Source organism: Pseudomonas sp. L5B5 (genome assembly GCF_020520285.1).
GTDB lineage: Bacteria > Pseudomonadota > Gammaproteobacteria > Pseudomonadales > Pseudomonadaceae > Aquipseudomonas.
Genome location: NZ_CP084742.1, coordinates 4,929,215 through 4,986,885, shown reverse-complemented (window position 1 = coordinate 4,986,885; position 57,671 = coordinate 4,929,215). Strand labels below are relative to the sequence as shown.

General features: G+C 64.1%; 40 protein-coding genes (2 of these 40 running past the window's edge). 22 read left to right on the top strand and 18 right to left on the bottom strand.

What is annotated here, in order from left to right:
- From LGQ10_RS22770 to LGQ10_RS22750, 5 genes are all read left to right on the top strand, one after another.
- Window positions 1-185, top strand: the end of a protein-coding gene (locus LGQ10_RS22770; RefSeq protein ID WP_226523264.1) for a DUF2796 domain-containing protein. It extends 421 nt beyond the left edge of the window; the window shows 185 of its 606 coding nt (coding positions 422-606); its start codon lies beyond the left edge, outside the window; its stop codon occupies window positions 183-185.
- A 60-nt stretch (window positions 186-245) separates the two neighbouring features.
- Window positions 246-956: an ABC transporter ATP-binding protein gene (locus LGQ10_RS22765; RefSeq protein WP_058435348.1), complete on the top strand. Its 711-nt coding sequence runs from the start codon at window positions 246-248 to the stop codon at window positions 954-956.
- A 1-nt stretch (window position 957) separates the two neighbouring features.
- Window positions 958-2,223 (top strand): ABC transporter permease, encoded by a 1,266-nt coding sequence (locus LGQ10_RS22760; RefSeq protein WP_058435347.1) that lies wholly within the window; start codon window positions 958-960, stop codon window positions 2,221-2,223.
- 10 nt (window positions 2,224-2,233) lie between these two features.
- Complete coding sequence (locus LGQ10_RS22755; RefSeq protein WP_413247565.1) at window positions 2,234-2,770, top strand: DUF3299 domain-containing protein; 537 nt, start codon at window positions 2,234-2,236, stop codon at window positions 2,768-2,770.
- A 184-nt stretch (window positions 2,771-2,954) separates the two neighbouring features.
- Window positions 2,955-3,653 carry an OmpW/AlkL family protein gene (locus LGQ10_RS22750; RefSeq protein ID WP_058435346.1) on the top strand — a complete coding sequence of 233 codons (699 nt, stop codon included), beginning with the start codon at window positions 2,955-2,957 and terminating at the stop codon, window positions 3,651-3,653.
- Between the two features lie 58 nt (window positions 3,654-3,711).
- Here LGQ10_RS22750 and LGQ10_RS22745 read toward each other — a convergent pair whose 3' ends face one another.
- Window positions 3,712-4,641, bottom strand: coding sequence for an NAD-dependent epimerase/dehydratase family protein (locus tag LGQ10_RS22745; RefSeq protein ID WP_226523263.1), 930 nt, complete (start codon window positions 4,639-4,641; stop codon window positions 3,712-3,714).
- On the bottom strand, window positions 4,634-5,518 hold the full coding sequence (locus LGQ10_RS22740) for a sugar nucleotide-binding protein (protein ID WP_226523262.1): 885 nt from the start codon (window positions 5,516-5,518) through the stop codon (window positions 4,634-4,636). Before LGQ10_RS22740 ends, LGQ10_RS22745 begins: the two co-directional genes overlap by 8 nt.
- A gap of 255 nt (window positions 5,519-5,773) precedes the next feature.
- Here LGQ10_RS22740 and LGQ10_RS22735 point away from each other — a divergent pair, with 255 nt between their 5' ends.
- The gene (locus tag LGQ10_RS22735; protein ID WP_226523261.1) at window positions 5,774-10,063 is read left to right on the top strand and encodes a DEAD/DEAH box helicase; all 4,290 of its coding nucleotides are present in this window, start codon (window positions 5,774-5,776) and stop codon (window positions 10,061-10,063) included.
- 39 nt (window positions 10,064-10,102) lie between these two features.
- Here LGQ10_RS22735 and LGQ10_RS22730 read toward each other — a convergent pair whose 3' ends face one another.
- Window positions 10,103-12,208, bottom strand: a complete 2,106-nt coding sequence (locus LGQ10_RS22730; RefSeq protein ID WP_226523260.1) for a mechanosensitive ion channel family protein — start codon at window positions 12,206-12,208, stop codon at window positions 10,103-10,105.
- A 97-nt stretch (window positions 12,209-12,305) separates the two neighbouring features.
- Window positions 12,306-13,232 (bottom strand): GlxA family transcriptional regulator, encoded by a 927-nt coding sequence (locus LGQ10_RS22725; protein ID WP_413247633.1) that lies wholly within the window; start codon window positions 13,230-13,232, stop codon window positions 12,306-12,308.
- Window positions 13,233-13,390: 158 nt separating this feature from the next.
- Here LGQ10_RS22725 and LGQ10_RS22720 point away from each other — a divergent pair, with 158 nt between their 5' ends.
- The 14 genes from LGQ10_RS22720 (at window position 13,391) to LGQ10_RS22655 (ending at window position 31,417) form a co-directional block, all read left to right on the top strand.
- The gene (locus LGQ10_RS22720) at window positions 13,391-13,942 is read left to right on the top strand and encodes a cysteine hydrolase family protein (protein ID WP_226523258.1); all 552 of its coding nucleotides are present in this window, start codon (window positions 13,391-13,393) and stop codon (window positions 13,940-13,942) included.
- 607 nt (window positions 13,943-14,549) lie between these two features.
- Window positions 14,550-16,433, top strand: a complete 1,884-nt coding sequence (locus tag LGQ10_RS22715) for a 3-dehydroquinate synthase (RefSeq protein WP_226523257.1) — start codon at window positions 14,550-14,552, stop codon at window positions 16,431-16,433.
- A complete protein-coding gene (locus LGQ10_RS22710; RefSeq protein WP_058435457.1) occupies window positions 16,430-17,314 on the top strand; it encodes a UbiA family prenyltransferase in 885 nt (294 codons plus the stop codon). Before LGQ10_RS22715 ends, LGQ10_RS22710 begins: the two co-directional genes overlap by 4 nt.
- On the top strand, window positions 17,311-18,075 hold the full coding sequence (locus tag LGQ10_RS22705) for an EboA domain-containing protein (protein WP_226523256.1): 765 nt from the start codon (window positions 17,311-17,313) through the stop codon (window positions 18,073-18,075). Before LGQ10_RS22710 ends, LGQ10_RS22705 begins: the two co-directional genes overlap by 4 nt.
- 55 nt (window positions 18,076-18,130) lie before the next feature.
- Window positions 18,131-19,015: a TatD family hydrolase gene (locus LGQ10_RS22700; protein ID WP_226523255.1), complete on the top strand. Its 885-nt coding sequence runs from the start codon at window positions 18,131-18,133 to the stop codon at window positions 19,013-19,015.
- Complete coding sequence (gene eboE / locus LGQ10_RS22695) at window positions 19,012-20,250, top strand: metabolite traffic protein EboE (RefSeq protein ID WP_226523254.1); 1,239 nt, start codon at window positions 19,012-19,014, stop codon at window positions 20,248-20,250. Before LGQ10_RS22700 ends, eboE begins: the two co-directional genes overlap by 4 nt.
- A complete protein-coding gene (locus LGQ10_RS22690) occupies window positions 20,240-21,685 on the top strand; it encodes an alkaline phosphatase family protein (RefSeq protein ID WP_226523253.1) in 1,446 nt (481 codons plus the stop codon). The genes eboE and LGQ10_RS22690 overlap by 11 nt, the downstream gene beginning before the upstream one ends.
- Window positions 21,664-22,842, top strand: a complete 1,179-nt coding sequence (locus LGQ10_RS22685) for a hypothetical protein (protein WP_226523252.1) — start codon at window positions 21,664-21,666, stop codon at window positions 22,840-22,842. The genes LGQ10_RS22690 and LGQ10_RS22685 overlap by 22 nt, the downstream gene beginning before the upstream one ends.
- Window positions 22,843-22,852: 10 nt before the next feature.
- Window positions 22,853-25,279, top strand: a complete 2,427-nt coding sequence (locus LGQ10_RS22680) for a hypothetical protein (RefSeq protein WP_058435372.1) — start codon at window positions 22,853-22,855, stop codon at window positions 25,277-25,279.
- A gap of 74 nt (window positions 25,280-25,353) precedes the next feature.
- The gene (locus LGQ10_RS22675; RefSeq protein ID WP_226523251.1) at window positions 25,354-26,298 is read left to right on the top strand and encodes a hypothetical protein; all 945 of its coding nucleotides are present in this window, start codon (window positions 25,354-25,356) and stop codon (window positions 26,296-26,298) included.
- A 13-nt stretch (window positions 26,299-26,311) separates the two neighbouring features.
- A complete protein-coding gene (locus tag LGQ10_RS22670) occupies window positions 26,312-27,604 on the top strand; it encodes a hypothetical protein (RefSeq protein ID WP_226523250.1) in 1,293 nt (430 codons plus the stop codon).
- Window positions 27,605-27,607: 3 nt separating this feature from the next.
- Window positions 27,608-29,428: a hypothetical protein gene (locus tag LGQ10_RS22665; RefSeq protein ID WP_226523249.1), complete on the top strand. Its 1,821-nt coding sequence runs from the start codon at window positions 27,608-27,610 to the stop codon at window positions 29,426-29,428.
- 14 nt (window positions 29,429-29,442) lie between these two features.
- Entirely contained in the window at window positions 29,443-30,495 is a 1,053-nt protein-coding gene (locus LGQ10_RS22660) for a hypothetical protein (protein ID WP_226523248.1), read from the top strand.
- A gap of 34 nt (window positions 30,496-30,529) precedes the next feature.
- Entirely contained in the window at window positions 30,530-31,417 is an 888-nt protein-coding gene (locus tag LGQ10_RS22655) for a hypothetical protein (protein WP_226523247.1), read from the top strand.
- A 274-nt stretch (window positions 31,418-31,691) separates the two neighbouring features.
- Here the strand turns inward: LGQ10_RS22655 and LGQ10_RS22650 are convergent, their stop codons facing one another.
- The 8 genes from LGQ10_RS22650 to LGQ10_RS22615 form a co-directional block, all read right to left on the bottom strand.
- Window positions 31,692-32,288, bottom strand: coding sequence for a TetR/AcrR family transcriptional regulator (locus LGQ10_RS22650; RefSeq protein ID WP_058438729.1), 597 nt, complete (start codon window positions 32,286-32,288; stop codon window positions 31,692-31,694).
- Window positions 32,289-32,392: 104 nt separating this feature from the next.
- A complete protein-coding gene (locus LGQ10_RS22645) occupies window positions 32,393-33,403 on the bottom strand; it encodes an alpha/beta fold hydrolase (RefSeq protein WP_226523246.1) in 1,011 nt (336 codons plus the stop codon).
- Between the two features lie 71 nt (window positions 33,404-33,474).
- A complete protein-coding gene (locus LGQ10_RS22640) occupies window positions 33,475-35,814 on the bottom strand; it encodes a membrane-bound PQQ-dependent dehydrogenase, glucose/quinate/shikimate family (RefSeq protein WP_226523245.1) in 2,340 nt (779 codons plus the stop codon).
- A gap of 131 nt (window positions 35,815-35,945) precedes the next feature.
- Window positions 35,946-37,166 carry an MFS transporter gene (locus tag LGQ10_RS22635; protein WP_058434934.1) on the bottom strand — a complete coding sequence of 407 codons (1,221 nt, stop codon included), beginning with the start codon at window positions 37,164-37,166 and terminating at the stop codon, window positions 35,946-35,948.
- A gap of 448 nt (window positions 37,167-37,614) precedes the next feature.
- Entirely contained in the window at window positions 37,615-39,309 is a 1,695-nt protein-coding gene (locus LGQ10_RS22630; protein WP_226523244.1) for an aldehyde dehydrogenase family protein, read from the bottom strand.
- On the bottom strand, window positions 39,306-40,187 hold the full coding sequence (locus LGQ10_RS22625) for an SDR family NAD(P)-dependent oxidoreductase (protein ID WP_226523243.1): 882 nt from the start codon (window positions 40,185-40,187) through the stop codon (window positions 39,306-39,308). The genes LGQ10_RS22630 and LGQ10_RS22625 overlap by 4 nt, the downstream gene beginning before the upstream one ends.
- A gap of 28 nt (window positions 40,188-40,215) precedes the next feature.
- Window positions 40,216-41,391, bottom strand: coding sequence for an FAD-dependent monooxygenase (locus LGQ10_RS22620; protein ID WP_226523242.1), 1,176 nt, complete (start codon window positions 41,389-41,391; stop codon window positions 40,216-40,218).
- Window positions 41,388-48,551: an amino acid adenylation domain-containing protein gene (locus LGQ10_RS22615; protein ID WP_226523241.1), complete on the bottom strand. Its 7,164-nt coding sequence runs from the start codon at window positions 48,549-48,551 to the stop codon at window positions 41,388-41,390. Before LGQ10_RS22615 ends, LGQ10_RS22620 begins: the two co-directional genes overlap by 4 nt.
- A 251-nt stretch (window positions 48,552-48,802) precedes the next feature.
- Here LGQ10_RS22615 and LGQ10_RS22610 point away from each other — a divergent pair, with 251 nt between their 5' ends.
- Window positions 48,803-49,453, top strand: coding sequence for a TetR family transcriptional regulator (locus LGQ10_RS22610; protein ID WP_226523240.1), 651 nt, complete (start codon window positions 48,803-48,805; stop codon window positions 49,451-49,453).
- A 199-nt stretch (window positions 49,454-49,652) separates the two neighbouring features.
- Here LGQ10_RS22610 and LGQ10_RS22605 read toward each other — a convergent pair whose 3' ends face one another.
- Window positions 49,653-50,162, bottom strand: a complete 510-nt coding sequence (locus LGQ10_RS22605; RefSeq protein ID WP_011063767.1) for a single-stranded DNA-binding protein — start codon at window positions 50,160-50,162, stop codon at window positions 49,653-49,655.
- 9 nt (window positions 50,163-50,171) lie between these two features.
- A complete protein-coding gene (locus LGQ10_RS22600) occupies window positions 50,172-51,566 on the bottom strand; it encodes an MFS transporter (protein WP_226523239.1) in 1,395 nt (464 codons plus the stop codon).
- A gap of 176 nt (window positions 51,567-51,742) precedes the next feature.
- On the opposite strand from LGQ10_RS22600, the gene uvrA reads away from it, so the two are divergent.
- Window positions 51,743-54,577 (top strand): excinuclease ABC subunit UvrA, encoded by a 2,835-nt coding sequence (gene uvrA, locus LGQ10_RS22595; protein WP_226523238.1) that lies wholly within the window; start codon window positions 51,743-51,745, stop codon window positions 54,575-54,577.
- 87 nt (window positions 54,578-54,664) lie between these two features.
- Here uvrA and bfr read toward each other — a convergent pair whose 3' ends face one another.
- The 4 genes from bfr to LGQ10_RS22575 all read right to left on the bottom strand — a co-directional run.
- Complete coding sequence (gene bfr, locus LGQ10_RS22590; protein WP_058433462.1) at window positions 54,665-55,129, bottom strand: bacterioferritin; 465 nt, start codon at window positions 55,127-55,129, stop codon at window positions 54,665-54,667.
- A 155-nt stretch (window positions 55,130-55,284) separates the two neighbouring features.
- Complete coding sequence (locus LGQ10_RS22585; RefSeq protein WP_226523237.1) at window positions 55,285-56,733, bottom strand: catalase; 1,449 nt, start codon at window positions 56,731-56,733, stop codon at window positions 55,285-55,287.
- A gap of 175 nt (window positions 56,734-56,908) precedes the next feature.
- Window positions 56,909-57,295 carry a 50S ribosomal protein L17 gene (gene rplQ / locus LGQ10_RS22580; protein WP_007955635.1) on the bottom strand — a complete coding sequence of 129 codons (387 nt, stop codon included), beginning with the start codon at window positions 57,293-57,295 and terminating at the stop codon, window positions 56,909-56,911.
- Window positions 57,296-57,337: 42 nt separating this feature from the next.
- Window positions 57,338-57,671, bottom strand: the final stretch of a protein-coding gene (locus tag LGQ10_RS22575; RefSeq protein ID WP_007970428.1) for a DNA-directed RNA polymerase subunit alpha. It continues 668 nt past the right edge of the window; 334 of the gene's 1,002 nt are visible here — the last part of the coding sequence; the start codon falls outside the window, past its right edge; its stop codon occupies window positions 57,338-57,340.

Here is a 57,671-nt window from a genome sequence, read left to right as displayed (position 1 = left end):
AACACAGTGAGATCCACGCCCACTACCAGCTCACCTGCGCCAAGCCGGATGCCCTGAAGACCCTCGACCTGGGGCAGATCTTCAAGACCTTCCCCGCCACCCAGAAAATTCAGGTACAACTCATTTCGCCGAGCGGCCAGCAGGGCGTCGAAGCCAGCGCCACCGCCGCAACCCTGAAGTTCTGAGCGCCCCCCTGTAGCCGCTGTCTTCGGCGGCTACAACACTCATTCGATGATCGACCCGACATGACCCAAGCACTTATCGAACTGTCCAACCTGGGCTTCAGTTGGCCCGGTCACCCACAGTTGCTGGACATCCCGGACTTTCGCCTGCAAGCCGGTGAGACCCTGTTCCTGAAGGGCCCCAGCGGCAGTGGCAAGACCACCCTGCTGGGTCTGCTGGGCGGCGTTCAGAAGCCCAGCCAAGGCAGCATCCGCCTGCTGGGCCAGGAGTTGACCGAGCTTTCGGCCGGCGCCCGCGATCGCTTTCGCGTCGATCACACCGGCTACATCTTCCAGCAGTTCAACCTGCTGCCCTTCCTCTCGGTGCGCGAAAACGTCGAGCTGCCCTGCCACTTCTCCAGGCTGCGGGCCAGCCGCGCCGTGCAGCGTCACGGCAGCGTCGACCAGGCCGCAGCCACCCTGCTGGCCCACCTGGGCCTGAAGGACCCCGGCCTGCTCGGTCGTCGTGCCGACTCGCTGTCCATCGGCCAGCAACAGCGGGTCGCAGCGGCCCGGGCACTGATCGGCCAACCGGAACTGGTGATCGCCGACGAGCCCACCTCGGCACTGGACCACGACGCCCGGGAGGCCTTCCTCCAACTGCTGTTCGCCGAATGCCGCGAAGCCGGGGCCAGCCTGCTGTTCGTCAGCCATGACCAGAGCCTGGCTCCCCTGTTCGATCGCCACCTGTCGCTGGCCGAACTCAATCGCGCTACCCAGCCTGTCGAGGTCTGAGATGTATCTGTTCCGCCTGGCCATGGCCAGCCTGGCCAACCGCCGCTTCACCGCGATCCTCACCGCCTTCGCCATCGCCCTCTCGGTCTGCCTGCTGCTGGCAGTGGAACGAGTGCGTACCGAGGCCCGCGCCAGCTTCGCCAGCACCATCAGTGGCACCGACCTGATCGTCGGCGCCCGCTCCGGCTCGGTGAACCTGCTGTTGTACTCGGTGTTCCGCATCGGCAACGCCACCAACAACATCCGCTGGGACAGCTTCGAACATTTCGCCAGCAACCCGAAGGTGAAATGGGCGATCCCGATTTCCCTGGGCGACTCCCATCGCGGCTACCGGGTGATGGGCACCACCGACGCCTACTTCCAGCACTACCAGTACGGCCACCAGCAGAATCTGCAACTGGCGGTGGGCCGAGCCTTTGCCAGCGATCCCTTCGAAGTGGTGCTGGGGGCCGAAGTCGCCGAGGCCCTGCACTACCAGCTGGGGGACAAGCTGGTCCTGGCCCATGGCGTGGCGGCCATCAGCCTGGTCAAGCACGACGACAAGCCTTTCACCGTCGTGGGCATCCTCAAGCGCACCGGTACGCCGGTGGACCGCACCCTGCACATCAGCCTGGGCGGCATGGAAGCCATCCACATCGATTGGCACAACGGCGTGCCGGCCCGCGGCGAGGGCCGGATCAGCGCCGACCAGGCACGCAACATGGACCTCACGCCCCAGGCCATTACCGCCTTCATGCTGGGCCTGAACAGCAAGATCTCGACCTTCGCCCTGCAACGGGAGATCAATGAATTTCGTGGCGAGCCGATGCTGGCAATCCTTCCCGGCGTGGCCCTGCAGGAACTCTGGAGCCTGATGGGCACCGCCGAGAAAGCCTTGTTCGTGGTGTCGTTGTTCGTGGTCCTGACCGGGCTGATCGGCATGCTCACGGCGATCCTCACCAGCCTCAACGAGCGTCGCCGGGAAATGGCCATCCTGCGCTCGGTGGGCGCCCGTCCCTGGCACATCGCGACCTTGCTGGTGCTGGAAGCCTTTGCCCTGGCCCTGGCGGGCGTGCTGGCGGGACTCGCCCTGCTGTACCTGGGCATCGCCCTGGCCCAGGGCTACGTGCAGTCGAACTACGGCCTGTACCTGCCGCTGGCATGGCCCAGCCAGTATGAGTGGACGCTGCTGGGCGGTATCCTGATCGCCGCTCTGCTGATGGGCAGCGTGCCGGCCTGGCGCGCCTACCGGCAATCCCTGGCCGATGGCCTGTCGATCCGTTTATGAGCCCTGGTTTATGAAGACCCAACGCTTGCTGCGCTCCCTCCTTGTCCTGTCGCTGCTGTTCAGTTCGCCGCTGTGGGCAGCAGGGGCGCCGAAGGACCTGACCTGGTCGGAAATGATCCCGCCGGACGCGCCACCGGAAGTGCCGAACATGAAACCCCTGCACGACCTGTCGCAGATGAGCGATGCGTTGTCCGCAGAATCGGCCCCTGCCGCCAAGCAGGACCTGCCCAATGCACCGGTGGTGAAAAGCCTGGACGGCCAGGCGGTGCGCCTGCCCGGCTACATCGTGCCCCTGGAGGTGAACGAGGAAGGGCGCACCACGGACTTCCTCCTGGTGCCCTACTTCGGCGCCTGCATCCACGTACCGCCGCCGCCGTCGAACCAGATCGTCCATGTCACCAGCGAAATCGGCGTGAAGCTCGATGAGCTGTACCAGCCCTATTGGGTCGAGGGCGACATGCAGGTCAAGCCGTCCAGCAGCGAGCTGGCGGATGCCGGCTACCAGATGGCGGCCCAGAAGATCTACGTCTACGAGCTGCAAGAGTGAGCGTTGGTCACAGGGCCCCTTCCAGGCCGGGCGCCCCGGGAAACGATGGCAAAAGAGTGCGGGGCAAAAGAATAGTTCAGCAGCGCAGTGAGGGTTCGCGATTTCATTGAGCTGAGTCAAGGTGGTCAACTTGACGATCCTTACCATTGGACATAGCCAATTTGAATCGTCCTTTGGAGCTCCCATGCATAAGTCCCTGCTCAGCGCCTCCCTGGTTGCGCTCGCACTCGCCGCCCCGATCGCCAACGCCCACGAAGCCGGTGACATCATCGTTCGTGCCGGTGCGATCACCGTCAATCCGAAAGCCAACAGTTCCGACGTCAAGGTCGATCGCGGTCCACTGGCCGGCGCCAACCTGGGCGGCAAGGCGACCATGAGCAGCGACACTCAGCTGGGCTTGAACTTCGCCTACATGCTGACCAACAACATCGGTATCGAACTGCTGGCCGCCACGCCGTTCGAACACGACGTGAAACTCAAGAACACCGCCCTGTCCCCGGCCAACGGCAAGCTCGGCACCCTCAAGCACCTGCCGCCGACCCTGAGCGTGGTGTACTACCCGCTGGATCACAAGTCAGCATTCCAGCCCTACGTCGGTGCCGGTATCAACTACACCTGGATCTACGACGAGCACGTTGGCAGCCGCGCCAGCGAAGCCGGTTTCGACAACTTCCGCGCCAAGAATTCCTGGGGCCTGGCCTGGCAGGTCGGTGCCGACTACATGCTGACCGAAAACATCATGATCAACGCCCAGGTGCGCTACATCGACATCGATACCCGTGCCTACGTGGACAACAACGCGGTGGCCCAGGGTACCCGCGCCAAGGTCAACGTCGACGTCGACCCGATGGTCTACATGGTTGGCCTGGGCTACAAGTTCTAAGCCCGAACCACACGAAAAAGGCGCCCCTGGGGCGCCTTTTTCATGCCTGCAACAACCTTCAACGTCCCAGCAAGCGGGCCAGGCCGACACTCAGGGAGGTCGGTTCGGGAAACGTGAAGCGCTGCAGCAAACGCTGGTTGCCGGCCCGCGAATGACGAATGTCGCCGGCACGGGCAGGACCATAGCTGACAGGCGGCAACTGGCCCACCACCTCGGCCAGGGCGGCGAGCATCTGGTTGAGCGTGGTGGCCTGGTTCAGGCCGACGTTGACTGCGCCCACCTCCAGCTCGGGGGCCTCGATGGCCTGCAGCAATACCTGCACCAGGTCGCCGATGTAGACGAAGTCCCGGGTCTGCTCACCATCGCCGAACACGGTGATCGGCAAACCTTGCTGGACCCGCTCGCAGAAGATGCTGATCACCCCGGAATACGGTGACGATGGATCCTGGCGTGGACCGAAGATATTGAAGAAACGGAAGATCGCCGGCTCCAGGCCATGCTGGCGCCGGTAGAAGTCCAGGTAATGCTCGCTGGCCAGCTTGTCGCTGGCATAAGGAGTCAGCGGAGCCTTGGCGGTCTCCTCGTCGATGGACAGGCCTTCGCCATTGTTGCCATAGACCGCGGCGCTGGACGCGAACAGCACCCGCTTCACGCCCTGCTGGCGCATGGCCTCGCAGACATTCAGGGTACCGATGAAATTGCTCTGGTGGGTCTGCACCGGATCGTCCACCGACGCTTGCACCGACGCTACAGCTGCCAGGTGCACCACCGCAGTGCAACCCTGCATGACCCGGTTCACCAAGGCGGCATCGGCGACATCACCCTCGATCAGTTCGATGCGTGGATTATCCAGTTGCAGGTTGCCGGGCTTGCCGGTGGACAAGTCATCCAGCACACGTACCGAGTAGCCCTTGGCAAGCAGGGCGTCGGCCAGGTGCGAACCGATGAAACCGGCGCCGCCGGTGATCAATACAAGGCCGTCAGCCATGGCGATAGAACCTATCCAGTAAGGCCGGGAGAGCGGCACGCCAGGCGCGCGGCTTGATCCCGAACGTGTGAAGAATCTTCTTGCAGGCCAGCACCGCGTGCTGCGGTTCCTCGGCGGCATCGGCGAAGGCCGCGTGGGCCTGCGCGGTGGGCGCCTCGATGGCCAGCGGGTGCAGTTGCCGCGCCTCGCCGAGCACTGCCTGGCCCAGGGCCAGGGGCGTGGTCGCTTCCTGGCCGGCATAGTGGTAGGTGCCCCAGAGCGGCGCGGCGCAATCGAGTTGCTTGAGCACCGAGATGATCACCCGCGCGGCATCGTCCACCGGCGTCGGGTTGCCCCGGCGGTCATCCGCCATGAGCAATTCCTGCGCCGACTCGGCGCGAGTCAGGAAGCGCCCGAGAATGCCTTCGGCGCTGTCATCCAGCAGCCAGCCGAAACGCAGCAGCACGTGTTGCGGGCAAGTCGCGCGCACGCTCTGCTCGATGCGCCACAGCGCCTGGCCATGCAGGCCCAGGGGCACCGGTTCGTCCTTCTCGCTGTAGGCGGTGGCCCGGGAGCCATCGAACACCCGATAGCTCGAAGGCTGCACCAGGATGATGTTGTGGTGCTGGCAGAGCTCGGCCAGTCGTTCGACCGCCCGTTCCTGGCCACCCAGGCGCGCCTCGCTCACCGCCTCCGCCTGGAACCAGTCGAAGTAGTAAGCCAGGTTGATCAGGGCGTCCGGACGGGTGTCATCGAGCAGTTGCGTGAGACTCGCGGCGTCCCAACCGTCTTGCGGCGGACGAGGTGCGAGGAAATTGATGTCTTCCTCCGCACCCAGGCGAATCAGCGCCTGCCCAAGGGCATTTCCGCCGCCCAGTAACATAAGGCGCATTCGCATAGAGTCAGCAGGCCCAGTCTGTTCAGAACGATGGTTTGGATTGGTCAACCCCGGGGGCTCGACCGTCGAGAATTGCCAGAATCGTTGCATTTTGCGGGTTTGTGGCGCAACCGTCACTGAGAATGTGCGATCCGCCCTCCCGCCAACGACTGTAGGCGCTGACGCCCTGCACCCCTCCAGCCGCCTCGGACAACAGCGCGGCCGCTGCCGGGCGGATGCTTGCAAGTTGCCCCGGGCGGCCGCATAACTTCACCCATGAACCCTGTCGAATCCGCGAACCAGCCCCTGGACGGTTTCCATCCGGCCGTCCGGGCCTGGTTCCAGCACACCTTCACCGCCGTGACCACGGCCCAGGCCCGCGCCTGGCCGTTGATCGCGCAGCGGCGCTCGACCCTGGTCGCCGCCCCCACCGGATCGGGCAAGACCCTGACGGCCTTTCTCGCCGTGCTCGACGACCTGGTGCACCAGGGCCTGGCCGCGGGCGGCCAACTGCCGGACGCCACCCTGGTGGTATACGTCTCGCCGCTCAAGGCCCTGAGCAACGACATCCAGGTCAACCTGCAGGAACCCCTGGCCGGCATCACCGAACAGTTGCGCCTGATGGGCCTGCCGGAGCTGGCCATCCGCACCGCCGTGCGCACCGGCGATACGCCGCAGAAAGACCGCAATGCCATGCGCAAGAGCGCGCCGCAGATCCTGGTCACCACCCCCGAATCGCTCTACGTGCTGCTGGGCTCGGACTCCGGGCGACAGATGCTGGCCAGTACCCGGACAGTGATTGTCGACGAGATCCATGCCCTGGCCGGCAACAAGCGCGGCAGCCACCTGGCCCTGAGCCTGGAACGGTTGCAGGCGTTGTGCAGCGAACCCTTGCTGCGTATCGGCCTGTCCGCCACGCAAAAACCCATCGAGGCGGTATCGCGGTTCCTGGCCGGACACCAGCGCCCCTGCGAGATCGTCGACATCGGCCACTCCCGCCCCCGTGACCTGGCGATTGAAGTACCGCCCGTACCCTTGTCGGCCGTGATGGCCAACGACGTCTGGGAACAGGTGTACGAGCGCATCGCCAACCTGGCGCGGGAACACCGCACCACCCTGGTGTTCGTCAACACCCGGCGCCTGGCCGAACGCCTGGCCCGGCACCTGAGCGAGCGCCTGGGCCGACAGGCGGTGGCCGCCCACCACGGCAGCCTGGCCAAGGAACAGCGCCTGGAGGCCGAACAGCGCCTCAAGGCCGGCGACCTGCAAGTGCTGGTGGCCACCGCGTCCCTGGAACTGGGCATCGACATCGGCGATGTCGACCTGGTGTGCCAGATCGGCTCGCCAGGCTCGATCTCGGCGTTCCTGCAACGGGTCGGCCGCTCGGGCCACCAGGTGGGCGGTACGCCCAAGGGTCGCCTGTTCGCCCTGACCCGCGACGACCTGATCGAATGCACCGCACTGCTGGACTGCGTGCGCCGCGGTGAACTGGACAGCCTGTCGATTCCCCGAGCGCCCCTGGATGTCCTGGCCCAGCAGATCGTCGCCGAAGTCAGCTGCCAGGAATGGCCGGAAGCGGCCCTGCTGGAACTGCTGCGCCGGGCCACGCCCTATGCCGACCTGGACGCGCAGCACTACCAGGCGCTGCTGCAGATGCTGGCCGAAGGCTTCAACAGCCGCCAGGGGCTGCGCAGCGCGTACCTGCACCGCGACGCCCAGGCCCGGACCCTGCGTGGACGCCGAGGCGCGAAGCTGACCGCGGTCACCAGTGGCGGGACCATTCCCGACAACGCCGACTACAGCGTGCTGCTCGAACCCCAGGGCTTGAACATCGGTAGCGTCAACGAAGACTTCGCCGTGGAAAGCATCGCCGGCGACGTGTTCCAGCTGGGCAACACCTCCTATCGCATCCTGCGGGTGGAGGCCGGCAAGGTGCGAGTCGAAGATGCCCAGGGGCAACCGCCAAGCCTGCCCTTCTGGCTCGGTGAAGCCCCCGGGCGCAGCGCCGAACTGTCGGCAGCGGTGGCACGCCTGCTGGCCCGCCTGGACGAGCTGCTGGGCGCCGCGCCCGGCCAGTTGCAACCGGTCATCCACTGGCTGCACCACGAACTGGGCCTGGACCTGGCCTGCGCCGAGCAACTGGTGGACTACCTGGCTCCGGCCCGCCTGGCCCTGGGCGCGCTGCCGTCCCAGGACACGCTGATCATGGAACGCTTCTTCGACGAGTCCGGCGGCACCCAGCTGGTGATCCACAGCCCCTTCGGCAGCCGCGTCAACCGCGCCTGGGGCCTGGCCCTGCGCAAGCGCTTCTGCCGCACGTTCAACTTCGAGCTGCAGGCCGCCGCCAGCGAGGACGCCATCGTCCTGTCGCTCTCCACCAGCCACAGCTTTGCCCTGGACGAGGTGTGGCGCTACCTGCACAGCAACAGTGCCGAACACATCCTGATCCAGGCCCTGCTCGACGCGCCGCTGTTCGGCGTGCGCTGGCGCTGGAATGCCGGGGTGGCCCTGGCACTGCCGCGCTACAGCGGCGGACGCAAGGTGGCGCCGCAGATCCAGCGGATGAAAAGCGAAGACCTGATCGCCAGCGTGTTTCCCGACCAGATCGCCTGCCTGGAAAACCTCGCCGGCGAGCGGCAGATCCCCGACCACCCGCTGGTGGAGCAAACCCTGGACGACTGCCTGCACGAGGCCATGGACAGCGAGGGCTGGCTGCACCTGCTGCGGCGCATGGAACAGGGCCAGGTACGCCTGCTCAGCCGCGACCTGCCAGCGCCTTCGCCCCTGGCGGCGGAGATCCTCAGCGCCAAGCCCTACACCTTCCTCGACGATGCGCCCCTGGAGGAGCGTCGTACCCAGGCCGTACTGGCCCGGCGCTGGAGCGATCCGACGGCCAGCGACGACCTGGGCGCCCTGGACCCGGGCGCCATCGCCGCAGTGGCCGAAGAAGCCTGGCCAGCTGCGGCCAGCGCCGATGAAATGCACGAAGCGCTGATGAGCCTGGCCTGTATCAGCGTCGCCGAGGCCCGAGCCAATCCCGGCTGGCCCGAATGGCTGCAAGCCCTGGCGAGCCAGGGCCGTGCCTGCTGCTTGCAGGCCGGCCCCGACGGCGGTTTGTGGCTGGCCCTGGAACGCATCGGCTGTCTGCGGGCCCTGTATCCCCAGGCCACCTTGCAACCTGCGCTGCTGCCAGTGCCCGGTTTTGACCAGGCCTGGGAGGAACAGCCGGCCCTGGTGGAGCTGATTCGCGCCCGCCTCAGCGGCTTCGCCCCCCTGACCCTGACGCAAATCGCCGCCCCCCTGGGCTTGCCCGCCGCGAGCATCAGCCAGGCACTGATGCAACTGGAGGCGGAAGGTTATGTGCTGCGGGGGCGCTTCAGCCCTGGCGGCAGCGAAGAGCAATGGTGCGAACGCCACCTGCTGGCCCGGATCCACCGCTACACGGTCAAGCGCTTGCGCCGGGAGATCGAACCGGTGGCGCTGCAGGACTTCATGCGGTTCCTGTTCGACTGGCAGCGCCTGTCCGCGAATACTCGGGGCGAAGGCAGCGCCATGCTGACCGAGGTCGTGGGCCAGTTCGAGGGTTACCCCGCAGCCGCCTCGGCCTGGGACAGCGACCTGTTGCCGGCCCGCCTGAAGGACTATTCCGGCCACTGGCTGGATGAACTGTGCCGCAGCGGCAAGGTGGCCTGGAGCCGGATCAATGCCAGCGGAAAACCCGCTGGCGGCGCCTTGCGCAGCACGCCGATCGTTCTGCTGCCCCGGGCCCAGGCGCCCCTCTGGAACGGCTTGGCCACCCCCTCCGACATCGAGCTGTCGGCCAAGGCGCAGAAGGTCCATGACGTGCTCGGCCAGCACGGCGCGCTGTTTTTCGATGAACTGCTGCACGAAAGTCGCCTGCTGCGCAGCGAACTGGAAAACGTGCTGCAGGAACTGGTGGGGGCCGGGCGGGTGAATGCCGACAGTTTCGCCGGCCTGCGGGCCCTGATCACCCCTGCGAGCAAGCGCCAGCACCGCAGCAGCCGGCGTGGGCGTGGGGCTTTCAGCGGTGGCATGGACGATGCGGGCCGCTGGGCCCTGCTGCGGCGCCTGTCGAGCCAGGACCAGGCGAGCACCCTCGAGCATGTGGCCATGACCCTGCTACGCCGCTACGGCGTGGTGTTCTGGCGCTTGCTGGAGCGCGAGGCCGACTGGTTGCCCAGCTGGCGCGAGCTGCTGCGTACCCTGCATCGCCTGGAAGCCCGTGGACAGATCCGTGGCGGACGTTTCGTCAGCGGCCTGGCCGGTGAGCAATTCGCCCTGCCGGAAGCGATCCCGCTGCTGCGCGAGGTGCGCCGCCGCCCCCATGACGGCAGCCTGGTCGCGGTGTGTGGCGTCGACCCGCTGAACCTGGCCGGCACCCTGCTGCCCGGCCCCAAGGTCCCGGCCCTGAGCGGCAACCGCCTGGTGTATCGCGATGGGCTGCCGGCTGCCGCCGAGATCGCCGGCACCCAGCATGTCTGGCTGGAACTGGAACCCGGGGAAGCCCAGGCCTTGCGCAACAAGCTGGTGCAGCACCGCCTGTAGCCGTTGGCGCCTGGACCTGCCGGGGCGGCAGCACCAGGCTCACTGCGGGCGCGGCGACTCGGGCAGCAACAGCGCCGACTCGTCCTGCTCCGGCTCGTCCTCATGGATCCGCCGCGCCGGCAACATCACCTGTTGTGGATAAGTCTGGGCGAAATGGACCCACGGCGAGTTATCCACAAGCTTCTTCAAGCGCTGGTTGAATGCCCGGGTCACCGCGTACTGGCCGCCGGACACGGTGCGGAACTGCGCCGTCAGCACCACGCCGTTGAGGTCCATCTTGTCCACCCCGAACACATCCAGGCCACCTTGCAGGCTGTACTTGAGGAACGGATCGTCGCTGATGGAGCGCCCGGCCTCGCGAATCAGCTCGATGGCCTTGTCGACATCCGAATCGTAGGTGAACTGCACCGAGAAGAAGGCGAAGGCGAACTGCCGCGACTGGTTGGTGACCGCCTTGATCTGGCCGAACGGCACCGAGTGCACGAAACCCTTGCCATCGCGCAAGCGCAGGGTACGGATGGTCAGGCCTTCCACCGTACCGGCGTGGCCGGAATCCAGGACCACCCAATCACCGACGGACAGCGTGTCCTCGATGATGATGAACAAGCCGGTGATCACGTCCTGCACCAGTTGCTGGGAACCGAAACCGATGGCCAGGCCGACCACCCCGGCACCGGCCAGCAGCGGTGCGACGTTGATCCCCAGGTTGGCCATGGTGGTGATCGCGCAGATCACCACCAGGATGATTTTGATCGCGTTGCGCAGCAGCGGCAGGATGGTCTTGACCCGGGTACTGGGCTGGCGCGCGGAACGCTTGTTGACCGGTGGTTTCAGGGCCTCCTGGATCGCCGTGTCCAGCACCACCCAAAGCAGCCAGGTCACCAGGAAGATCAGCCCGATGCTGCTCAGCGAATCGCTGATGGCCCGGCCGACGGAGTTGCGCTGGGCGAACTCGAACAACGAGAGGCCCCAGATACGCCCGAGGATTTCAATGAAGGCTATCGCCATGACGATCCGCAGCAACGCATGCAGCAGGCTGAGAAAGCGCTCCTTGTAGGCGCTGCTGCGCTGGATCGACTGGGCACTGCGGGACTTGAACAGGTGCTGCAGCAGCGTGCTGAGAAAGACCGTGGCAATCAGCAGCGCGGTGGTCAGCAGGGCACAGCGCAGGGCCTCCTGGCTGTCCTCGCCAGCGCCGATCAGGTTGACCGCCGAGACCAGTGCCATCAGCAGGATCGGCCAGTACCAGAGCCCGGAAAAGATCCGCAGTGACTCCTGCAATGCCGGCTGCCTGAGACGCTGGGACAGCGGGCGGTTGCGGATCAGCTGCGCCACCGGCCGGCGCAGGCGGATCACCAGCACGGCAAAGATCACCGTGGCCAGCAAGCCGGTGAGCACCGCCACGCTACTGGTGATATTGCCACCCAGCTGGCGGGCGATCTGCGGGCTGGTCAGGGCATCGCTGAGGGCCGCCAGAAAGCCCATGAGAAAAAGCGGCTTGGGGCAATAGTCGCGGATTATCCGGACCGCCGGACGCTTGTGCCCCACGTTGAACAGCACGATCAGGCACAGCAGCACCGAGGTGGAGACGATGCCGCTGCTGGTGGCATACGCCAGGCACAAGGCCAGGGCCCGGCCTGCCGAGCCGGGCAGCGAGTGACTGGCGTACAGCGTCAAGGGCAGGCTGACCAGCGCCGGCAAGGTATAGGGCAACAGGTATTCCAGCAGGGCCTGGCCCCGGGGACGGGCCAGCAACCAGCGCTGTTGCGCCAGGCGCCGAACCAGCCAGCCCCCCAGCAGCGTCAGCAGGGCGAAGCTGGCAAGCCAGGCGCCGGACAACACCAGGAAGTCCCCGGCCACGCTCCAGCCGGAACGGTCCGAGGGCTGGTTGACCAGGCGTCCTACTTCGTCAACCGCACGATCGGCGCGCAAACGCCAGGCGTCGATCAGGTTCTGGTTGAGATCGAGCTTGTCCTGGACTTCATCGATGCTCGAACTGATGGCGCCCAGCAACCCGCCCTCGACCAGCAACTCGGGCTTGGCCGGACTCTCGGCCGGGGCGTTTGGCGCAGGTGCGGCATCCAGCTCGCTGCTGCCCAGCAAGAGCAGCACCCCGAGCAGAATCGCGGTCTTGAAATTCAACACAACGCGGGGCTCCTTCAGCAGGGTCTGTAAGGAACTGATCAGCAAACGTCCGGCAAGTTCGCTTCAACTGCCCACTTGGCCGTGACTTTCCAGCCGATCACTGGCCCCGGGCGGCACCGAAGCGGTTGCGATACTCGCTGGGCGCAAGGCCGGTGATCTTCCTGAACAGGCTGCGAAAGGTCGCCGGGTCCTGGTAGCCCACGGTCCAGGCGATGTGATCGATGGTGCCCGTGGTGAACTCGAGCATTTCCCGCGCCTTGCCCACCCGCAGATGCTGGCAGTACTGGGTCGGCTTGAGCCCGGTGGCCGCGCGGAAACGCCGCAGCAGGGTCCGCTCCTCGAGCCCCGCCTGCCGGGCCATCGCCGCCAGCGATACATCCACCGCGCCATTGGCCTGCAGCCAGTGCTGCAACTTGAGGATCGCGGCATCGCCATGGCTGAGGATCGGGGCGAAGTTGCTGCCGCACTGGCTGGCGCTGTCGCTGTGTTCCATCACCAGAAAGCGCGCGGTCGCCCTGGCCACCCCGGGCCCCAGCAAGCGGTCCACCAGGCGCAACCCCAACTCGGCCCACGCCATCAGGCCCGCAGTGGTGATCAGGTCGCCATCGTCGACGATGGGTTGCTCGGCCTCGAGCCGTACCTGTGGATAACGAGCGGCAAAAGCCTTGGCCGACGTCCAGTGGGTGGTGGCGCTGCGCCCATCGAGCAAACCGCTCTCGGCCAGGAGGATAGAACCCACGCAGACGCCTCCCAGGGTCGCGCCAGCGGCATGCTGCTCACGCAGCCAGCCCACCAGCGCCGCGGACGACTGGCTGGAGCAGAACCCGGCCAGCGCCGGTGGGATCACCAGCGCCTGCAACCCTGCGGTGGCGCCGTCCAGGCTGTCATAGGTCCGCCTCGGCGCCTGTTCGTCAGCGGCCTGCCAATGGCTGATCCGCAACACCGGCAACGCCCCCTGGGACTGCTCGCCGGCCACCCGGTTGGCCACCTGGAACAGGTCCGTCAAGCCGTGCACCGCAGCCATCTGCACGCCCGGGTAAAGCAGTACGCCCACTTCGGCAACCGTGGCTTGAATGCCCACTGTCAGTTTTCCCCCTGTTAATGTCGATGCGGCCAATCCTCCAGGCAATGCGACAGGCCGATACTGGCCCCACATCGAACCATCACTTGGAGGCAATACCCATGGCCAGACAGGCACTCATCGTAATCGATATCCAGAACGACTACTTCGCCGGAGGCAAATGGCCGCTGGCGGGGGTCGATGCCGCAGCGGACAACGCCGCGCGGCTGATCGCGGCCTTTCGCCAGAAGGCCGCCCCGGTGCTGCACATCCGCCACGAATTCAACACCCAGGACGCGCCCTTCTTCACCCCCGGCTCCGAGGGCGCGCAGTTGCACGCCAAGGTTCGCAACCAGGGGGATGAACCGGTGGTGCTCAAGCACTTCGTCAACGCGTTCCGCGAAACCCGGTTGCAGTCGATCCTCCAGCAACAGGGCATCGAGGAACTGGTGATCGTCGGCAACATGAGCCACATGTGCGTGGAAGGCACCACTCGGGCCGCAGCCGACCTGGGCTATCCGGTACAGGTGATCCACGATGCCTGCGCCACCCTGGACCTGGAGTTCAACGGCCAGGCAGTACCGGCGGCCCAGGTCCAGAGCGCAGTGATGTCGGCCCTGGCCTTCGCTTATGCCAGCGTCCTGTCCACCGACGAGTTCCTGGCCACGGCCTGAATCCGCACCTGAAGCTCAACGGGTCGCATCTTGTGCAAGGTTGTCCGGCCAGCACGGACAACCTTAGCCCTGGTCATTGCACGACAAACTAGCAAGAACAATGATTGAACAGTCAATCAACTAAGGCCCGATTGAAAACAGTCAGCGAAAACCCAACTCATGAGAATGAGTTGCATTACCCAGGATAAATCTACTTCAACGCCTAGTTACCGTGAAAGTTTAATCAATCAATTCAACTAAATGGCCACCAAAACAAGCCAGCTACTTAGTAGCCGGCTAATAGTTAGTACCGATTTCAACTCATCATTTAAAACCACCATTTGAACTCTTCCTCCGCCGCAACCCCGAAAACATTGGCGATGCAGCACCCTTAATAGCTTTTCAGAATACTTTCCCAACGAGCCATAAAACTGCGTTATGAGCCACTTCATTCGGTGCGCTTGCAAAAGCCAGGGCCTTGACTAACTTGATAGCTACTCGCCACTGAAGCGCTGTTCAGCCGCTAGAAAACCAATAAAAACAGCCGAGGACTCTCCCGCAAACACGCTCGAACTCGAACTACCGACACCGACATGGAATCAGTCAATTCAATCAAGAGGGACGCTTGATGAAGCGCAGTTCGTTGCCTCGTGCCTTTTCATTAAAGGGTACAGCTGAAAACTATTGGCTCTCGTTAGTGCTGTTTTCGGTCCTGGTGATCGCCAGCTTCCTGTTGTTCGAAGAGCAGATTCAGCAGTTGCTCGAACATCTGGGCAACTTCCTCCCCACCGATCCCGTGCAGCGCACCAGCCTGGCCCTGCTGCTGGTCGCCCTGCTGGCTCTGGATGTCCTGCTGCCGGTGCCTTCCAGCCTGGTGGCGCTCCTGGCCGTGGCCGCCCTGGGGGCCGTCGGCGGTTACCTGGTGATCTTTGTCGGCCTGTGCCTGGGTGCCGCCCTGGGCTACTGGCTGGGGGCCGGCTACTTTCGCCTGCTGTCCAGCTGGCTGGGCCTGCGGACCTGGCAGCCCGGCCAACTGGCCTATCGCCTCAGTACCCTGTCGCTGATCTGCCTGCGGGGAGTGCCGGTCCTGGCGGAAACCTCAGTACTGGCCGCCGGCATGCAGCGTTATCCGCTGCGCCAGTTCCTGTTGGTCACGACCCTGGCCAATGCCGGGCTGGCCCTGGCCTACGCAGCCATCGGCAGCCTGCTGGTGGAACAGAACGCCCTGCTGGCGACCATCCTGGCCAGCATGGTCCTGCCGGGCCTGCTCCTGGGCGCTCGTAGCCTGTTCAAGCCACGCCGCGTGCAGCCCCCTACCGATCAGGGGCAGGTACTGGAGGGGCGCTTCGAGGTCAGCTATCACTACCCGGTGCTGTTCAGCGACCACCTGTTCCAGGTCGACAACCCCTGCCTGCACCAGCAACTGCTGCACCAGGCCGGCGCACGCGCCACGGTGCTGGTTCTGGCCGATGAACAGTTGCTGCGCTGCTGCCCGCAACTGGCGCAACAGATCGGCGAGTACTTCAGTGCCCATGCCACCGACCTGCACCTGAAGGCCGCGCCGATTCCCGTGCCAGCCGGCGAGCTGTGCAAGACGCCCGAAGTCCTGCAGCAGCTGTACGGGCACATGCTCGAACACGGCCTGGATCGGCATTGCCATGTCCTGGCCCTGGGCGGTGGCGCGGTGCTGGATGCCGTGGGATATGCCTGCGCCACCTTCCACCGTGGCATGCGCCTGATCCGTATCCCCACCACCGTGCTGGCGCAGAACGATGCCGGCATCGGAGTGAAGAACGGCATCAACGCCTTCGCCCAGAAAAACCTGCTGGGCGCCTTCTACCCCGCTAGCGCCGTGATCAACGACTTCCAGTTGCTGCTCAGCCTGTCGCCCCGCGACCAGATCGCCGGCCTGGCCGAAGCCGTGAAGGTCGCGGTGATCAAGGATGCGCCGTTCTTCCAGTGGATGGAGCAGCAGGCCGAAGCCCTGGCCGGTTTCGAGCACGACGCCAGTCGCTATGCCATCCGCCGCTGCGCCGAACTGCACCTGGGCCATATCACTGGCGCCGGCGACCCCTTCGAGCGTGGCAACGGCCGGCCACTGGACTACGGCCACTGGGCCGCGCACAAGCTGGAAAACCTCAGCCAGCATCGCTTGCGCCATGGCGAAGCGGTCGCGGTGGGCATGGCCCTGGATGCGCTCTACGCCAATGCCATCGGGCTCCTGGGCAACGCCGATACCCGGCGCTTGCTGCAACTGCTCGACCAGTTGGGTTTTCACCTGTGCCCGCCGGAGCTGAACCTCAAGGATGCCCAGGGACGCTTCCTGGTGCTGCAAGGGCTGGAGGAGTTCCGCCAGCACCTGGGCGGGCAACTGTCGATCCCTATGCTCAAGCGCCTGGGACAATCGATCGACCTGCATCACATCGAGCTGCCGGTGATGGAGCAGGCTCTGTCGCGCCTGGCCAGCTTCGGCGGGCCGAACTTCGCCTGGACCGAGGGCTGCGCGCAATGACCCAGTCCTCGCTGACCACCTGGCTGACCCTGGGCCGGGTCTCCAACCTGCCGACGGTATGGACCAACGCCATGGCCGCCGCCCTGCTGGCCAGCAGTGCCACGGCCCTGGCCCCGCCCTCGCCGCTGGTCTGGACCCTGCTGCTGGTAGCCCTGTCGGCGCTGTACCTGGCAGGCATGCTGCTCAACGACCTGCTGGACGCCGACTGGGACCGGCGCCACCAGAATCCGCGACCGATCGTCCTGGGGCTGGTCAGCAGCACCCAGGTCAGCCTGGCCACCGCCATCCTGTTGTTGCTGGCGGCCCTCTCGGTACTCGGGCTCAGCCACCTGATCGCCCAGCCCCACTGGTTGCTGGCCAGCGCCGGGCTGCTGTTGCTGTTCATCCTGGCCTACGACCTGCTGCACAAGAAGTATCCCCACAGCGTCTGGCTGATGGGCGGCTGCCGCTCGGCCCTGTACCTGACCGCGGCGGCCAGCCTGGCCCTGCCGCCGCAACCGCTGTGGCTGTGCGCCGCCCTGCTGGGCAGCTACATCGCCGGCCTGACCTACCTGGCGCGGCTGGAACATCGCAACCAGCTGCTCAGCCGCCTGCCGCTGCTGCTGATGCTCAGTCCCCTGGCCCTGGCCGCCTACGCCGACAACAGCGTGTTCTGGCTGGTGCTGCTGCTCTGGCTGGGCTGGCTGGGCTGGCACTACCAACGCCACCTGGCCAATCCCCGGCAGCGGCAGATCCGCGCCTTCATCGGTGCCGGGCTCGCCGCCCTGCCGCTGTTCGATGCCCTGGTACTGGCCCTGGCCAACCAGCCGCTGGGCAGCCTGCTGTGCGTGCTGGTGTTCTTCCTGCTCCCCCACCTTCAACGCTGGATCAAGCCGACATGACCACGGACGTCATCACCCCCTCGCCTGCCCTCGTCATGCGCCATGAAGCCCTTGTCGAACGCCGCCGGCTGCTGGAACAGCAGTTGGACAACGACACCCGCATCTGGTGGCAGCGCAGCCTGGAGCAGTTGGCCAACCAGCCGACGGCCAATTCCCTGGTGCTGCTCAGCAGCCAGTGCCGGCGGCGCCTCGGCGATACGCCAGTGCCACAGAACCCGGGCTGGAACCTGGCACAGCTGGCTCGCGCGGTGCTCCTGGGACAATTGCTCGAACAGCAGGACACCGCGGGACAGTTGCCACTGCTGCGCCAATTGTTCCTGTGGGGCGACGACCAGGAAAAAAGCGTCCTGCTCAAGATCCTGGACGACCTCGACAGCCAGGGCAGCAGCCTCGAGCTGGCCTTGCAGGCCGGGCGCACCAACAACCGCGAGGTGTTCGCCGCCATCGCCCTGGACAACCCCTTCGTCGCACGCCACTACCAGGACCGGGCCTTCCATCAACTGGTGCTCAAGACCCTGGGCATGGGCCTGGACTGCGGGCGCATCGCCGGCCTGGCCCAGCGCCACAGCGTCGACCTCAACCAACTGGCCCTGGAGCACATGGAGGAACACCTGGCGGCGGGGCGCAACGTCAGCGACAGCCTGCCTCAGGCCATTGCCTTCAAGCAGCTGAGCCCGGCCCAGCTCCAGCGCCTGCGTGGCTTGTGCCAACAGCGCCGCCTGCCGGCGCACTGGCTGGGGCACCTCCCGTCCGGTACCTGAAACGCCCGCCACGGCGAGCGTCGAGTTTCCTCCACCACTACCTCAAGGATTCACCATGGCCAAGTACTTCGATCCGCATATCCATATGGTCAGCCGCACCACCGACGACTACCAGAACATGGCCGCCGCCGGCATCACCGGGGTCATCGAGCCGGCGTTCTGGCAAGGTCAGGCCCGCACCAGCGTTGGCAGCTTCATCGATTACTTCGACACCCTGCTGGGCTGGGAGCGCTTTCGCGCCAGCATGTTCGGCATCCATCATTTCTGCACCATTGGCCTGAACCCCAAGGAGGCCAACGACCTGTCGGTGGCCAACGAAGTGCTGGAGATCCTGCCGCGCTACCTGGTCAAGGATGGCGTGGTGGCCGTCGGGGAGATCGGCTACGACGACATCACCCCCGAAGAGGATCGTTTCCTCGCCGCGCAACTCGAGCTGGCCAGGCAGTTCAACCTGCCGGTGCTGGTACACACCCCGCACCGGGACAAGATCGGCGGGACCAAGCGCACCCTGGCGGTGATCCGTGAAGTGGGGATCGCCGAACACCTGGTGATCATCGATCACCTCAACGAACTGACCCTGCCCCTGGTGCTGGACAGCGACTGCTGGCGCGGGCACTCGATCTACCCCAACACCAAGATGTCGGAGCAGCGCATGGTGGCGCTCCTGCAGCAGTACGGCACCGAGAAGATGGTGGTCAACAGCGCCGCCGACTGGGGCATCAGCGACCCGCTCAAGGTGCCCAAGACCGGACAGGCGATGCTGGCCGCCGGCTTCAGCGAGAGCCAGGTGGAACAAGTGCTGTTCCACAACCCGGTGGACTTCTTTGCCCAGAGCGGACAGCTGGACAAGCACCTGGTGGGCACCCCGTTACCCATCGACCAGCGTCGCCAGTGGCAGGACAACTCCGCCCTGCGGGGCCAGGAACCGGTGGTCAAATGAGCGGGCGGACCGGCTGGAGCGCAGCGCAACTGGGCTACTGCGGCAACGTGCACCCGGCGCCGGACCTGGCCGCCCTGCGGGCCTCGATCCGGGAACAGTTCCAGGAGGTACGCCGGCAACGCGGGCTGGCGGTCCAGGACAGCGGCCTGTGGATCAGCGCCCGGGCCGCCGCCGAGTTGCAGGAGCCGCAGGCTCGCGAGGCCTTCCTCGACCTGCTGCACGAGTGCGGGGTGCGCCTGACCTCCCTCAATGGCTTTCCCTATGGCCAGTTCCATGAGGGCGCGGTGAAGGCCGAGGTCTACCGGCCAACCTGGGCCGAACCGCAGCGCCTGGAATACAGCCTGCAACTGGCCCACCTGCTGGCCGCCGCCCTGCCCCTGGACTGCCACCAGGGCGTGATCTCCAGCGTGCCCCTGGGCTACGCCGCCACCTGGGACCCGGCCCAGCAGCAACAGGCCGAGCAGCAGTTGTGCCAACTGACCGCCGAGTTGGCCAGCCTGCATCGCCAGAGCGGCAAGAAGATCCAGCTGTGCCTGGAGATGGAACCGGACTGCGTGCTGGAGAACACCGAGCAGGCCATTGCCTTCTTCAGGCACTGGCGCAGCGTCGACCCCCATCATGGCTACCTGGCCCTGTGCTTCGATGTCTGCCACCAGGCGGTGATGTTCGAGGACTGCTACCAGGCCCTGCAGCACCTGCTGGAGGCTCGGGTGCCCGTGGGCAAGATCCAGCTGTCCAACGCCCTGGTGTGCCAGTTGCCGTTCGCCGACCGTCAGCGCCGCGAACAGGTCCTGCAAGCCCTGGGCAACTTCGTCGAGGCCACCTACCTGCATCAGGTCAAGGCGCGGGATGCCGAAGGCCAACTGCTGGCCTGGGCCGACCTGCCGGCGGCGTTGCAAGCGGCGCCAGCGGTCCAGGGGCACTGCCCGCAACTGCGCATCCATTTCCATGTGCCGCTGTTCAGCGAACAGTTCCTGCTGGCCGAGCTCCACGGCAGCCAGCAGGCCCTGCTGCAGACCTTCGACTTCCTGGCCGAGCATCCGCACTTCCAGCCGGTGCTGGAGGTCGAGACCTACAGCTGGAACGTGTTGCCCGGCGCCCTGCGTCCGGATACCCAGCAGGCCTTGCTGCGAGGCATCGCTGCCGAGTTGCAATGGGTCGAGGGGCAACTGCGTCAGCGCCAGCTGCTGCGTGCCCAGTCCAGTGCCCTGGAGGCGCCCGCCCATGCCTACTGAGCATGCCCGCCAGCCGTTGCTGCTGATCAACGTAGTGGGCCTGACCCCCAGCCTGCTGGGGCCGGCCACGCCACGGATCAATGCCCTGCGGCAACGGGCGCAGATGGCTCGGCTGCTGCCGGTATTCCCGGCCGTGACCTCGACGGTGCAGGCCTCGATCCTCACCGGGTTGCCTCCCTCGGGGCACGGCATCGTCGGTAACGGCTGGTACTTTCGCGACCAGGCCGAAGTGCGCTTCTGGCTGCAACCCAATGCCCTGATCCAGGGCGAGAAGGTCTGGCACACCCTGCAACGGGAACTCCCGGGCCTGCGCTGCAGCCAGCTGTTCTGGTGGTTCAACATGTACGCCGAGGTCAGTGCCGCCATTACCCCGCGCCCGCACTATCCGGCGGATGGGCGCAAGCTGTTCGGCCTGTATTCGTCGCCGGCGGACCTGCACCAACGCATCGAGCAGCAGATCGGCGAATTTCCGTTTCCGGGTTTCTGGGGCCCGGCGGCCGGGATTGCCTCCAGTCGCTGGATCGTCGACTGCGCCATGGCCGAATTCCAGATCACCCGCCCCGACCTGCAACTGGTCTACCTGCCGCACCTGGACTACAGCCTGCAACGCGTAGGGCCCGAACACCCATCCATCGCGGACGAGGTGCGGGCCATCGATCATGAAGTCGGACGCCTGCTGGACTTCGCCCGGCAGCAGGGTGCGGCGGTGATGCTGGTTTCCGAATACGGCATCGAACCCGTGCAGCAGTCGATTTCCATCAACCGCATCCTGCGCGAGCAAGGTTTGTTGCAAGTGCGCCATTCCGTGGCCTGGGAGCTGCTGGACCCCGGCGCCAGCGCCGCCTTCGCGGTGGCCGACCACCAGATCGCCCACGTGTATGTACGCCGGCCCGAGGACGTGGCCCGGGTCAAGACACTGCTCCTGCGCCAGCACGGTATCGAGCAGGTACTGGACAAGGCCGAGCAACGGGCCTGGCAACTCGACCACCCACGCAGTGGCGAGCTGGTGGCGTTGGCCGCACCGGGCTTCTGGTTCGATTACTACTACTGGTTCGACGACCGCCTGGCCCCCGACTTCGCCCGTACCGTGGATATCCACCGCAAGCCGGGCTACGACCCGCTGGAGCTGTTCGTCGACCCGGCGATCCGCTTTCCCAAGCTGCGGGTAGCCCGCCGGCTGCTGCAGAAGAAACTCGGCTTTCGCTACTACATGGACCTGATCCCCCTGGATACCGGGCTGGTACGCGGCAGCCATGGACGCTTGCCGAGCAGCCCCGAGGTCGGGCCGCTGCTGATCACCGATTGCGATTTACCACTGCCGGAGCAGTTGCCGGCCACTGCGGTAAAGCACCTGCTCCTAGCGCATTTCCTAGGGCGCCCCGATGAAGACACGGCTCCGGCCAAGGAGATTCCATGCGGCGAACCATCCCTATAGTCGTGCTGAGTGTGCTGAGCGGGCTCGCTCAGGCACAGAGCACGCCCGCCTTCAATTGCAGCAACTTCCTGACGTTCAATGGGGATCAGGCCGGCACCCTGACCACGTTCAAGCAGAGCCCGGAGACCATGGCCTGGAACTGGTTCGTGTGCCTGAACGAACCCGATCCGTCGAAGAGCTCGCAAATGGTCTGGGAATCCTTCAAGCCGTCCGACGAGGTGTACCTCGGCAACGGCGGACCTCCCCTGCCCTACAACATGCCTGCCAACGTTCCGGCCCCGGTGACCCAGGCAGCCAGTGGCATCCCCGGAATGGACCCCAAAGGGTTGTTCCTGAACCTGGGCGACGACCGTGACGGCAGCACCAACAACGGTATCCAGCAGGTCGATGGCCTGGCCCTCTACATGGGCAACAAGGCGCCACCGGCGCAGGCTGGCCAGCCCGTGCGCTTCCACCTGTTGATGGGCGAGCAGACCTACAACTACATCGTCCAGCTGAAGGTCTACAACCGTAACGGCCTCGCGGCCCTGACCCAAGACCTGGTGTTCCCCGACACGGCCTGGGAACTGAAGACCTCCTGGCTGTGGATCGGCGGCGACGACGCGTTCAAGCAGCAGTTGAGTGGCCAGGGTTACTACATCGCCCAGGGCTATTACATCGACAAGATGGGCAACTACCACGTGGGGTTTGCCGGTCTCAGCGGCATGCATGTGATCAACAAGCTGACCCCCGACTGGGCATGGACCACCTTCGAGAACCGCCACAACTCCGACTACACCGTGACCAACCAGACGCCGCCCGAGCCGCTGATCAACACCACCGGGCCGACCGACGCCGCCAAGCCGGTCAATGCCCAGTTCCAGCAGCAGCACCCATCGCTGGCGCAGTACGAACTGATCGGTGTGGAGTACGACCGCAATCAGCCGGAGCCCAAGCTGCTGGCCAACTCGCAGTTGGAGTCGGCGTTCCAGAGCAGCTCCTCGTGCCTGGCCTGCCACAACACTGCCGCCATCAAGAAGAACACCTTCTTCGACTTCGCCCTGCCGGAGAACGACGGCATCGTCTATCCCACCAGCGTACTGCCGGATGAAAAATTCATCGGTTACCACAGGCTGGATTACGTCTGGTCGCTGAAACGCGCCCAATGGAAACGCTAAGGAGCAGCTCATGAGCGTCTTGAATTTTCCACGGATCTACTTCAACGGCCACATGTTCTGGAATCCGCCAACGGCCAACAACAACGACGTCTTCCCGCTGTATGACGCGGTGAAGATGCAAATGAACTGGGACTTCCTCAAGGACTTCGGCATCAACGATGCCAACGCCAACAGCAAGCTGCTGCCCTGGATGATCACCGGCCTGAAATACCAGGATGTGCCCGAGTATGTCCTGCAGGTACCCGGCAACGGGTCCCCCGGGGGCTACCCGATGATTCCCGCCGAATGGGACCTGTTCGGCGACAACTCCTGTGGCACCGTCGATTACAACTCGATCAAGTCGGTGGTCGTTGGCGGCGAGCTCCAGGCCAACAGCTATATCTCCAGCGATTCGCTGGTCAACCAGGGCTACCAGTTCTATGGCAATCCGTTCGGCGGCAGCACCCCCACACCGGCACGCTTCGTCGACGTCAGCCCCTGGCAGAACACTTTCACCGCGCTGTACTTCGACAACCTGAAGATCGGCACCGACGCCTGCGGCCTGGAGCTCACCCGCAAGTACCGCATGCTCGACCGTTTCCTGAACTTCAACTGGGGCGCTTTCGGTGGCCTGAACTACGTGACCACCACCTGGCAGACCTGCTTCCCGCAGGAAAGCATCAAGTGGGCCCTCGGCGACTCGGCCCTGTTGCAGACCCTGCAAGATCAGATGAAGCAGCAGAATGCCCTGGGCCTGATGTTCAGGTTCACCACCTACCTGACGTTCTATGACCTGAACGGCATCCTCAACAACTTCAAGCCCGTGGACAGCCACTCCAAGAGCGACGCGGCCCTGGCAGCGATGCGCGAGATGTACGACAAGGGCTTGCACAACACCAACGAGATCTTCTTCAACCCGGCCTATAGCCGTACCGCCGGCACCCTGGGCCTGTGGCTTGCCAACGAATACCCCACGGCGCCAGCCGGGCTGCGCCTGGCCCCCAGTGCACCCGTGCCGTTCTACAAGGCGGTGCCGGGCGACTCGATCATCTATCCGCCGACCAGGAAGCAGGAGGTCACCCTCGGCGTGATCAGCGCCCAGGCCAACGGCGATGTACTGTCCCTGGACCTGGGCAACACCTTCCCGTTCTTCCCGGTCGGCGACGATCCACAGGTGCCGGCGCCGGTCGTCCAGGCGAACAAGGGAGTCCCGGTGGCCGGCAAGTTCAACGTCGGCGCCTACGACCTGGGCTTGCGCAAGGCTTCCGACCAGTCGTTCAACAAACTGGCCAGCTTCGGTTTCGAGCAGTACCGCCAGAGCGAGTACGACAAGCGGGCCGGTCTGCTCGACCTGCCGCTGAGCCCGCAGGCCCAGGAACTGCTGAAGCAGGAAGGCCGGCTGGAGCTGCAATTGCAGGGCAGCAACCCGCCGGTGATCGCCGCCGCCCAGCAGACCTGGACCGCCGAGGTCATCGACAGCGGCAACTTCATCAATGTCGGCGACCCACAGCCCCTGACCCTGAAGATCATGGTGCAATGCAACGGCAAGCCCGCGCCCAAAGGCACCAAGCTGCGAGTCGTCGAATACAACAACGCCTTCATGCTGACCACCAGCAGCTACTACCTGGGATTCACCAACGACGTCGACTTCACCCTGATCAACGATTTCCCGCGCGATCGCAGTCTGAACACTCAGAACCTGCCGCAGTTCGTCGACGCCAGGGCCATCGCCAGCTTTCTGTACCAGGGCAGCGGCCGGCGACTCCAGGCCCTCTCGGAGGTCGAAAGCAGCGACCAGGAAGTTTCGATCACCTACAAGGAATTCCTCGAGCAGCCAGCGTCCGTGTCGTTGAAGGCATGCCTGCAACTGATCGGCGGCCAGCCCCAGCACGGCATCCTGCAAGACACATCGAACGCCGAGGTGGACTACAGCATGGCGTTGATCGAGACCGACGAGCATGGCGTGGCGCAGATCTCGGTCAAAGGCATGGCGCCTGGCTTCCCGACCTTGCGCTTCTTCTTCGGGGATGAGCCGGTGTCGTTCAGCTTCAACGTCAACGACGCCTACACCGACTTCCTGGCGCCGATCCGGGTGCTGCCGCTGGAACAGGGCCTGGTCACGGAATTCGTCAGTACCTGGAACCAGATGTGCCAGTACCAGGATTCCAACGTGCGGATCTGGAACGCCTTCATCTTTCCCAAGATCCTCCGGCCCTTCTACTACCTGTACCCGATCATGAACAAGTTCATGCCACTGGACTCGTTGCAACGCATCGAAGGGGCGATCGAACAGTTCACCCGCCTGATCAGCAGGGAGTACCAGGACGAAAGTACCCTGGCGATGCCCATCACCCGGGACCTGCCGCAGAGCCGCCGCCAGGTGCTGGAGATCTGGGCCAATCAGCTGGTGAAACAGGGGTACCCCCCCGAGGAGCTGAATATCAACGACTACCTGTGACTCCCGACCACCACCATCACTGAAAGGAATGCCGGGTGCGCGCTATGCACCCGGCTCGTTCAAAGGAGTGTGCGATGCGAATTCGTCTTTTCAGGCACCTGCTGGCAACCGCTACCCTGCTCTGCGCCAGCCAGGCGGTACTGGCCGACCAGAACGGCGACAACGTGTACTTCAACATGGGAGTGCACAACACCAAGGGCTGCAACGCCCTCAACAACAACTGCGTCGCCAAGCGCAAGGCCGGCGAGCCGGCCGACCCGCAGTTCCCCGCGACCTGGGTCAGCGACTGGACCATGTACCGGGTCACTGCCCACTACGAGAACAGCCCGCCGCCCTACAGCAGCCCGCCCAGCACCCTGCAACCGGGCGACTACACGGTGTCCCAGGGCACCAGCTACTACGACAACACGTATGTTCCAGCCGACGGCGACGGCACCGGCGCGATGATGGAGCACTACGAGAAGTACTGCCTGCCGATCTTCCCGATCAAGGACAACAACTACACCTGCTCCTTCGTCTCCCTGGGCAACAAGGCCTACTTCCTCACCTATCCCGAGGACCGGCCCAAGGACATGCCGGCGTGCTGCATGTTCTCGCCGATGAACCATCCGCCGCGCCAGGACTTCATCAAGCACCTGCCCTACAGCGCCAGCCGCAGCCAGAATCTGGACGGCAGCGTGCTGGCCTATGCCCTGGAACTCAAGCCCAAGGGCCAGCCACCGATCCTGTTCGGTTATGCCTTCAACAAGCAGGCCACCAGTGACGGGCCGGGCCAGCCGGCCTACCAGCATCCGCAGTCGTTCTACTTCTCCGGCGATGCCAGCGTGGCCAACGCACCGATCGTCAGCCAGAACTACCGCAACTGGAGCAACGCCAAACCGGACCCGACCAAGACCTGGGATCTGGTGGCGCAGATGTGCCCGGCCAACCCGCCGGACTGCCAGCTCTTCACGCCACCGCCATCGCTGAAGAACGGCGCGCGGCCACAGTGGAACCAACTCGCGCCCATTTCGCAGTGACAGGAGCAGCCTCATGAATCATTGGAGCCGTTTCACCGCCCTGCTGCTGTTGGGAGCGGCCAGCCTTTCGGCCAATGCCCTGCAACCCACGGCGGCGGCCACGCAGGCCGTCGGCCAGTGCCCGCCGCTACCGGTGGTCCCGGCGGCCGGGGCGTCGCAGCAGGCCTTCGATCAATACAGCTGGCAGGTGTTCATCAGCCTCAACTGGCCGGCCCTGGCGGGCCAGCGCGGGGCGGCCGATTGCAGCAAGCCCCTGGGCAGCCCAGGCAATACCGTATGGCAGAGCTACAAGAGCATCGCCGAGACGTTCCTGCCCGCGGGCCAGGACCCCGGCCCCTGGGACACTGCCCTGAAGACCCGCAGCCTCAGCCTGATCAACATCGCGGCGGTCAAGAACAACCAGGTGGTGCAATCGGACCTGCAGGCAGTGGGAGGCTGGCTGATCGACCAGCGCCAGAACCCGACCTACTACGACATCGCCACCAACGAGGTGTCCTACAACTACATCGTCGCCAACCAGTTCTACAACGCCGATATCGTCGAGGCGGCCAAGAGCATCAAGTTCCCCGGCAATGCCACGGAGATCAAGTCCAGCTGGCGCATCATGACCGCCGATGACGACACCAGCCGCTACCTGACGATGCAGGCCGAGGTCACCCGGTTCGACGACCAGGGCAAACCGGTGGGCACCATGGAAGCCAACCTGGGGCTGGTGGGCCTGCACATCATCACCAAGGTCGACGGCTTCCCGCAGTGGGTCTGGTCGACTTTCGAACAGGTCGACAACGTGCCACCCAAGGTCCAGCAGGGAGGCACCTGGGTAGACCAACCGGCCACCGGCATCTTCTACTCCTACTACGACCCCACGGCCCCGGCCGACAAGGTCAACCAGTCGCCGTGCAACTGGCAGCCGGTGAGCTCGGGCATGGTGTGCCAGCCCAAGCCAGGGGCCAGCTTCAAGACCCCCGACCCGTTGAACCGCTACACCCCCCTCACCCCTGGCACCCAGCAGATCAACAGTCAATTCCAGAGCAGCCCGCCGGTGCAGTCCAGCGTGTTCAAGAACTACCAGCTGATCACCACCCAGCGCCCACAGCAGCCCAACAATCCGGGCAATCCGCTGGGCTCGCCGACGCCGTCGCTGTCGGCCAACGTCACCATGGAAGCCTATATCCAGCCCAACAGCAGCTGCATGAACTGCCATGCCATGGCGACCCCGCTGAACAGCCTCAGCAAGAGCGACTTTTCCTACGTGTTCCGTTTTGCCCAAGCTCCAGCAACCGCCAGCGACCAGGCCAAGGAATAGACCATGAGCATATTGAACGGACCCCGGCTGAATTTCTGGGGCGGCATTTCCACCGACGTCAGCGTGCCGAACAACTCGCCCACCCTGCCCACCGGCGCGACCAGCACGATGGATCTGTTCGACCTGACGACCTCGGTCGTGGCACCCGCCGCGCAGGGCTACAGCGACGAACAGTTGTATGCGCTGATCAACGCCCCCGATCCCGAGATCGGTCCTCAGAGCCGCTACACCGCCGGAGGCTGGAACCATTACGGCGAACATGTGGTGACCTTGCACAATGCGCTGATCAGTTCCCAGGGCACCCCGGGTAATGTCGAGCCGAGCGGCGACCTGGTCGGGCAACCGGTGTACCTGCTCGGGTCCCTGGTTCCCGGCACCGGCCAAGGCCCGTATTCCGGGCCGATGATGGTCGACCTGGACCCCACCGCGACCACCACCACCCAGATCTTCGTCGGCGGCCTGCAGATCGGTGATGGCGACACTCCCCAACTGCTGATCCGCTGGGACAGCGTGTGCAGCAGTTTCGACGTCAATACCCGGGTGCTGCTGCCCCCGAGCATGGACTCGCCCGGCTCGTTCCATGGCAGCGGCACCTTCCAGCTGACGTTCCCCCTGAGCAGCATCGTCAGCTACAACCCCGACAGTGCCGGGCTCAAGGCTCTGATCGAGGCTCCCGGCGCCACGGGCATCGTGCTGCGCTTCGTGATGTTCGAAATGTGCCCGACCCTGACTACCGCGCAGTTGAATGCCGACTACGCGGCCCGGCAGTTCAGCCCCAACCCGAGCATCGGCCGGGTCATCGGCACACTGGCCACGGCCTACGCCAACGAGCCGCAGATCTGTCCACCGGGCCGGCAACTGGTCAATGCCGATGAGGACATTTCCAGCGTCGCCTACGCTGAGGTCGCCAATGACCTGCTGAGCCTGGACATGGTCAACCTGATCCCCAAGCAGACCTTCAGGGCCCGGCGTGACGACATCACCAGCCCCATCGGTCCGAACGTCAACTACGGCACCCTGACCATCGCGGCGGGCAACACCTCAGTGGCCCTCTACCAGCCCGACAATCCGCTGCTGCTCGACTACTACCTGTACGGTGGCATCCTCGACGTGCCCCTCAATCCCACCCTTTTGCAGCAAGTGCAGAGCAACCCCCTGAGCATCAGCGCCCCCGGCAATCCCGGCACTGGACCGCTGTCCGCGCCGGAGATTGCCTATCGGGTCTACACCGACCAGCGCAACAGCTACTTCGACCCCGACAGCCGCAGCATCCAGGTCACGCTGCAAGCCCGCTATCTTGGCGGTCCGATGCCACAGGACATGCAGGTCACCATCGCCGCATCGCCGACCAACACCTACCAGGGCAAGCAGTACTGGGATTTCCTGCAATTCCCGGCGTCGCTGACGATTGCATCCGGACAGTCTTCGGCGAGCTTCAGCGTCACGCCCAACGACAACTCCGGCAGCCTGGCCGGCTTCACCACGCTGACCTACACCATCGACAACGACGCCACCTATCCGACCTACAGCAACTTTCGCAAATACGCCCGGACCGATTTCGGCATCCCGGCCGGCAGCCAGGTCACCTGGGACCAGGTGTACCAGAACGTGCTGCGCTTCCATTACCTGGCCTTCCCTGCCATGTCGCGCTACATCCAGCTCAACCAGCCCGACGCGGTGATGGGATTCAAGCAGGCGATCCTTGCGCGGATATCCCCCGACTACCAGAACACCACGCTGTACATGTCGGTAGTGCGCTCGATGTCGCCGAGCCAGCGTGCCCTGCTGACCGCCTGGTTGAACGGCACCCCGTGGCAGCCTTGAAGGAGGAGAACCCCATGCCCGTTGCCCTGCATATCCCCGCGCAGCCGGACCAGCAGCTGCGCCCCAGTCGCATCATTGCCCAGGGCTTGCTCAACCCTCGCGGCGTCTGCCTCCAGGACGATGGCAGCCTGCTGCTGGCCGAAGCCGGCTCCGGGTTGCCGGACCAGCCCTTCAGCGGTCGCATCAGCCGGCTGCGAGCGAACCCGCAGGTGCCTGGGGAGTACTTGCCGCCGCAAGTGCTGGCCCAGGGTTTTCGCTCGATGAACATGCAGTCGCGCATGTTGCGCGACGAAATCATGGGCCTGTCGGACATCGCGCTGGGGGCCGGGCGGTGCCTGGCCAGCCAGACCGACTATGTCGCAGGTTCGAAACTCATCGACCTGCAATACAGCCCGCCCGAGCCCGTGTTCCACAGCCGCGGCAACCTCAACTCGTTGTGCTATCACCCCGCTCGCCAGAGCTGGATGGCGGTCAAGCCCGACAGCAACCAGTTGGTGGAATTTACCGGCGACGGCGAGCAGGTCCTGGCCCAGTTGCCCGACCTGGACCAGGGCCAGGAAGCGGTGCCGGTGACCGTGGTGCCCGAGCCGCACACCGGGGCGGTGCTGGTCAGCCTGTTTTCCGGCGAACTGCGCCGCGACCCGGCGCGCCTGGGCATCGAGTTTGCCGACAAGGCCGGCCAGGTGATCCGGGTCTGGCCCGACAACGGACGGATCGAGGTGCTGGTGCGCGGTCTGCAATTGCCCACCGGCCTGGCGCTGGACCCACACGGCAAGATCCTGGTGCTGGAGTTGTGCGACCGGCTGCTGCAGCCCCTGCAACCCGACTGGGCGGGCGAGGCCTTGCATGGCGGCTTCGAGCGTTTCAGCGGGCGCCTGCTGCGCTGCGATTTGCAACAACGCAGCGTGCAGGTACTGGCTGATGGGTTGGACACCCCCTCCAACCTGTGCTGCCTCGAGGACGCCGTACTGGTCAGCGAAGGCATGGGCTTGAGTGGGCGGGCGATCCCCACGCAGGACAACCAGGCAGTGCCGCTGACCGGGCGCTTGCGCAGGGTGCAATTGTGATGTGCTGCGGGAAATCCCGGGGAGTGGACAGGACATGATCCAGCTGTTCGACGGTGTCGCGTTCATCGAGGAGGGGCCAGAGAGGCCCCTCGATACCTCGCGTCCCTACCTGTACAACGATCATGGCCTGGCGCGGTTCCACCCTGCCCCCCTGGGTCGGCTGATCCCCCAGGCCGAGAAGAACCATGAACTGCTGCTCGGACACTGCTACGAGAACATTGGCCACAAGCGCAAGAGCATCCAGGGCCGCAGCGGTGCTTATGAAATCACCGAATTCGACTTTCGCAGCAAGACCGGCGAGGTCGTCTACCAACCTCTCTGGGCCACTGCCCACAACGCACAAGCCTTCGGCATGACCCTGCTCGAAAGTGGCGAGTGCATTCACTTCCAGCACCCGCACCTGGTCCTGGGCCAGTTCACCTACGGCAAGTGGGCGGGCCACCAGTCGCCCTATCTTGGCCCGGCCCGCCTGCGAGAGCTCCTGAGCTACAACCCCACGGACCTGGAGTATCACGACTTTGCCCATGTGTTTTTCGCCCGCCACGGGCGCTTGCCGCTGGTGATCAGCGTTGCGCGCTGGTTACCCGCTGCACGGCAAATCTACCTGGCGGACCTGTGGCTCAAGCCGGGCGATGCCCTGGTGCTCCCACCTCAGTGCCCATCACCCGATCCTGGCGCTGGCCGACTGGACAGCAGCGCAGCCTCGCAAGTGGTGGATCTGCACGGCAACCGCAACGCCGCGCTGGCTTGCTGGTTCAGCGACGGCGAGCACAGCCTGCAGACCGAGACCATCCTTGCCGACCAGCCCACCATGAACTCCAGGGAACACAGCCCCCACTATCATCAGGAGCAGACCCCGACCCGACACACCCCTGCGCCGAACTGGCCGAATGTCGACTTCGCCCCACCGTTGTCCAACTGAACCTCCACCCAAAAAAACGGGGCCCTTACAGGGCTAATGCCGATCAGTTGAGGAAATTGTAGGAGCGAGGCTTGCCCGCGATGGACTTCAGAGCGCTGTGTTTATCCAGTAAACACGCGCTACCGTTAACGACCATCGCGAGCAATCGAGCGTCGACCGGCTGCTCCTACGGGGATCACCTTGCTTAATTGACTGGCATTAGCCCTGGCAGGGCCCCGTTTTCATCGATGTGAAATGCCCGCTTGGGCGATCGGAACGGTGGTGCAGATCTGCTTCAACAACCGCCAGGCCTGACCAGCAAGCCCCCCAGCAGCAAGTTCAACGCCGCTACGCCCTCGGCCAGGCGCGCCTGGCCCTCTTCGGCCTCGGCAATCCAGAATGCGGCCTCGGCCAGGCTGCCGTAGATCAGCGAGGCCAGGGCGTGCGAGTTGACCGGAACGATGATGCCCTGGCGTATCAGGTTGTCGATCAGTTGCCGCAGCGAGTCCACGCAATAGCGCTGCGCATCCGGCGATGCGCCTCCCAGCACCGCCCGGGCATCACGCAGGACGATGCGCTGGATCGGTGGCTCCACGGCCATCTCGAGGTAAGCGCGGCAACGCTGGCAGAAACCCTCCCAGGCATCCTCGGCGCTATCGGTGATCGCCCGCAGGCGCGCGTCCATCTCGGCATCGAGCTCCGCCACCACCGCCGCCAGCAAGCCTTGCTTGTCACCGAAATGGTGGTAGAGCGCTCCCCGGGTGAGGTGCACCTGGGCCGTCAGGTCATCCATCGAGGTCTGTGCATAACCGCGTTCGCCGAACAGCTGGCGCGCGGTGGCCAGCAATGTGGCGCGGGTTACTTCCATTTCAGCACGGGTACGGCGCGCCATCCGGCGGTTTCCTTTTTCTGCGGCAAGACGAGAGCATCGTCACCGATGCGATGTCGGCATTTTCCCGGCCATCCAACGCCATGACAAGCGCGCAGGCCTGCCACTCAACGCGCGAGCAGCTCGGTGATCGCGCGTTCGATCACCACGGTATCCGCGTCGTTGAGCCCCTCACCGGCCACATGGCCCCAGTCGGACTCGAGCACACGCAGCTCGGCATTGGCGATACCTCGCGCCTCTCGCTCTGCGTCCAGTACCGGGAAGTAGAGGTCGCTGGAGGACGGCATGATGACGGTGTCGGCCTTGATCGCCGCAAGGGCCTGGTCGATGTTGCGGTCATAGCGTGCGTTGGCACTGATGTCCGCGTGCTGGCCCATCCACAGCTGGGCCAGCAGGTCGTTGGCATCGCGCTTGAGAAACCAGCCCTCCCAGAAATCGATCAGGAAATCCTCAAGCGTGGCATAACCCAGCACCCGCTGATCCAGGCGTTCGCGGAAAAACGCCTGGGAAAATCCCCAGCCGGCATAGATGCGCGCCGCGACCCGCAGGCCGCGATGCGGTGCCTGGTCATAGAACCCCTGGTCGAAGACCGGGTCGAGCTCGATCGCCGCCCGTACGCTGTCGAAAAACACGTGGAAGTGCCGCGAGGTTCGTGCCGCGCTCTGGAAGGTGAACAGCCGCTCGACCTGGTCGGGATACGCCGCCGCCCACTCGAACGCCTGGGCGCCACCCAGCGACCAGCCGATGGCCAGGCGGATCTTGCCGATCCCGAAATGCTCGCTCAGCAGGCGCTGCTGCTGCACGACATTGTCATGCACGGTGATGTGCGGGAAACGATTGCCGTTCTGCGGCGCCGGGGTATTGCTGGGGGAACTCGACAGACCGTTGCCGAATGCATCGGGCACGATGATGAAGTACTTGCGTGGGTCCAGCGCACGGCCCTCACCGATCAGCCAGGCGGCGTCGTCGTGGGTGGCGGCGAAGGACGTCGGGTAGACGATGACATTGTCCTTGGCGGCGTTGAGTTCACCGTAGGTCTGGTAGGCAAGCCTGGCCTGGCGCAGGCAGCGACCGGATTGCAACTGGATGTCGCCGAGTTCGAAAATTTCCGCGTTCATGGATCGGGCTCCCTCGGCCGGGCCGAGTGACGATGGTTGAGTGGGGCCAGGCTGCCGGCCCCGGTTATCGGTCAAGGCAGGCGATAGGCAATGACGTAATCGCCGCGCGCCTTGTCAGGGCCCTGGGCGCCACCGGCGGTCACCACCACGTATTGGCGCCCACTGCGGCTGCCCTGGTAGCTGATGGGGGTGGCCTGGCTGCCCACGGGCAGGCGGCCCCTCCACAGGACCTGGCCGGTACGGCTGTCCATGGCGCGCAGGTAGTAGTCCATGCTCCCGGAGAAGAACACCAGCCCACCCTGGGTGACCAGCGGCCCGCCCATGGTGGGCATGCCGATGGGCATGGCCAGACCTGACAAGGCCCCTGCCAGCGGGGTGTCCTCGGTGCTGCCCATGGGGACCTGCCAGGCGATCTGCCCGGATTTCAGGTCGATGGCGGTCAGGGTGCCGTAGGGCGGGGCGATGCAGGGCACACCTAGTGGCGAGGTGAACATCCCGTGAATGACACCGTAGGGCGCCCCTCGCTGCTCGGCGTAGTTGCCCGATGCCCCGGTGGGGTTGTAACCGGCCGCCAGGGCCTGCTCGTGCTCGATGAACTGCGCCCAGTGGGCGATGCGAATGTCATTGACCAGCAGCAGGCCGGTGCTCTCGTCGACCGCGCCACCGCCCCAGTTGATGCCGCCGTAGTAGCCGGGATACATCAGGGATTTGCGGGTGCTCAGCGGGGTGAAGTCACCGACGTAGTGCATACGTTTGAACTGGATGCGGCAATACAGCTGGTCGAGGGCGGTCATGCCCCACATGCGTTGTTCGGTCAACGGCGTGTAGCCCAGCGATACGCTGGAATACGGCTGTTGCGGCGCCGGATGCTGGCCCGCTGGCGCCCCGGCGGCGCTGACCGGACGCGATTCGACCGGAAACACTGGCCGTCCATCCCGGCGATCGAGCACGAACACCTGCCCGGTCTTGGTCAGCACAATGACCACAGGGGTGGTGTCGCCATTGCCGGTGGGCAATTCGTGGAGGATGGGCTGGGCAGCCACATCGTAATCGTGCAGGTCATGGTTGACGGTCCTGAAATGCCAGCGGTCGATACCAGTGCGGACGTCGATGGCGACCACCGAGGCGTTGTAGGTCTCGGCAGCCAGCGAACGGTCAGCGCCCCAGAAGTCCGGGGTCTGGTTGCCCGTGGGAACGTAGATCAGGCCAAGCGCCGGGTCGTAGGACGCGGTCCCCCAGAAGTTTGGGGTCTCATCCGGGTAGATCTGGCCCGGTGGCAGTGGTCGCCCGCGCTTCGGTGCGGCAGGGTCCCAGGCCCATACGAGCTTGCCGGTGCGCACATCCCAGCCGCGTACCACGCCCGACGGCTCGCCGCGCGCCGCCCAGTCCTGCATGCGTGCGCCGGTGACGATCACATCGCCAGCCACCAAGGGCGCCGAGGTCGGGTAATAGGATGCCCGGGCCCGATCGCTCAGGCCATCGAGCAGGTTGACCTGGCCGTTCTCGCCAAACCCAGGGCATACAGCGCCGTTGTGCGCGTCCAGGGTGATCAGTCGAGCATCGAGGGTGGTCAGCACGATGCGCGTGCTGCACAAGGCCTCGCTTTTGCCTGGCGCGGCCTCAGCCTCGTGCCAGGAGGCCAGGCCACGGCAACGCTGCCACTCCTTCGATTGCACCTGCGGATCGTAGGCCCACTTCTGCTCGCCGGTTTCGGCGTCGACAGCCACCACCTTGCTGTAGGGCGTGCAGACATACAGCAGCTCGCCGAGCTTGATCGGCGTGCCCTGGAACGCCGCCTCGCCCGTGGGCAGGTCGCCGGTGCGGTACTGCCAGGCCACCTCCAGACCGGCAACGTTCGAGGTGTCGATTTCGCTCAACGCCGAATAGCGGCTGCCACGTGTATTCTGGCCATACTGCGGCCAGTCGGGATCGCCGGCCTCCGGGCCTGCATCGCCCGACGCCGCTTGCGCAGCCTCCAGGCCGGGCAACGTGACGCTAGCCGGGTGGGGCTGGAAAGCCGAGAGCACACCAACCAGCAATACCCCCAGCAACACCGGCAGCAACCGATTGCGTACACCCCGCGCACCCGCCACGCCCCCGCTGTTGCGCAGCTGCGGGTAACAGGCCGTGACGATGCACGCCACCACCAGGAACATCGTCACCCGGGGCACCCACTGCCAGTAATCGAAGCCGACCTCCCACCAGGCCCATGCCAGGCTCATGACCAGCAACGCCACGCTGGCGCCCAGTGCATAGCTGCGCTGGTACCACAGGCCATGGGCGACAACGCCCAGCATCAGCCCTGCCACGGCATAGAACCCGCTGCCACCCAGCAGCAAGAGCCACACGCCGCCAACCAGCAGCGCGGCACCGATCAGCGCCACGCCGCCCGCCAGTACGCGGGTGAACATCCCTGTACCTCTCATGCCATCTCCCCAATCCTGTGAAAACCGCTCAGGCACGATCACGCCCCTCGCCTGACGGCGGCACGTGATCGGTCAAGGTATTGAGAGCCCGGGCGTGACATCGCCCGGGCCTTGCGTCATTTCGCGGCGTTGGCCTGGGCGGCCATCACCTCGGGCTTGCTCCCACCCATGCCCAGGGTGAGCGTCAGCAACAGTGCCAACGCGGCCAGGCCGGCTGCCAGCCACAGGTTGGCGGTCAACCCCAGCCCATCCACTGCCTGCCCGCCAGCCCAGGAGCCCAGCGAAATGCCGACGTTGAACACGCCGACGTACAGTGCGGTGGCAATTTCGACGGCAGCGGGCGCCGCCTTCATCATCCAGGTCATCAGGCCCACCGACACGCCGCCGTAGGCGAGCCCCCAGGCCAGCAGGACCAGGCCGCCACCCACTTGATTGGCGCCGAGGCTCAGGAACAGCAACGGAGTCAGCAGGAGCCCGACGGCGATGGCCATCAAGGTCAGCGTGGTGCGCCGCGCGGCGATGATGCCTGCCAGGAAGTTGCCGATGATGCCCGCGGTGCCGTAGGCGAACAGCAAGGCGCCGATCCACTGCGGATCGAACCCGGACACCGACAACAGCAAGGGACGCACGAAAGTGAAGGCCATGAAGTGTCCGGCCACCAGCAGCAGGGTCAGCACCAGGCCGGCCTGCAGTTTGCGGTTGGTCAACTGCACGGCGAACTGGCGCAACGTCACCGAGCCATGCACCGGCAGTGACGGGATCACCGCCAAGTTAATCAGCAGCACCAGCGCACTGAGTATCGCCATACTGCCGAACGCCCAGCGCCAGCCGGCGAAGTCACCGATCAGCGCCCCCAGCGGTACGCCCAGGACGGAGGCGGCCGCCACCCCGCCGAAAATGATCGAGGTGGCCAGGCCAATCGATTGCCCCGGGACCAGCCGCGCGGCAAGGCCGCCGGCAATGGCCCAGATCCCACCCATGCAGAAACCGACCAGCACCCGTGCAGCCAGCATCCAGGCCATGCTCGTGGCCAGGGCCGAGGCAATGTTGGCGATCACCAGCAGGCCGAGCAAGCCGCAGAGAATCCGGCGTCGATCCAGATTGCCTGCGGCGATCACCACCAGAGGGGCGAAGAACGCCGCCAGCAAGGCTGGCAACGAGATCATCAGACCGGCGTTACCGGTGGAGGTACCCAGCGTGTCGGCGATGGTGGTGAGCAGGCCGACCGGTAGCATTTCGGTGGTGACCACGGAGAACGTGGCAAGCCCTACGGCAGCGACCGCCAGCCAGGGGTGGCGGACGTTCGATGCACTGTCAGCGTTTGCAGATGCACTCATGATTGCAGATCCCTTGAATGAAAATCAGGCGTCGCCGATGACACGAGGTCCCGTGGCGCCACGGATGATTCGAACTTCCCTGAGGCAGGCCCTGATACCCCCTGCCACCATCATACATACAGAATGTATGTATAAACTAGCATGCCTCCCCTACACCGACAACCGCCTGGTTGCCGGTGCCTGCTACTCAGTCTGGGGGCTCCTGCCGCGCCCGCGTTGGCAGCGGGAGCTCGACGGCCAAATGAACGAACAAGCTGTCGTCCTGCGTCCTTCGGCGGTCTTGGAAACATGACCATTGGCCAACCGCTCGCCCCGCCGCTGCGAGCACAGGGTCAGGTCGAAACGCCCTTGCCGGTCACCGCTCAGCCATTGCGCCTCGGCCATGTCCAGCTCCACCTGACACAGCGCAAAAGCGCCTTGCTGGGAGCCTCCCTGGCAGGCGCAGGCCTCACAACAGCTTCCTCTGCTCGGTCATGCGCAAGCGCGCGTGGTAATAGTCTGGCGCACCATAGGTGACGTTCGCCGCCGCTCCCGTACCGCCACCATGGATGTCGGTGAACACCGCACACTGGCTGATGTAGAAGTTCTTGCAGAAGTTGATCGACAACAGCGCGCCCATCTCCTGCGAGACCTGGCGCATTGCGTGCTCCACCCCGGCATCGACGGTGTACAGGCCAAGGCCCAATGCGCCATGGTGCTGGCCGATGGTGCGCAACTCGGCGAGCAGCGCACGCAGGTCAGGCGGCTGGACCAGGAACGAAACCGGCCCGCGGATCTCCCGGCCATAGTGTTCGACGCTGCTGGCAAAGCCCTCGCGCACGGCAATCAGTGAAGGCGTGACGATGCAGGCATGTGGGTAGTCGGGGTCGTGGACAGTTTCAGCATGGCGCAGCACACGGGCAAAGCGTGCACTTTCGCAGGCACGGATCTCGGCCAGGCTCTGCGGCGCCACCAGCGCTCCCAACAGCTCGCGGGCACAAGGGAAACGTGCCAGCACCTGCTCGACTCGCTCGACCAGATCACGTTCGAACTGCGCCACCGACACCACGCCGTCCACCACGCGAATGCCTTCAGGCAGCACGTACAACGTCTGCGGTGAAGTACATAACTGCGCAGAGAAGGAGCACAAGCCGAAGGCCAGGTTCTCGAGCATGCCGTCGTAGTCGCTGGTCGAGTGCAGGAAGACCGGGGTCTGGGCGCTCTGCTGGGTCATCACCCGGGCCTGCCAGGCATGCTGGCGCAGCCAACTGCCGAATTCGGCGCCGCCCATATAGTCGATCAGGCGCACGTCGGGGTGCAGGGCCGCCTGCCGGTAGGCGGCCGGGTCATTGCTGTGGAACAGGTTGACGATGTCATGGGGCACCCCGACCTGAGCGCACGCTGCCTTCAGTACCTTGACCGTCAAGGCCATCGGCAGCACGGCCTGGTCATGGCCAATGACGACCACCGGGCACCCGGCAGCGAGCGAAGCGAACAGCCCCGGATAAGCGCCCCAGGTCGGCACCACCTGCCCGGCGTAGACCAGCGACAGGCCCACCGGCATGGTCGCGAACTGCCGCGACAGGCGCTGGCAGCTACCCTGCCTTTCCATCATTGGCGCTTCGAACTGGCAGCTCATCTCGCGGGCCACCGCCAGCACATGGGCCACCGACTCCAGCGCACGCGCCTGGGCATGCACGGCATTGGCATGAAACCCCATGAACAGGCCATGCCCACTGGTGTGCATACCGACCTGGGCAAACAGGAAGGTATCGTCCTGGAGCCGGGCGATGACCTCGCACAACAAGGCGCAGCGCAGTTCGATGTTGAGCTGCTGCCACTTACGCTTGGCGACCTCGGCCCTGCTCGCCAGCTGCGAGAAATCTTCGACCCGGTAGCGGATACCCAGGTCGAAGCCGTAGGGTGAGCGCTCGCTCCCTGCCCAGCGCTGATCAGGCTCGGTCGACACCTGCGGCGTGGTGTGAAGCGGCGCATCGAGCAAGCGCCTGAAGCGGCTCTCGCCCTGCTCGACCTGCGCGCGATCATAGTCAGCCAGCTCATCGGAGAATGGGCTGTAGGGCCGACGTGTGCGCACCGCTTCGCTGGCGGCCTCGAGCATGGGCGCATGCTGTGCCCGCCAGGCCTTGAGCTTGCGTGCATTCATGCCGCGCCGCCTGTTTCCACAGCTCCGGCGAAGGCTTCGCGAGCCGGCATCTGCGCGCTGAACAGGGCATCCAGTTCGCGCGGCCCTTGCGTACGCGCCATGCGGACGAACTCCGCGGCATCCGCCCCGACGCAGTAATGCGTGTCGGGTACCGCGCTGCTCAGGACCTCGAGGATGGCGCGAGCAAAATCCTGCTCGCTCGTGGTCGCCTGGCCTGCCAGCGCCTCACTGGCCTCGAGGAACGCACTGAACGACGGCCCGTAGATGGCGCGGCACTCGCCGTCGGCCTGGTCGAGTACCTGCTGGCCGGTAGTGGCGAACTTGCCCCAGATCGGCGTGTGGATAGCACCGGGCTGCACCACGCTGACACTCACTCCAGAGTGCTCCAGCTCGCGGCGCAGTGCGTCGGTGAAGGCCATCTTGGCGAACTGGGCAATGGAATAGGCCCCCAGGTACGGCACGGCAATACTGCCCAGGCCGGAGGTGACGTTGACCACCCGTCCACCACAACGACGCAGTTGCGGCAGCGCCGCCTGGGTCACCAGTAGCTGGCCGATCACATTGGTCTCCAGCTGGCGGCGCAGCTCGTCCGGGCACAACAGCTCCAGCGGGCTGGGCACACAGATCCCGGCATTGTTCACCAATCCCCATAGCGGCCGGCCATCGCTGAGTTCGGCGATGCGGGCGAAGGCAGCCGCGACCGAATCGCTGCAGCTCACATCCAGGCGGATCGGCTCGATATCCGGGGCCTCGTCGAACAGCCCCTGGACATTGCGTGCGGCGGCGAATACCTGGAACCCCTGCTGCGCGAGCAGCAGGGCCGCGGCGAGGCCGAGGCCGGAAGAAGCGCCGGTGACGAGTACGGATTTCTTGTGCATGACAGTTCCTTGTCTGGTAAGGGGTGGCTTACTGGCGCAGCACCGCGTGGTCATCGAACAGCAACGATGCCTGCAGGCGTTCACGCATGCTCCTTGCCGGTGCCAGGAGCATTCCCATGTCGCGTTTCAAACGCGGGATAAAGCGGTCGTACTGCTCCACTTCGCTCAGCGCCCGCGAGGCATCGACGATGGCCCGGGCGCGGGGTTGACGCAGCGTTTCATAGCGGCGCAGGGCTACCGTCGGATCGGCGCCGTCGGCCAGCGCATGGCCCAGCACCGCGGCATCCTCGATTGACAACCCGGCGCCCTGGCCGAGGCTGGTGAGCATCGGGTGGGCCGCATCGCCCAGCAGGGTCACCCGCCCCTGCGACCAGGTAGTCGGGAACGAGCGGTCCTTGGCATCGACGCTGATGACCGACTCGCTGGGGGTGCTGCGCATGATGTCACCGACGATCGCCGGCCAGCCGGCATAGACCTCGGCCACGTCGGCGCTGGTACCTTGCCACTGCTGGGCCTGCCGGTTGGGCATGTTGGCGGTGCCCCACCAGTACACCCAGCCGTCGCCGATGTCGATGATGCCGACCCGCTTGCCCTTGCCCCAGTAATGCACCACGTACCCGGGGGTGATCTGCCGGTGGCTGTACTTGACCAGCGCCAGCCAGCAGATGTAACCCGCCTCCTGCACTACGCTGCGCACGCCCATGGCCTCACGCACTGCCGAGTGGTAGCCATCGGCCCCCACCAGGATGTCGCCGCTGGCTACGCTGCCATCCTCGAAACGCGCCTGCACACCGGTGGCGTCCTGTTCGAAACCGGCGAAACGCTTGCCCAGTTCGATGGGTTCATCGCCCAGGTTGTCCAGCAGCGCCCGCTGCAGGTTTTCGCGAGAGATACACACGCTGGGCGCACCCTGCGCCTCGGCGATGTCCTGGAACGGCAGGCGCTTGAGCAGCAGGCCCGAACGGTGGCGGATTTCGAAGTCGAGGATCGGAGCGCCATAGCGCTCCAGCCCCAAGTCGACACCCAGTAGTTTCTGCATCGCCGCGCTGGCGTTGGACATCACTGACAGCCCCGATCCCGAGACCCGCAGGGAGGGCGATTTTTCGTACAGGCGCACGCCCCAGCCGGCCTTCTTCAGGGCAATGGCGGCAGACAGCCCGCCGATGCCGGTACCAATGATCAGTGCGACCGGTTTACTGCTCATGACGCGTTCCCTCGCTGAATTTCATCCATGATTGCCGCTACGAGAGGGCCCACGAAGGGCTCCTCCATGATGGTCAGGTGATCGCCATCGACCTCTACCAGGCGCACCTGCCCCGACGTCTTGCCTTCCCAGCCATTGAGCGGGTCGTTGTACTCGCTGCGGATGGTGTCGTGCATTTCCCGCAGGATCCGTGGCAACGGCTGCCGCGCACGGATCAGGGTGATGTCCAGGGGTGGACGCTTGGCCTGGTAGTTGTACTCGGTGGCTGCGTCCCAGTTCTTGCGGTAGACCTCGAACAGACGCTGCATTACGGCCTTGGTACTGCCCTCGGGGATGGCACCAATGGAGATGGCATGGTCGGTGATGAAGTCGAAGCGCTCCTGCAGGCTTTCGATGTGCGCGGGCACCAGTTGCACCGGCAGCTCGCTGCCTCGCGACGTCCACAGCAGCTCCCAGAAGAACCAGCTGAGCAGGCCGTCGTCACTGGCCCTGCCCTTGGCCTGATCGCTCAGGGCCATGGTGTCGAGCACCAGCACGCTGTCCACCCGCTCGCCGGCGGCGATCAGTTGATTGGCGATCTCGAAGGCGACGAAGCCACCATACGACCAGCCACCGATCAGGTACGGGCCCTGAGGCTGGACCTTGCGCATCGCCTCTATATAGAAGGCTGCCTGCGCCTCGACGCTGGCGATCGGCTGCGACCCCAGGTCCACGCCGCTGGCCTGCAGCGCGTAAAGCGGCTGGTCCTCGGGCAGGTGCGGCAGCATGCGCAGGTAGGACAGGATGTTGCCGCCCATCGGATGCACCAGGAACAGCGGCTTGCGCAGCCCCGTGCGGCGCAAGGGCACAAGCGGGTCGAACTTGAACTGGCCACCGCCGCGCTCGATCAGTTGTGCGAGTTTCTCCATGGTTGGCGCACTGACGAACGCTGATAACGGTACGTTGATACCGTAGAGTTTCTCCACCAGTACCACGATGCGCATGGCCGTCAGCGAGGTGGCGCCACACTCGAAAATGCTTTGCTCCGGGGCAAGCTGCGGAATCTTCAGCAGTTCGGCGGCCAGTTGGCACAGGCGCACCTCGAACTCGCCCTGAGGCGCGCGTTGGCCCTGCCCCCCTTCCAGTGGCAGATCCAGCGCGCGCAACGCGGCATCGTCGCGCTTGCCGCTGGGAGTGGTGGGCATGTGTTCGATGTTGATGATGTGGGTCGGCACCATGTACGCCGGCAACTGCTCGGCCAATGCCCCACGCAGTGCATCGAGCTGTTCGCGGTGCCCGGCGGCACCCACCAGGTAAGCCACCAGATAGGCATCAAGCTGATCACGCGGACGGGCGATCACCGCCACTTCCACCGGTTCACCCAGGGCCTGGAAGAAGCCCAGGATCTTCAGCTCGATTTCCGAAGGTTCCACCCGATAGCCGCGTACCTTCACCTGGCTGTCGTTGCGCCCGAGGCTGATCACTTCGCCCTGCAGCGAACGGATACCAATATCACCGGTGCGGTAGTAGACCCGGCCTGGCACATGGGGGTGGTCAACGAACTTCTCGGCGCTCAACTGGGCGGCACGGTAGTAACCACTGGCCAGCGCCTGGCCGAAGATGCAGATCTCGCCCGGCGCGCCATCGGGCACAAGCTGCCCGTCGGCATCGAGGATCAGCACGCCGACACCGTCGATCGGACGCCCGATCGGTGGCAGCGCCGGGAAGCGCTGCGGGTCGCCACTCATGGTGTAGCTGGTGACCACGTGGGTTTCGGTCGGTCCATACTGGTTCTCCAGCAGGCTGGCCGGCAGATGCTGCATCAATGCGCGGATTTCCGGGGTGACGCGCAACTGTTCGCCGGAAGACCCGACCACCCGCAGGTGACGTGGATACAGTTCCAGGGTGGCTGCGGTCTCGGCCAGTTGCTGCAACGCCACATAGGGCAGGAACACCCGCTCCACGGCGTGCTCGTCCAGGTAACGCAGCAGTGCAGACGGGTCGCGACGCTCGGCCTCGCCGATCACGTGCAGCGTCGAGCCAGCCGCCAGGCTGGCGAAGATTTCCTGGAACGACACGTCGAAGCTCAACGGCGCGTACTGCAAGGTGGAAGTCGCCGCGCCGCTGCCGACACGGTTCTGCCAGGCCACCAGGTTGGCCAGCCCGCGGTGGGGCATGGTCACGCCCTTGGGCGTGCCAGTGGAGCCGGAGGTGAAGAGGATATACGCCGGGTCGTCCGCTTCGATCGTCGCCACCTGCGTCAAGGGTTGCAGGCCGGCAGGAGCGACATCGTCGAGTACCAGCCGCGGCACCTGGCCCGGCAGGCCGTCGATCTCGGCCCGGGTGACCACCAGCTTCGGCGTGGCAATGCTCAGGATCAGTTCGATGCGGCTGGCCGGATAGGCCAGATCGATCGGAAGGCACACCGCGCCCAACGCAGAGATGGCGACCACCGTAGCGATCTGCTCGAACGACCTGGGCAAGGCCACACCGATCACGTCTCCCTGGACCGCTCCGGCGTCTGTCAGACGTGCCGCCAGCGTTGCCACTTCACGCCACAGCGTGGAGTAGTCCCACTGTCCCTGCCCGCCGGCCAGTGCCACAGCCTGAGGCAGGCGGCGTGCCGTTTCGGCGATCTGCCGAGGCAGCGGGACAAAGCCGTCATCCCTGCCAGGCAGCAGCCATTGGCCAGCCTCGGCAATCGACCGGCCAATGGCTACTGGTGCCTGGGGCGCATGCGCCATACCGGCCAACGCCTGGTTGAACAAGCCGGCATAGACCCGTGCCTGCTCGTGAGCATAGCGCGACGCATCCATGTCGATCCGTACACTCACGCCTTCGCCGGAGAAGTCTCGCATCACGTTGGCGAGAATGGCGAAGCTGGTCTCCTCCAGCGGCTCGAACGCGCGAATCCGGATGCCGGCCTTGGTCGCTACCTCATCCAGGACATGGAAGTGAATGTAGTTGAACGCGGTGGCCAGGGTCAGCGCCGGGCTGCCTGCCTGAATGGCACTCAATGGCAGGCGACGGTGCCTGTGGCTGCGCTTGTCGAGCCGGTTCAGGCGCTCGACCAGCTCCTGCCAATGGCCGTCGAGCTCGACGCGCAGAGGCAACGTGTTGAGGAACAGTCCAAGGATATGTTCGGAATGTTCGATTTCCGGCCGGGCGTGGGTGACCACCCCGGTAGTCACCTCGCGCACACCGCTCATGGCGCCGATCGCCAGGCAGTGGGCAGCCTGGTAGTACAGCTTGATCGGCAGGTGGGCCGCCCTGGCCGCCCGACCAAGGGCCGCATCCAGCTGCCGGTCGATTTCGAAGCGGTAGCAGAACACGCCTTGCGCCGGCGCATCCAGGTAACCTGCCAGGCCGGCCGGCAGGGTATTGCTCGCGCCTTCCAGGTAGGACTGCCAATAGCGGCGGTGCTCCTCATCGGCCAGCGCCACACGCTCGTCTTGAATGAACAGCGACGGGTTCGGCAAGGCCTGCGACGGGTATTGCAGGTCGGGATGGCCACCGTTCGCGTAGGCCAGCAACAGCTCGCGCATCAGGTTGGCGACGCTGCCGCCATCGAGGATCGCATGGTGGAAGCTCAGGATCAGGTCGAGGCCACCCTCGGCTGCGCCGGGGAACACGGTGACATTGAACAGCGGCCCTTCGGCGAAACGGTAATCGTGCCTCGCCCAGGCCTGCATGTGCCGCTCGATCTCACGCTCGCGCCTGCTCGCCTCGGGGCTGGCTACCGCCAGCACCTCGTCGATGTCCAGGTGCTTGCCGATCAACTGCAAGGGCCTGCCGTAGTCGTTGAGGTTGAAGCGAGTGCGCAGCGCCGGATGACGCTCGACCACACCTGCCAGCGCACGCTGCATCGCCGACTCGTCCCAGCTGCAGTCCAGGGTGTAGCGGAACACGTCCTTGTAGGCCCGGGCCTGCTGGGTTTCGCGGCTGTGGAACAGCAGCCCCAGCTGCAGTTGCGACACCGGGTAGGCATCCACGCAGGTCTCGCCCAGTCGCTTGCGTTCCACTTCGCTGACCAGGGCGAAGGGCGGCAAGGCTTCGCGGACCTGCGCGGTGCCTTGGCCAAGTTGCTCCAGCCAGTGGGCGAGCGCGCCCAGACTGGTGTGCTCGCCCAGCGCCGAGAGGTCGATCTCGTAGCCGTGATGCTCCAGTTCCGAGCGCACCTTGAGCATCAGGATCGAATCGCCACCCAACGAATAGAAGTCATCATCCAAGGCGATGTCCTGCCGGCCCAGGACCTTGCGCCAGATGTCGGCGACCAGCGCCTGTAGCCCTTCCTCCCGCAGCACCGGGGCCGCAGCCTCGTTGCTGACCGAGGCCGCCTGCAGGGCACGAGTGCGGTCGAACTTGCCATTGGGCGTCAGTGGCATCTGCGCCAGGGCGACGAAACGCGAGGGCACCATGAAGGCCGGCAGGCGGGTGGCCAACTGCCGACGCAGGCTGCGTTCATCCAGGGGCTCGCGGGCCACGTACACGGCCACCAGGTGCTTGCCGCGGACCTCATCCTCCTCCACCAGCACCTCGGCGTTGAGTACCTGCGCCTGGGCCAGCATGGCGCTCTTGATCTCGCCCAGTTCGATGCGGTTGCCGCGGATCTTCACCTGGCCATCCATGCGCCCCAGATAGAGGATCGAACCGTCTTCGGCCCAGCATGCCAGGTCACCGGAGCGGTACCAGCGGCGGTTGTCGCCGGTGTCGGTGATGAACCGTTCGGCCGTCAGTTCGGCGCGGTTGAGGTAACCACGGGCCAACTGCACCCCGCCGATCTGCAGTTCACCGGGGATGCCGATGGGCTGGCGCACGCCGTGCTGCGAGACGATACGGATCGAGGTGTTGTTGATCGGGAAGCCGATGGGCACCAGGTCGATATCGGCCGGGCCGTCCAGGGCAAGCTCGTAGTAGGTGACGTCGACGGTCGCCTCGGTCGGACCATAGAGGTTGATCAGCCGCGGGGCGCGCTGGCCATTGCCGAACAACTGGCGATAGCGATTGACCACCGCTGGGCTCAAGGCTTCACCACTGGTGAACAGGCAGCGCAGGCTGCTCACCGAAGCCGCCAGTCGCCGGTCGTCGGCCATGGCCTGGATGTAGGGTTCGAGCATGGATGGCACGAAGTGCGCCACCGTGACCCCATGGGTATGGATGGCTTCGATCAGCGCCCGCGGGTCACGCTGGGCACCGGGGGCCAGCAGTGCCACGCTGGCACCGGTCATGCTCCACCAGAATAGCTCCCAGACCGAGACGTCGAACGAAACCGGCGTCTTCTGCAGGATCACGTCAGCTTCGCCCAGAGGATGGGCCTCCTGCATCCATTCCAGGCGGTTGACCACGCTGTGATGCTCGACCACCACGCCTTTGGGTTGCCCGGTGGAGCCGGAGGTATAGATGACGTACGCCGGGTCGCGCGCACGGGCCTTGCTGCAGCCCTGTCCAGGCGCGGGACGCCCGGCTACCACCGCATCGATATCGAACCAGCGCGGATCATCCTGGGCGATGACTTGAGGCAGGTCGGAAATCACCCGCTTGGCCTGGCTGTCCTCAAGCATGTACTGGATACGGTCCTGGGGGTACTCGCTGTCGATCGGCAGATAGGCAGCACCGGTCTTGAGCACGCCGAAAATCGCCGCAAGCATGCGTGGCGAACGCGCCAGCGATACTGCAACGATATCCTCCCGGCCCACTCCGCCCTGTTCCAGCGCCACGGCCACTGCGGCGGCCCAGTCATCGAGTTGCGCGTAACTGAGCTCGCTGCCATCGTCGCAAAGCACTGCGCGCTGCTCGGGGTTGCGCGCTGCACATGCCTCGAACAACGACATCACCGTCTCGTGCTCGCTGTAGGGGACGCACGGGCCGTCCTCGAAACCTTCAAGGATGCCGGCTTGCTCGGTGGTCAGCAGGTTCATTGCCGAGACAGGCTGATCGAGGTGGTCCTGGAAGCACTCGACCAGTTGCACGAAGGTATCGAGAAATTCCACCGCGCAACGCTCGTTGGCGAACGCGCTGCTGTTCAGGCAGATCTCGCCACGTACTTCGGCGCAATCGCCATAGCTGTGCAAGTGGATGGCCACAGCATCCTGCGCATGCACATGGGCGATGCTACGCAGGTCGTCCACGCCCAACCCATCGATGTCGTGAGCCGGGTAGCGAAGGTAGGAGATAGTCGCATCGAACAGTTGGCGCGGATGGCCTGCGCGCGCCAGCTTAGACACCAGGCGGCCGAACGGCAGCGACTGATGGCCCTTGAGGAATGCCGCCTCGTGCTTGATCGCCGTGGCAATTTCGCGGAAGGTCTGCTGCTCGCTGACCGACACCGCGATGGGCAAGGTGTTGGCACGCTGATCGATGTCGACCAGGATATCGGTATCGCGGTTGAGGAACGGCACGCCAATGAAGAAACGTTCGCTGCCATGTTGGCATGACAGCAGCACGGCCAGCGCCGCTGACACGCTCATGAACGGGGTGATACCGCCCTCAAGCGCCTGCTGCACATCACCGGCAGCCAGGCGGAAGCTGCGCCGATAGCCGGGAGCGCTGGAACAGGCGACACCGGACTTGCCGAAGAGCATCGACACGGCCTCGCCATAACGTCCTGCAATTTCATCGATGGCCTGATCCGATGCCAGTGTTGAGCCGGCAACCGCGCTGGCATGCTGCGCGGCCTGGCGCAACCGGGCGTTGCCACCGTCACGGGCATCCAGGATCTTGCGCGCCAACACATCCAGCGCCCAACTGTCGGCGACCAGATGGTGGGCACGAATCATCAACCAGGTATGACTGGCACACTGCCCCAGCGCCACATTGACCAATGGCTCACCAGACAGATCCCAGACCTTGCGCGCCCACTCATCGAAGAACGCCTCGGCACCGGACTGATCGATGAAGGTGTAGAGCTCCACCGCACTCGGTGCCCCTCCGACCACGGCCTGCACAACCCCTTGCTGCTCGATATGCCGTCGAGTGCAGGCCGACTCGCCTTGCATCACGGTCCACGCGGCTTGGTGCAGCGCCTCCAGACCTTCTGACGAAGGCAGGCGCAGGCTGAGCGCCACGGTGAACTGGTGGGTGTGCAACCCGCGCTGGGCCTCCACCCAGACATCCAGGGCAAAGGGGCTCAAGGCCTGCGCTTGGTGGGGGGCCGGCTTACCGGCGTTGATCGCGACGTTCATGGGTACCTAACTCCATTTAGAAGGTGGATTCCTGCATAGGACTGCACCATGTAGCTCCCTTTGCTCAGGAGCTTGATCAGGGTGACGGCACCCTGCTTCCTGAGACCGCGCGAATAATGTCTATCACTGACAGTTTGTGTCAAGAGACAGTTTTACTTCAGTGAACTTTAATAAAATTGCGCAAATGTCATGTAGAAACCATACTGCGGGATTGCTTCAGGATCGCTGGGGCCAAATGGAGGAGCACTGGCGTGACAGACAAAGAAGAAGTGGGCCGCCGTGAGCGCAAGAAACTCATGCTGCGCGAGGCGCTGATCACAGCGGCCTACGAGCTGTTCGCTATGAAAGGTTTCGATGAGACCCGTGTCGAGGACATCACCGAACAGGTCGATGTTTCCACCCGTACCTTCTTCCGTTATTTCGCATCGAAGGAGGATGTGGTGCTCGACTATCAGGAAGCCGAGCACCAGGATTTCATGGCCGCGCTCAGCCGCAGACCCGCCGATGAACCCGCGCTGAGTGCGGTGCATCATGCCGCGGTGGAGGTGGTCAGGGGGTGCGAAAACGGCTCGTACGGCTTCAACGCCGACCGTTTCATGACCTTGCAGGAGCTACTGCGCAGCCACCCATTGGTCCGGGCCAAGAACCTGCAGAATTGCATTGACCGTCGCGACTCCATTGTCGAACTCATCGCCCGTCGCATGGGGACCGATCCCCTCCAGGACATCCGCCCCAATGTGCTGGTGTGGGCCTTGGATTACGCGCACATCGCAGCGCACGATCTCTGGAAAAAGAACTCGGCTCTCCCCTACTCCGACGTCCTCGACGAAATCTTCCAGGTCATCGAACAAGGCCTGAATTTCCCAGCTTGCACGGAGTACGCGCCAGGCCTGCAGCAGTAGAGGGTCGATCTGCGATTGAAGTCGCGCTGGCCCTGCCAGTCGCGCCTTGGCAGGTATTCGTCAGCTCATGTCTATACCTTCTAGAGGTAAACACTTAACAGGTATCGCCTTTACGCCACAAAAATCTGGGAGCAATAAAAAAGCGAAGCCAAATCAATGGCTTCGCTTCTAGTATTTACAGTTCTGAAAAAGCTGGGTTTCAGAACGGAATATCGTCATCGAAACTGTCGAAATCCGGCGCCGGCTGCGGAGCGGCCTGTTGAGGCGCTGGGCGCGACTCACGCTGCGGCTGCGGAGCAGGACGGGATTGCTGAGGACGCGGCGCCGAGTTGGACATGCCGCCCTGACCTTGCTGGTCACCTTGTGGACGGCCACCCAGCAGCTGCATGGTGCCTTGCATGTCGACGATGATTTCGGTGGTGTAGCGCTTGATGCCGTCTTTTTCCCACTCGCGAGTCTGCAGCTTGCCTTCGATGTAGACCTGCGAACCTTTGCGCAGGTACTCGCCAGCGATCTCGGCGACCTTGCCGAACATCGACACGCGGTGCCATTCGGTGCGCTCGACCTTCTGACCTGTCTGCTTGTCGGTCCACTGCTCGCTGGTGGCCAGACTCAGGTTGGTCACGGCGTTACCGTTAGGCAGGTAGCGAACTTCGGGATCCTGGCCGCAAGTGCCGACCAATATGACTTTGTTAACCCCACGGGCCATAACGTTCTCCTAGGCTTCGCTCGCCGACGGCGCTGGATTGACCAGCTGCTCGAGGGTCGTGCGATCCAATAATTCGGTGTCCAATTTGATGTAAATGGCGGCCTCCTCGGCCACCACCACGGCATCTGTTACCCCAACGACAGCCTTCAGGCGCTCGACCAGGCCGGCTTCGCGGATCGCTTCAGGCGATAACGGCAAGCGCAGGCTCGTCACATACGGGGGCTCGCGCATGGTAACAGCAAAGGCCAGCCAGAGTGCAGCCAGGACTGCGCATCCGAGGAACACAACCGACAAACCGCCATGCTGGAACAACCAGCCGCCGAGGATGCCACCCAGTGCCGAACCGAGGAACTGGCTGGTGGAATACACTCCCATTGCCGTGCCCTTGCCGCCTGCCGGCGAAACCTTGCTGATCAGCGACGGCAGGGAGGCTTCCAGCAGGTTGAACGCGGTGAAGAACACCACGGTGCCAATCACCAGCGCCCGCAAGCTGTCGCCGAACTGCCAGAAGAATAGCTCGGTGAGCAGCAGCGTACTGACCGCGCCCAGCAGAACTCGTTTCATTTTGCGTTTTTTCTCGCCGTAGATGATGAACGGGATCATGGCGAAGAAGGAAATCAGCAGCGCTGTGAGGTAGACCCACCAGTGCTGCTCCTTGGGCAGGCCGGCTTTTTCCACCAGCGCCAGGGGCAAGGCAACGAAGCTCGACATCAGCATCGCGTGCAACACGAAGATACCAAGGTCCAGGCGCAGCAGATCGGGGTGCTTGAGGGTCGGGATCAGCGCCTGGCGGGCCACTCCTGATTCCCGGTGCTGCAACGGCCCGGTTGAGCGCGGCACCATGAAAGCGATGATCAGGATACCTACCAGGGCCATGGCCCCGGTGGCCAGGAACAGCCCCGAGAGGCCGAAACTGCGGGTCAGCAGCGGGCCGACCACCATGGCCACGGCGAAGGACAGGCCGATGGTCATGCCGATCATGGCCATGGCCTTGGTTCGATGCTGCTCGCGGGTCAAGTCGGACAACAGCGCCATCACCGCGGCGGAAATTGCCCCTGCGCCCTGCAGGATACGTCCGGCGATCACGCCCCAGATCGAATCGGCGTTGGCTGCCAGTACGCTGCCCAGAGCGAATACGATCAGTCCCAGGTAGATCACCGGACGACGACCGATACGGTCGGAGATGATCCCGAAGGGAATCTGGAACAACGCCTGGGTCAGGCCGTATGCGCCGATCGCCAGCCCGATCAGGGCCGGGGTGGCGCCAGCCAGGTCCATACCATAGGTCGCCAGGACCGGCAGCACCATGAACATGCCAAGCATACGGAACGCGAACACCAGGGCCAGACCGCTTGCCGCGCGGGTCTCGCCACCACTCATGCGTTCGCTGTTGGGATCGTGCATGGAATAACCTCGTATGAACCGGCGGCGATTCTACCAGTCCGATCGATTGAGGGGATACATGGCGACGCTTTGCCGCGCTGCCCTTCCGGCAATCGAAAAAGCGCTGTCGATAGTGTGCATCCATCCAGTGTTTAGTTTTATACTCCTGCCTTTACGCCCGCCGATCGAGGCCTCTTTTGGACAAGATTCTGATTCGTGGGGCCCGCACCCACAACCTGAAGAACATCGACCTGACCCTGCCCCGGGACAAGTTGATCGTCATCACCGGGCTGTCTGGGTCCGGCAAGTCTTCCCTGGCTTTCGACACCTTGTATGCCGAGGGCCAACGCCGCTATGTCGAGTCGTTGTCAGCCTATGCCCGGCAGTTCCTGTCGATGATGGAAAAGCCCGATGTCGACACCATCGAGGGGCTGTCTCCGGCGATTTCCATCGAACAGAAATCCACCTCCCACAACCCGCGCTCCACCGTCGGCACCATCACCGAGATCTACGACTACCTACGCTTGCTCTATGCCCGCGTCGGTACGCCACGCTGCCCGGACCACGACATCCCCCTGGAGGCCCAGACCGTCAGCCAGATGGTCGACCTGGTGCTGGCCCAGCCTGAAGGCAGCAAGCTGATGCTGCTGGCCCCGGTGATCCGCGAGCGCAAGGGTGAACACCTCTCGGTCTTCGAAGAGCTGCGAGCCCAGGGTTTCGTCCGCGCCCGAGTCAACGGCAAGCTGTACGAACTGGACGAGCTGCCGAAACTGGATAAACAGAAGAAGCATACGATCGATGTGGTGGTCGACCGCTTCAAGGTACGGGCCGACCTGCAGCAACGCCTGGCCGAGTCCTTCGAGACCGCGCTGAAGCTCGCCGACGGCATCGCCCTGGTGGCGCCGATGGACGACGAGCCTGGCGAGGACATGATCTTCTCCGCCCGCTTCGCCTGCCCCATCTGCGGTCATGCCATCAGCGAGCTGGAACCCAAGCTGTTCTCCTTCAACAATCCCGCCGGTGCCTGCCCCACCTGCGACGGCCTGGGGGTCAAGCAGTTCTTCGACATCAAGCGCCTGGTCAATGGTGAGTTGACCCTGGCCGAAGGAGCGATCCGCGGCTGGGACAGGCGCAACGTCTATTACTTCCAGATGCTCGGTTCTCTGGCCGCTCATTATGGCTTCAGCCTGGAAGTGCCGTTCAATCAGCTGGCAGCCGATCAGCAGAAAGTCATTCTCAACGGCAGCGGCACGCAGAACGTCGACTTCAAGTACCTCAACGACCGGGGTGATATCGTCAAGCGCTCCCACCCCTTCGAGGGCATCGTGCCGAACCTGGAGCGCCGCTACCGGGAAACCGAATCGGCCACAGTACGCGAGGAGCTGGCCAAGTTCCTCAGCACCCAGCCCTGCCCGGATTGCCGCGGTACTCGGCTGCGGCGTGAGTCGCGACACGTCTGGGTCGGTGAAAAGACCCTGCCGGCAGTCACCAGCCTGCCTATCGGCGATGCTACCGATTACTTCGGCACCCTCAAGCTGACAGGACGCCGCGGCGAGATTGCCGACAAGATCCTCAAGGAAATCCGCGAGCGCCTGCAGTTCCTGGTCAACGTGGGGCTCGACTACCTGACCCTGGACCGCAGCGCGGACACCCTGTCCGGTGGCGAAGCCCAGCGTATCCGCCTGGCCAGCCAGATCGGCGCCGGCCTCGTGGGGGTGATGTATATCCTCGATGAGCCGTCCATCGGCCTGCACCAACGGGACAACGACCGCCTGCTGGGAACCCTGAAGCACCTACGGGATATCGGCAACACGGTGATCGTGGTTGAACACGATGAAGACGCCATTCGCCTGGCCGACTACGTGGTGGACATCGGCCCCGGCGCCGGTGTGCATGGTGGGCAGATCGTCGCCGAAGGCACCGCTGAGGAAGTCATGGCCCACCCGGACTCCCTGACCGGCAAATACCTCTCGGGCCGGGTGAAGATCGTGGTGCCGCCCAAACGTACGCCGCGCAACAAGAAGCTCACCCTCAGCCTCAAGGGCGCTCGTGGCAACAACCTGCGCAATGTCGACCTGGAGATCCCCATCGGCCTGCTGACCTGTGTCACCGGAGTATCCGGTTCAGGCAAGTCGACGCTGATCAACAACACCCTGTTCCCGTTGAGCGCCACCGCGCTGAACGGCGCCACCACCCTGGAGGCTGCTGCGCACGACAGCATCAATGGTCTGCAGCACCTGGACAAGGTGGTGGACATCGACCAGAGCCCGATCGGCCGTACGCCCCGCTCCAACCCGGCAACCTACACCGGGCTGTTCACGCCGATCCGCGAACTGTTCGCCGGAGTACCGGAGTCCCGCTCCCGTGGTTATGGCCCCGGACGCTTCTCCTTCAACGTCAAGGGCGGTCGTTGCGAAGCCTGCCAGGGTGATGGCCTGATCAAGGTGGAAATGCACTTCCTGCCGGACATCTACGTGCCCTGCGATGTGTGCAAGAGCAAGCGTTACAATCGCGAGACCCTGGAGATCAAGTACAAGGGCAAGAGCATCCACGAGGTGCTGGAAATGACCATCGAGGAAGCCCGTGAGTTCTTCGACCCAGTGCCGGCCCTGGCGCGCAAACTGCAAACGCTGATGGATGTGGGCCTGTCCTATATCAAGCTCGGACAGTCAGCTACCACCTTGTCCGGTGGTGAGGCCCAGCGGGTCAAGCTATCCCGCGAGCTGTCCAAGCGCGATACCGGCAAGACCTTGTACATCCTCGATGAACCTACCACCGGCCTGCACTTCGCGGATATCCAGCAACTACTGGACGTTCTGCACCGCCTGCGCGACCACGGCAATACCGTGGTGGTGATCGAACACAACCTGGATGTGATCAAGACAGCCGACTGGCTGGTGGACCTGGGGCCGGAAGGCGGCTCCAAGGGCGGCCAGATCATTGCGGTAGGTACTCCGGAGCAAGTGGTGGAAATGCCTCAATCCCACACTGGACACTATCTCAAGCCATTGCTGACCCGCGACCGCGCCTGAAGGCCATGAAAAAGCCCCCGTCACCTTATGGTGCTGGGGGCTTTCATTTCGTGCATCGGCTGGGGGGTTCGCCAGCACGGCCTGTGATCAGAACTGCGATTGCAGGTAGTTCTCCAGCCCGATGGCCTTGATCAAACCCAGCTGTTTCTCCAGCCAGTAGGTGTGATCTTCCTCGGTGTCCGCCAACTGGACCCTCAGGATGTCACGACTGATGTAGTCCTTGTGCAGCTCGCACAATTCGATGCCCTTGCACAGCGCGGCGCGCACCTTGTATTCCAGGCGCAGGTCGCTGGCCAGCATGTCCGGAACCGTCGTGCCGGTGTCGAGATCATCAGGACGCATGCGCGGCGTGCCTTCAAGCATCAGGATGCGTCGGATCAAGGCGTCAGCGTGTTGTGCCTCTTCCTCCATCTCGTGGTTGATGCGCTCATAGAGCTTGGTGAAGCCCCAGTCTTCGTACATCCGCGAATGAATGAAATATTGGTCGCGTGCTGCCAGTTCTCCCGTCAGCAACGTGTTGAGGTAATCGATTACGTCGGGATGACCTTGCATCGCCCTATATCTCCCTGCTTGAAAGTGGATAGTTTGAACCAAGCTGACTCGCAGGTCACTCAAAAACAGCTGAAAAAGTAATGATTTCCCGAGAAAAACAGGATAAATAACGCAAAAACCGCCCAAATGAGGGCGGTTCTGCTTCTTATTTAGACTTACTTGAGCGATACACCCAAGGCTTTGGCAATACCTTCTCCATAGGCCGGATCAGCCTTGAAGAAATGTTGCAACTGACGCCGTACTACATCGGCTGTAACACCGGCCATGGCGCCAGAGATGTTGTTGATCAACAGAGCCTTCTGCCCGTCATCCATCAGACGGAACAGAGCGCCTGCATGGCTGTAGTAGTCCGTGTCCTCGCGATGATCGTAGCGATCGGCTGCGCCATTCAAAGCCAGGGCTGGCTCTGCATAACGTGGGGCTTGTTTCGGCGCGTCGCTATAGCTGTTGGGCTCGTAGTTCGGCGCTGTGCCACCATTAGTGCCAAACGCCATCGCTCCATCGCGCTGGTAGCTATTGACCGGGCTCAGCGGCGCATTCACCGGCAGTTGCTGGTGATTGGTACCAACGCGATAGCGATGTGCATCGGCGTAGGCAAAGACCCGGCCCTGCAACATGCGATCTGGCGACAGGCCAACGCCCGGAACCATGTTGCTTGGGCCAAACGCAGCCTGCTCGACCTCGGCAAAGTAGTTCAGCGGATTACGGTTCAACTCCAGCTCTCCAACCTCGATCAGTGGGAACTCCTTCTGCGACCAGGTCTTGGTCACATCGAAGGGATTCTCGTAGTGTGCTGCAGCCTGGGCCTCGGTCATGATCTGGATGCAAACGCTCCATTTCGGGAAGTTGCCACGCTCGATGGCATTGAACAGGTCGCGCTGGGCGTAGTCCGGATCGGTGCCAGCCAAGCGAGCAGCCTCTGCCGGAGCCAGGTTCTTGATCCCTTGCTTGGTCTTGTAGTGCCACTTGACCCAGTGCCGCTCGCCGTTAGCGTTGATCAGGCTGTAGGTATGGCTGCCAAAACCGTGCATGTGGCGGTAACCGTCGGGAATACCGCGATCAGAGAACAGGATCGTGACTTGATGTAGAGCCTCGGGCGAATGCGACCAGAAGTCCCACATTGCCTGGGCACTTTTCAGATTGCTCTGAGGCAGACGCTTCTGGGTGTGGATAAAGTCGGGAAACTTCAGAGGATCGCGTATGAAGAACACCGGGGTATTGTTGCCGACGATGTCCCAGTTGCCTTCCTCGGTATAGAACTTGAGAGCAAACCCACGAGGATCGCGCTCAGTGTCCGCCGATCCACGCTCGCCACCCACCGTGGAAAAGCGCAAGAACGTCGGAGTCTTCTTGCCTACCGATTCGAACAACTTGGCACTGGTGTATTGGGTGATATCGCGAGATACCGTGAAAGTACCGTAGGCACCTGAGCCCTTGGCATGTACACGTCGCTCAGGGATGTTTTCGCGATTGAAATGGGCGAGCTTTTCGATCAAGTGAAAATCATCGAGAAGCAATGGGCCTCGAGGGCCGGCTGAACGGGAGTTCTGGTTATCCGCGACAGGAGCGCCACTTGCGGTAGTAAGAATTTTGGTTTGGCTCATGCTCAATATTCCTCTGTCAGTCTGGAAACTGCCGGCTAATCGGCTGACACAGAGTATTGACCATGGATGTTACAACATCCAATGCATTAGATTTCGTGAAACGATAGAAATTAATAATTAAAACACGCACAAAAAACCGGGCACTAGGCCCGGTTTCCTGTTTCAGACTGATGTCTTACTCAGCGGATACTGCTTCGCCGCCAACAGCACGATCAACCAGTTCAACGTACGCCATAGGAGCGTTGTCACCAGCGCGGAAACCGCACTTGAGGATGCGCAGGTAGCCACCCTCACGGGTAGCGTAACGCTTGCCCAGGTCGTTGAAGAGCTTACCAACGATAGCTTTCGAACGAGTACGGTCGAAAGCCAGACGACGGTTAGCTACGCTGTCTGTCTTGGCCAAAGTGATCAGCGGCTCGGCAACGCGGCGCAGTTCTTTAGCTTTCGGCAGGGTGGTTTTGATCAGCTCGTGCTCGAACAACGACACCGCCATGTTTTGGAACATGGCCTTGCGGTGCGAGCTGGTGCGGCTCAGGTGACGCCCACTTTTACGATGACGCATGGTTCATTCCTTACCAAACACAACGTTCGGTGATTACGACGATCAGGCAGTCGCCTTGTCGTCCTTCTTAAGACTTGCAGGCGGCCAGTTATCGAGGCGCATGCCGAGGGACAGACCGCGGGAGGCCAGAACATCCTTGATTTCGGTCAGGGATTTCTTGCCCAGGTTCGGAGTCTTCAACAGTTCTACTTCGGTACGCTGAATCAGGTCGCCGATGTAGTAAATGTTTTCCGCCTTAAGGCAGTTAGCCGAACGTACAGTCAGTTCCAGATCGTCAACCGGGCGAAGCAGGATCGGATCGATCTCGTCTTCCTGCTCGACTACCACTGGCTCACTATCACCCTTGAGGTCGACGAACGCAGCCAACTGCTGTTGC

Bases quoted from the DNA above. Each gene is read 5' to 3' on its own strand.
- LGQ10_RS22765 (WP_058435348.1), top strand. From the start codon at position 246: ATGACCCAAGCACTTATCGAACTGTCCAACCTGGGCTTCAGTTGGCCC.
- LGQ10_RS22760 (WP_058435347.1), top strand. From the start codon at position 958: ATGTATCTGTTCCGCCTGGCCATGGCCAGCCTGGCCAACCGCCGCTTC.
- LGQ10_RS22755 (WP_413247565.1), top strand. From the start codon at position 2,234: ATGAAGACCCAACGCTTGCTGCGCTCCCTCCTTGTCCTGTCGCTGCTG.
- LGQ10_RS22750 (WP_058435346.1), top strand. From the start codon at position 2,955: ATGCATAAGTCCCTGCTCAGCGCCTCCCTGGTTGCGCTCGCACTCGCC.
- LGQ10_RS22745 (WP_226523263.1), bottom strand. From the start codon at position 4,641: ATGGCTGACGGCCTTGTATTGATCACCGGCGGCGCCGGTTTCATCGGT.
- LGQ10_RS22740 (WP_226523262.1), bottom strand. From the start codon at position 5,518: ATGCGAATGCGCCTTATGTTACTGGGCGGCGGAAATGCCCTTGGGCAG.
- LGQ10_RS22735 (WP_226523261.1), top strand. From the start codon at position 5,774: ATGAACCCTGTCGAATCCGCGAACCAGCCCCTGGACGGTTTCCATCCG.
- LGQ10_RS22725 (WP_413247633.1), bottom strand. From the start codon at position 13,232: ATGGCTGCGGTGCACGGCTTGACGGACCTGTTCCAGGTGGCCAACCGG.
- LGQ10_RS22720 (WP_226523258.1), top strand. From the start codon at position 13,391: ATGGCCAGACAGGCACTCATCGTAATCGATATCCAGAACGACTACTTC.
- LGQ10_RS22715 (WP_226523257.1), top strand. From the start codon at position 14,550: ATGAAGCGCAGTTCGTTGCCTCGTGCCTTTTCATTAAAGGGTACAGCT.
- LGQ10_RS22710 (WP_058435457.1), top strand. From the start codon at position 16,430: ATGACCCAGTCCTCGCTGACCACCTGGCTGACCCTGGGCCGGGTCTCC.
- LGQ10_RS22705 (WP_226523256.1), top strand. From the start codon at position 17,311: ATGACCACGGACGTCATCACCCCCTCGCCTGCCCTCGTCATGCGCCAT.
- LGQ10_RS22700 (WP_226523255.1), top strand. From the start codon at position 18,131: ATGGCCAAGTACTTCGATCCGCATATCCATATGGTCAGCCGCACCACC.
- eboE (WP_226523254.1), top strand. From the start codon at position 19,012: ATGAGCGGGCGGACCGGCTGGAGCGCAGCGCAACTGGGCTACTGCGGC.
- LGQ10_RS22690 (WP_226523253.1), top strand. From the start codon at position 20,240: ATGCCTACTGAGCATGCCCGCCAGCCGTTGCTGCTGATCAACGTAGTG.
- LGQ10_RS22685 (WP_226523252.1), top strand. From the start codon at position 21,664: ATGCGGCGAACCATCCCTATAGTCGTGCTGAGTGTGCTGAGCGGGCTC.
- LGQ10_RS22680 (WP_058435372.1), top strand. From the start codon at position 22,853: ATGAGCGTCTTGAATTTTCCACGGATCTACTTCAACGGCCACATGTTC.
- LGQ10_RS22675 (WP_226523251.1), top strand. From the start codon at position 25,354: ATGCGAATTCGTCTTTTCAGGCACCTGCTGGCAACCGCTACCCTGCTC.
- LGQ10_RS22670 (WP_226523250.1), top strand. From the start codon at position 26,312: ATGAATCATTGGAGCCGTTTCACCGCCCTGCTGCTGTTGGGAGCGGCC.
- LGQ10_RS22665 (WP_226523249.1), top strand. From the start codon at position 27,608: ATGAGCATATTGAACGGACCCCGGCTGAATTTCTGGGGCGGCATTTCC.
- LGQ10_RS22660 (WP_226523248.1), top strand. From the start codon at position 29,443: ATGCCCGTTGCCCTGCATATCCCCGCGCAGCCGGACCAGCAGCTGCGC.
- LGQ10_RS22655 (WP_226523247.1), top strand. From the start codon at position 30,530: ATGATCCAGCTGTTCGACGGTGTCGCGTTCATCGAGGAGGGGCCAGAG.
- LGQ10_RS22650 (WP_058438729.1), bottom strand. From the start codon at position 32,288: ATGGCGCGCCGTACCCGTGCTGAAATGGAAGTAACCCGCGCCACATTG.
- LGQ10_RS22645 (WP_226523246.1), bottom strand. From the start codon at position 33,403: ATGAACGCGGAAATTTTCGAACTCGGCGACATCCAGTTGCAATCCGGT.
- LGQ10_RS22640 (WP_226523245.1), bottom strand. From the start codon at position 35,814: ATGTTCACCCGCGTACTGGCGGGCGGCGTGGCGCTGATCGGTGCCGCG.
- LGQ10_RS22635 (WP_058434934.1), bottom strand. From the start codon at position 37,166: ATGAGTGCATCTGCAAACGCTGACAGTGCATCGAACGTCCGCCACCCC.
- LGQ10_RS22630 (WP_226523244.1), bottom strand. From the start codon at position 39,309: ATGAATGCACGCAAGCTCAAGGCCTGGCGGGCACAGCATGCGCCCATG.
- LGQ10_RS22625 (WP_226523243.1), bottom strand. From the start codon at position 40,187: ATGCACAAGAAATCCGTACTCGTCACCGGCGCTTCTTCCGGCCTCGGC.
- LGQ10_RS22620 (WP_226523242.1), bottom strand. From the start codon at position 41,391: ATGAGCAGTAAACCGGTCGCACTGATCATTGGTACCGGCATCGGCGGG.
- LGQ10_RS22615 (WP_226523241.1), bottom strand. From the start codon at position 48,551: ATGAACGTCGCGATCAACGCCGGTAAGCCGGCCCCCCACCAAGCGCAG.
- LGQ10_RS22605 (WP_011063767.1), bottom strand. From the start codon at position 50,162: ATGGCCCGTGGGGTTAACAAAGTCATATTGGTCGGCACTTGCGGCCAG.
- LGQ10_RS22600 (WP_226523239.1), bottom strand. From the start codon at position 51,566: ATGCACGATCCCAACAGCGAACGCATGAGTGGTGGCGAGACCCGCGCG.
- bfr (WP_058433462.1), bottom strand. From the start codon at position 55,129: ATGCAAGGTCATCCCGACGTAATCGATTACCTCAACACGTTGCTGACG.
- LGQ10_RS22585 (WP_226523237.1), bottom strand. From the start codon at position 56,733: ATGAGCCAAACCAAAATTCTTACTACCGCAAGTGGCGCTCCTGTCGCG.
- rplQ (WP_007955635.1), bottom strand. From the start codon at position 57,295: ATGCGTCATCGTAAAAGTGGGCGTCACCTGAGCCGCACCAGCTCGCAC.